The organism is Halorussus limi, from assembly GCF_023238205.1.
GTDB classification, from domain to species: domain Archaea; phylum Halobacteriota; class Halobacteria; order Halobacteriales; family Haladaptataceae; genus Halorussus; species Halorussus limi.
In genome coordinates this window covers 168,152-223,878 of the sequence record NZ_CP096659.1, presented here as the reverse complement: position 1 = coordinate 223,878, position 55,727 = coordinate 168,152, and the positions used below count along the sequence as shown (strand labels likewise).

58 protein-coding genes and 1 tRNA gene (2 of these 59 running past the window's edge) are annotated in these 55,727 nt (G+C 67.4%); 35 read left to right on the top strand and 24 right to left on the bottom strand.

What is annotated here, in order from left to right:
* Nucleotides 1-1,182, top strand: partial view of an AI-2E family transporter gene (locus M0R89_RS01120; RefSeq protein WP_248650730.1) — the 3' portion only. The gene continues 99 nt to the left of window position 1, outside the view; the window shows 1,182 of its 1,281 coding nt (coding positions 100-1,281); its start codon lies beyond the left edge, outside the window; its stop codon occupies nt 1,180-1,182.
* A gap of 130 nt (nt 1,183-1,312) precedes the next feature.
* Here M0R89_RS01120 and M0R89_RS01115 read toward each other — a convergent pair whose 3' ends face one another.
* Nucleotides 1,313-1,600: a PadR family transcriptional regulator gene (locus M0R89_RS01115; RefSeq protein ID WP_248650729.1), complete on the bottom strand. Its 288-nt coding sequence runs from the start codon at nt 1,598-1,600 to the stop codon at nt 1,313-1,315.
* Nucleotides 1,601-1,768: 168 nt separating this feature from the next.
* Here M0R89_RS01115 and M0R89_RS01110 point away from each other — a divergent pair, with 168 nt between their 5' ends.
* Nucleotides 1,769-2,059, top strand: a complete 291-nt coding sequence (locus M0R89_RS01110) for an amphi-Trp domain-containing protein (RefSeq protein WP_248650728.1) — start codon at nt 1,769-1,771, stop codon at nt 2,057-2,059.
* Nucleotides 2,060-2,417: 358 nt separating this feature from the next.
* On the opposite strand, the gene M0R89_RS01105 is transcribed toward M0R89_RS01110, so the two are convergent.
* The 4 genes from M0R89_RS01105 to M0R89_RS01090 form a co-directional block, all read right to left on the bottom strand.
* Complete coding sequence (locus M0R89_RS01105) at nt 2,418-2,564, bottom strand: DUF8555 family protein (protein ID WP_202932593.1); 147 nt, start codon at nt 2,562-2,564, stop codon at nt 2,418-2,420.
* A 114-nt stretch (nt 2,565-2,678) separates the two neighbouring features.
* Nucleotides 2,679-3,605, bottom strand: a complete 927-nt coding sequence (locus M0R89_RS01100) for a DUF1028 domain-containing protein (protein ID WP_248650727.1) — start codon at nt 3,603-3,605, stop codon at nt 2,679-2,681.
* Between the two features lie 46 nt (nt 3,606-3,651).
* Entirely contained in the window at nt 3,652-4,029 is a 378-nt protein-coding gene (locus M0R89_RS01095; RefSeq protein ID WP_368408894.1) for a DUF7528 family protein, read from the bottom strand.
* A gap of 199 nt (nt 4,030-4,228) precedes the next feature.
* Complete coding sequence (locus M0R89_RS01090; protein WP_248650725.1) at nt 4,229-4,480, bottom strand: hypothetical protein; 252 nt, start codon at nt 4,478-4,480, stop codon at nt 4,229-4,231.
* A gap of 196 nt (nt 4,481-4,676) precedes the next feature.
* Here M0R89_RS01090 and M0R89_RS01085 point away from each other — a divergent pair, with 196 nt between their 5' ends.
* The gene (locus tag M0R89_RS01085) at nt 4,677-5,450 is read left to right on the top strand and encodes a DUF7117 family protein (RefSeq protein ID WP_248650724.1); all 774 of its coding nucleotides are present in this window, start codon (nt 4,677-4,679) and stop codon (nt 5,448-5,450) included.
* Between the two features lie 20 nt (nt 5,451-5,470).
* On the opposite strand, the gene lipP1 is transcribed toward M0R89_RS01085, so the two are convergent.
* The 3 genes from lipP1 to glyA form a co-directional block, all read right to left on the bottom strand.
* Nucleotides 5,471-6,412: a LipP1 family hormone-sensitive lipase gene (gene lipP1, locus M0R89_RS01080; protein WP_248650723.1), complete on the bottom strand. Its 942-nt coding sequence runs from the start codon at nt 6,410-6,412 to the stop codon at nt 5,471-5,473.
* 134 nt (nt 6,413-6,546) lie between these two features.
* On the bottom strand, nt 6,547-7,440 hold the full coding sequence (locus tag M0R89_RS01075) for a bifunctional methylenetetrahydrofolate dehydrogenase/methenyltetrahydrofolate cyclohydrolase (RefSeq protein WP_248650722.1): 894 nt from the start codon (nt 7,438-7,440) through the stop codon (nt 6,547-6,549).
* A gap of 210 nt (nt 7,441-7,650) precedes the next feature.
* Nucleotides 7,651-8,898 (bottom strand): serine hydroxymethyltransferase, encoded by a 1,248-nt coding sequence (glyA, locus tag M0R89_RS01070; RefSeq protein ID WP_248650721.1) that lies wholly within the window; start codon nt 8,896-8,898, stop codon nt 7,651-7,653.
* Between the two features lie 103 nt (nt 8,899-9,001).
* Here glyA and M0R89_RS01065 point away from each other — a divergent pair, with 103 nt between their 5' ends.
* The 5 genes from M0R89_RS01065 (at nt 9,002) to M0R89_RS01045 (ending at nt 15,629) form a co-directional block, all read left to right on the top strand.
* Nucleotides 9,002-11,119, top strand: coding sequence for a hypothetical protein (locus M0R89_RS01065; protein WP_248650720.1), 2,118 nt, complete (start codon nt 9,002-9,004; stop codon nt 11,117-11,119).
* A gap of 445 nt (nt 11,120-11,564) precedes the next feature.
* On the top strand, nt 11,565-12,389 hold the full coding sequence (gene tbsP / locus M0R89_RS01060; RefSeq protein ID WP_248650719.1) for a transcriptional regulator TbsP: 825 nt from the start codon (nt 11,565-11,567) through the stop codon (nt 12,387-12,389).
* 81 nt (nt 12,390-12,470) lie between these two features.
* Entirely contained in the window at nt 12,471-14,279 is a 1,809-nt protein-coding gene (locus M0R89_RS01055; RefSeq protein ID WP_248650718.1) for a YcaO-like family protein, read from the top strand.
* Nucleotides 14,280-14,369: 90 nt separating this feature from the next.
* Nucleotides 14,370-15,314, top strand: coding sequence for a hypothetical protein (locus tag M0R89_RS01050; protein ID WP_248650717.1), 945 nt, complete (start codon nt 14,370-14,372; stop codon nt 15,312-15,314).
* A 141-nt stretch (nt 15,315-15,455) separates the two neighbouring features.
* Nucleotides 15,456-15,629 (top strand): zf-TFIIB domain-containing protein, encoded by a 174-nt coding sequence (locus tag M0R89_RS01045; RefSeq protein ID WP_248650716.1) that lies wholly within the window; start codon nt 15,456-15,458, stop codon nt 15,627-15,629.
* Between the two features lie 9 nt (nt 15,630-15,638).
* On the opposite strand, the gene M0R89_RS01040 is transcribed toward M0R89_RS01045, so the two are convergent.
* The 3 genes from M0R89_RS01040 to M0R89_RS01030 form a co-directional block, all read right to left on the bottom strand.
* Complete coding sequence (locus M0R89_RS01040) at nt 15,639-16,766, bottom strand: DUF63 family protein (RefSeq protein WP_248650715.1); 1,128 nt, start codon at nt 16,764-16,766, stop codon at nt 15,639-15,641.
* Between the two features lie 124 nt (nt 16,767-16,890).
* Entirely contained in the window at nt 16,891-17,355 is a 465-nt protein-coding gene (locus tag M0R89_RS01035) for an Lrp/AsnC family transcriptional regulator (RefSeq protein WP_248650714.1), read from the bottom strand.
* A gap of 93 nt (nt 17,356-17,448) precedes the next feature.
* A complete protein-coding gene (locus M0R89_RS01030; RefSeq protein WP_248650713.1) occupies nt 17,449-18,243 on the bottom strand; it encodes an inositol monophosphatase family protein in 795 nt (264 codons plus the stop codon).
* A gap of 269 nt (nt 18,244-18,512) precedes the next feature.
* Here M0R89_RS01030 and M0R89_RS01025 point away from each other — a divergent pair.
* Both M0R89_RS01025 and M0R89_RS01020 read left to right on the top strand, forming a co-directional pair.
* Nucleotides 18,513-18,597 (top strand) — tRNA-Leu (locus M0R89_RS01025).
* Between the two features lie 346 nt (nt 18,598-18,943).
* Entirely contained in the window at nt 18,944-19,198 is a 255-nt protein-coding gene (locus M0R89_RS01020) for a hypothetical protein (protein WP_248650712.1), read from the top strand.
* 51 nt (nt 19,199-19,249) lie between these two features.
* Here the strand turns inward: M0R89_RS01020 and M0R89_RS01015 are convergent, their stop codons facing one another.
* Nucleotides 19,250-20,029 (bottom strand): PHP domain-containing protein, encoded by a 780-nt coding sequence (locus M0R89_RS01015; RefSeq protein ID WP_248650711.1) that lies wholly within the window; start codon nt 20,027-20,029, stop codon nt 19,250-19,252.
* A gap of 78 nt (nt 20,030-20,107) precedes the next feature.
* Between M0R89_RS01015 and M0R89_RS01010 the strand changes: the two genes are divergently transcribed.
* The 3 genes from M0R89_RS01010 to M0R89_RS01000 all read left to right on the top strand — a co-directional run bounded on the left by M0R89_RS01010 (nt 20,108) and on the right by M0R89_RS01000 (nt 22,419).
* Nucleotides 20,108-20,593 (top strand): DUF309 domain-containing protein, encoded by a 486-nt coding sequence (locus M0R89_RS01010; RefSeq protein ID WP_248650710.1) that lies wholly within the window; start codon nt 20,108-20,110, stop codon nt 20,591-20,593.
* A gap of 169 nt (nt 20,594-20,762) precedes the next feature.
* Entirely contained in the window at nt 20,763-21,464 is a 702-nt protein-coding gene (locus tag M0R89_RS01005; RefSeq protein ID WP_248650709.1) for a DUF7344 domain-containing protein, read from the top strand.
* 157 nt (nt 21,465-21,621) lie between these two features.
* The gene (locus tag M0R89_RS01000) at nt 21,622-22,419 is read left to right on the top strand and encodes a M14 family metallopeptidase (RefSeq protein ID WP_248650708.1); all 798 of its coding nucleotides are present in this window, start codon (nt 21,622-21,624) and stop codon (nt 22,417-22,419) included.
* A 195-nt stretch (nt 22,420-22,614) separates the two neighbouring features.
* Here the strand turns inward: M0R89_RS01000 and psmA are convergent, their stop codons facing one another.
* Together psmA and M0R89_RS00990 are read right to left on the bottom strand one after the other, a co-directional pair.
* Entirely contained in the window at nt 22,615-23,376 is a 762-nt protein-coding gene (psmA, locus tag M0R89_RS00995; protein ID WP_248650707.1) for an archaeal proteasome endopeptidase complex subunit alpha, read from the bottom strand.
* 4 nt (nt 23,377-23,380) lie between these two features.
* Nucleotides 23,381-23,860 (bottom strand): Rpp14/Pop5 family protein, encoded by a 480-nt coding sequence (locus tag M0R89_RS00990; RefSeq protein WP_248650706.1) that lies wholly within the window; start codon nt 23,858-23,860, stop codon nt 23,381-23,383.
* A gap of 225 nt (nt 23,861-24,085) precedes the next feature.
* Between M0R89_RS00990 and M0R89_RS00985 the strand changes: the two genes are divergently transcribed.
* From M0R89_RS00985 to M0R89_RS00965, 5 genes are all read left to right on the top strand, one after another.
* Complete coding sequence (locus tag M0R89_RS00985) at nt 24,086-24,481, top strand: hypothetical protein (protein WP_248650705.1); 396 nt, start codon at nt 24,086-24,088, stop codon at nt 24,479-24,481.
* Between the two features lie 267 nt (nt 24,482-24,748).
* Entirely contained in the window at nt 24,749-25,921 is a 1,173-nt protein-coding gene (locus M0R89_RS00980) for a BMP family lipoprotein (RefSeq protein ID WP_368408848.1), read from the top strand.
* Nucleotides 25,922-25,969: 48 nt separating this feature from the next.
* Entirely contained in the window at nt 25,970-27,610 is a 1,641-nt protein-coding gene (locus M0R89_RS00975; RefSeq protein ID WP_248650703.1) for an ABC transporter ATP-binding protein, read from the top strand.
* Nucleotides 27,603-28,781, top strand: coding sequence for an ABC transporter permease (locus tag M0R89_RS00970; RefSeq protein WP_248650702.1), 1,179 nt, complete (start codon nt 27,603-27,605; stop codon nt 28,779-28,781). The genes M0R89_RS00975 and M0R89_RS00970 overlap by 8 nt, the downstream gene beginning before the upstream one ends.
* Nucleotides 28,778-29,833, top strand: coding sequence for an ABC transporter permease (locus M0R89_RS00965; protein WP_248650701.1), 1,056 nt, complete (start codon nt 28,778-28,780; stop codon nt 29,831-29,833). The genes M0R89_RS00970 and M0R89_RS00965 overlap by 4 nt, the downstream gene beginning before the upstream one ends.
* Nucleotides 29,834-29,980: 147 nt before the next feature.
* Here M0R89_RS00965 and M0R89_RS00960 read toward each other — a convergent pair whose 3' ends face one another.
* From M0R89_RS00960 to M0R89_RS00945, 4 genes are all read right to left on the bottom strand, one after another.
* Nucleotides 29,981-30,601: a class I SAM-dependent methyltransferase gene (locus M0R89_RS00960; protein ID WP_248650700.1), complete on the bottom strand. Its 621-nt coding sequence runs from the start codon at nt 30,599-30,601 to the stop codon at nt 29,981-29,983.
* Nucleotides 30,585-31,304, bottom strand: a complete 720-nt coding sequence (locus M0R89_RS00955; protein ID WP_248650699.1) for an RNase P subunit p30 family protein — start codon at nt 31,302-31,304, stop codon at nt 30,585-30,587. Before M0R89_RS00955 ends, M0R89_RS00960 begins: the two co-directional genes overlap by 17 nt.
* A gap of 227 nt (nt 31,305-31,531) precedes the next feature.
* Nucleotides 31,532-31,864, bottom strand: a complete 333-nt coding sequence (locus M0R89_RS00950) for a ribbon-helix-helix protein (protein ID WP_248650698.1) — start codon at nt 31,862-31,864, stop codon at nt 31,532-31,534.
* A 70-nt stretch (nt 31,865-31,934) separates the two neighbouring features.
* Entirely contained in the window at nt 31,935-32,177 is a 243-nt protein-coding gene (locus M0R89_RS00945) for a hypothetical protein (RefSeq protein ID WP_248650697.1), read from the bottom strand.
* A gap of 130 nt (nt 32,178-32,307) precedes the next feature.
* Here M0R89_RS00945 and M0R89_RS00940 point away from each other — a divergent pair, with 130 nt between their 5' ends.
* The 3 genes from M0R89_RS00940 to M0R89_RS00930 all read left to right on the top strand — a co-directional run bounded on the left by M0R89_RS00940 (nt 32,308) and on the right by M0R89_RS00930 (nt 35,081).
* Complete coding sequence (locus M0R89_RS00940) at nt 32,308-32,574, top strand: YgaP family membrane protein (RefSeq protein ID WP_248650696.1); 267 nt, start codon at nt 32,308-32,310, stop codon at nt 32,572-32,574.
* 56 nt (nt 32,575-32,630) lie between these two features.
* Nucleotides 32,631-33,563 carry an HhH-GPD family protein gene (locus M0R89_RS00935; protein WP_248650695.1) on the top strand — a complete coding sequence of 311 codons (933 nt, stop codon included), beginning with the start codon at nt 32,631-32,633 and terminating at the stop codon, nt 33,561-33,563.
* A 90-nt stretch (nt 33,564-33,653) separates the two neighbouring features.
* Nucleotides 33,654-35,081 carry a serpin family protein gene (locus M0R89_RS00930; protein WP_248650694.1) on the top strand — a complete coding sequence of 476 codons (1,428 nt, stop codon included), beginning with the start codon at nt 33,654-33,656 and terminating at the stop codon, nt 35,079-35,081.
* 153 nt (nt 35,082-35,234) lie between these two features.
* On the opposite strand, the gene gdhB is transcribed toward M0R89_RS00930, so the two are convergent.
* From gdhB to M0R89_RS00915, 3 genes are all read right to left on the bottom strand, one after another.
* Entirely contained in the window at nt 35,235-36,524 is a 1,290-nt protein-coding gene (gene gdhB, locus M0R89_RS00925) for a glutamate dehydrogenase GdhB (protein WP_248650693.1), read from the bottom strand.
* A gap of 7 nt (nt 36,525-36,531) precedes the next feature.
* The gene (locus M0R89_RS00920; protein ID WP_248650692.1) at nt 36,532-36,681 is read right to left on the bottom strand and encodes a rubrerythrin-like domain-containing protein; all 150 of its coding nucleotides are present in this window, start codon (nt 36,679-36,681) and stop codon (nt 36,532-36,534) included.
* A gap of 81 nt (nt 36,682-36,762) precedes the next feature.
* The gene (locus M0R89_RS00915; protein WP_248650691.1) at nt 36,763-39,705 is read right to left on the bottom strand and encodes a bacterio-opsin activator domain-containing protein; all 2,943 of its coding nucleotides are present in this window, start codon (nt 39,703-39,705) and stop codon (nt 36,763-36,765) included.
* A 95-nt stretch (nt 39,706-39,800) separates the two neighbouring features.
* On the opposite strand from M0R89_RS00915, the gene M0R89_RS00910 reads away from it, so the two are divergent.
* Nucleotides 39,801-40,385 carry an NADPH-dependent FMN reductase gene (locus M0R89_RS00910; protein WP_248650690.1) on the top strand — a complete coding sequence of 195 codons (585 nt, stop codon included), beginning with the start codon at nt 39,801-39,803 and terminating at the stop codon, nt 40,383-40,385.
* Nucleotides 40,386-40,450: 65 nt separating this feature from the next.
* Nucleotides 40,451-41,470, top strand: coding sequence for an NADP-dependent oxidoreductase (locus M0R89_RS00905; RefSeq protein WP_248650689.1), 1,020 nt, complete (start codon nt 40,451-40,453; stop codon nt 41,468-41,470).
* 90 nt (nt 41,471-41,560) lie between these two features.
* Here M0R89_RS00905 and M0R89_RS00900 read toward each other — a convergent pair whose 3' ends face one another.
* Nucleotides 41,561-42,295, bottom strand: coding sequence for a competence/damage-inducible protein A (locus M0R89_RS00900; RefSeq protein WP_248650688.1), 735 nt, complete (start codon nt 42,293-42,295; stop codon nt 41,561-41,563).
* 190 nt (nt 42,296-42,485) lie between these two features.
* Between M0R89_RS00900 and M0R89_RS23280 the strand changes: the two genes are divergently transcribed.
* The 6 genes from M0R89_RS23280 (at nt 42,486) to M0R89_RS00875 (ending at nt 46,937) form a co-directional block, all read left to right on the top strand.
* A complete protein-coding gene (locus M0R89_RS23280) occupies nt 42,486-42,611 on the top strand; it encodes a hypothetical protein (protein WP_256478446.1) in 126 nt (41 codons plus the stop codon).
* Between the two features lie 74 nt (nt 42,612-42,685).
* Nucleotides 42,686-43,270, top strand: a complete 585-nt coding sequence (locus M0R89_RS00895; RefSeq protein ID WP_248650687.1) for a thymidine kinase — start codon at nt 42,686-42,688, stop codon at nt 43,268-43,270.
* A gap of 10 nt (nt 43,271-43,280) precedes the next feature.
* Nucleotides 43,281-43,931, top strand: coding sequence for a YIP1 family protein (locus M0R89_RS00890; RefSeq protein WP_248650686.1), 651 nt, complete (start codon nt 43,281-43,283; stop codon nt 43,929-43,931).
* A gap of 137 nt (nt 43,932-44,068) precedes the next feature.
* On the top strand, nt 44,069-44,332 hold the full coding sequence (locus M0R89_RS00885) for a hypothetical protein (protein ID WP_248650685.1): 264 nt from the start codon (nt 44,069-44,071) through the stop codon (nt 44,330-44,332).
* A gap of 164 nt (nt 44,333-44,496) precedes the next feature.
* Complete coding sequence (locus tag M0R89_RS00880) at nt 44,497-44,736, top strand: hypothetical protein (RefSeq protein WP_248650684.1); 240 nt, start codon at nt 44,497-44,499, stop codon at nt 44,734-44,736.
* 68 nt (nt 44,737-44,804) lie between these two features.
* The gene (locus M0R89_RS00875) at nt 44,805-46,937 is read left to right on the top strand and encodes a DHH family phosphoesterase (protein ID WP_248650683.1); all 2,133 of its coding nucleotides are present in this window, start codon (nt 44,805-44,807) and stop codon (nt 46,935-46,937) included.
* Between the two features lie 36 nt (nt 46,938-46,973).
* Here M0R89_RS00875 and M0R89_RS23275 read toward each other — a convergent pair whose 3' ends face one another.
* Together M0R89_RS23275 and M0R89_RS00870 are read right to left on the bottom strand one after the other, a co-directional pair.
* Entirely contained in the window at nt 46,974-47,108 is a 135-nt protein-coding gene (locus M0R89_RS23275; RefSeq protein ID WP_256478445.1) for a hypothetical protein, read from the bottom strand.
* Nucleotides 47,108-48,430: an MFS transporter gene (locus M0R89_RS00870; protein WP_248650682.1), complete on the bottom strand. Its 1,323-nt coding sequence runs from the start codon at nt 48,428-48,430 to the stop codon at nt 47,108-47,110. Before M0R89_RS00870 ends, M0R89_RS23275 begins: the two co-directional genes overlap by 1 nt.
* Before the next feature lie 154 nt (nt 48,431-48,584).
* Here M0R89_RS00870 and M0R89_RS00865 point away from each other — a divergent pair, with 154 nt between their 5' ends.
* From M0R89_RS00865 to M0R89_RS00840, 6 genes are all read left to right on the top strand, one after another.
* Nucleotides 48,585-49,223 carry a phosphoesterase gene (locus tag M0R89_RS00865; protein ID WP_248650681.1) on the top strand — a complete coding sequence of 213 codons (639 nt, stop codon included), beginning with the start codon at nt 48,585-48,587 and terminating at the stop codon, nt 49,221-49,223.
* Nucleotides 49,224-49,330: 107 nt separating this feature from the next.
* Nucleotides 49,331-50,986, top strand: coding sequence for a tRNA uridine(34) 5-carboxymethylaminomethyl modification radical SAM/GNAT enzyme Elp3 (locus M0R89_RS00860; protein WP_248650680.1), 1,656 nt, complete (start codon nt 49,331-49,333; stop codon nt 50,984-50,986).
* Between the two features lie 90 nt (nt 50,987-51,076).
* Nucleotides 51,077-51,964 carry an MBL fold metallo-hydrolase gene (locus M0R89_RS00855; RefSeq protein WP_248650679.1) on the top strand — a complete coding sequence of 296 codons (888 nt, stop codon included), beginning with the start codon at nt 51,077-51,079 and terminating at the stop codon, nt 51,962-51,964.
* Between the two features lie 63 nt (nt 51,965-52,027).
* Nucleotides 52,028-54,136: a ribosome rescue protein RqcH gene (gene rqcH / locus M0R89_RS00850; RefSeq protein ID WP_248650678.1), complete on the top strand. Its 2,109-nt coding sequence runs from the start codon at nt 52,028-52,030 to the stop codon at nt 54,134-54,136.
* 118 nt (nt 54,137-54,254) lie between these two features.
* Nucleotides 54,255-55,010, top strand: coding sequence for a DUF4013 domain-containing protein (locus M0R89_RS00845; protein ID WP_248650677.1), 756 nt, complete (start codon nt 54,255-54,257; stop codon nt 55,008-55,010).
* A 75-nt stretch (nt 55,011-55,085) separates the two neighbouring features.
* Nucleotides 55,086-55,727, top strand: the 5' portion of a protein-coding gene (locus tag M0R89_RS00840; protein WP_248650676.1) for a DUF4013 domain-containing protein. Its footprint extends 48 nt past the window's final position; only the first 642 of its 690 coding nucleotides appear in the window; it begins with the start codon at nt 55,086-55,088; its stop codon lies beyond the right edge, outside the window.

The following is a 55,727-nucleotide window of genomic DNA, read 5'->3' as shown; positions in this document are numbered from 1 at the left end:
GGCACCTTCGTCTTCGGCATCTTCCTCTACTACGCGACCCGGCCGGTGTACAAGCGCCTCCGGCGGCGCATCCGTCCGGCGAGTCTGGCCGCCGCGACCGCGCTGTTCGCGCTGGCGCTCCCGGTGTTGCTCCTGATGGCCTACACCGCGGCCATCGGGCTACAGGAGTTCAACAACATCGCCAAGAAGACCGACATAGACGGGCTACAGGGGGCGATTCAGCCCTACATCGACGTTTCGACGCTGGCCCGGAGTCCCGAGGAGTTGCTGGCGAACCCCGACCCCGCGCTGATCGAGGAGATCGGCCGCTCGGCGCTGGGGTATCTCGGGTTCATCGGCAACGCGGTCCTCCACCTGTTCGTGATGATAGCAATCGCGTTCTACCTGCTCCGCGACGACCACCGACTCTCGCGGTTCTTCCGCCGACAGTTCGGCGACGAGGGCGGCGTCGCGGAGGCGTACGTTCGGGCGGTCGACCGGGACTTCAACAGCATCTTCTTCGGCAACATCCTGAACGCGCTGCTCACTGGGACCATCGGCGCGGCGTCGTACAACACGCTCAACATGTTCGCGCCGACCGAACTCGTCATCCCGTATCCGACGCTGTTGGGTCTGCTGACCGGCGCGGCCAGCCTCATCCCCATCGTCGGGATGAAACTGGTGTACTTCCCGGTTTCGGCGTATCTCGGCATCGAGACCGCGCTAGCCGACCCCGCGTTCCTCTGGTTCCCGGCGCTGTTCTTCGTCGTCTCGCTCGTCGTCGTGGACACGATTCCGGACCTTGTGTTGCGGCCCTACGTCTCGGGGCGGAACCTCCACGTCGGACTCGTCATGTTGGCGTACATCTTCGGCCCGCTCATGTTCGGGTGGTACGGTATCTTCCTCGGGCCGATGATTCTCGTGTTGGTCGTTCACTTCGTCCGCATCGTCCTGCCGGAATTGGTCGCGGGCGAACCGATTCGGCCGTGGGCGGTGGACCCCACGTACCTATTCGACCGCGAACCTTCCGCGGCGAACGCGGGCGAGACCTTCGGTTCCGGCGGTTCGTCCGCAGAGGTGGGGGAGACCGAGGCGGCCGACGCCGCCGATAGCGCGAGCGCCGACGGAACGAGCGCGAGCGACGAGACCGGAGCGGACGGGTCCGACGGCGTCGAGACGCCGCCGGGACGGACCGACCGCTGAAGTCCGGCGCGGCCGAGAACGGACCGCGCGAGCAGAGAGACAGAAGCGCGTCGAAGGAGTGACAAATGGCGGGGCTTACGGCGGTGCTGGCGGGCGGACCGACCGCGGCGTTCACGGCCTGCGAGCGGTGTCAGGCTTCGACGCTCAGTTCGATGTACTGGGACTCCCACTCGCGGCGGGCCTCGATTTCTCGGTCGCCTCGGCGGGTCAGCGTGTAGAAGTTGGTCCGTCGGTCGCGCTGGCCCTTCTCGACTAACCCCTTGTCCACGAGCGTATCGAGGTTCGGGTAGAGTCGGCCGTGGTGAATCTCCTTCTCGTAGTAGTTCTCCAGTTCGTCCTTGATAGCGAGTCCGTGCGGTTCGTCTAGCCCCGCGATGACGTACAGCAAGTCGCGCTGGAAACCTGTCAGGTCGTGCATGAGTAACGTACCAGCTAGGACGCCGACGAAAATGAAGATAACGGCCCTTCGTGGCCGACTCTCGGCGTGTAACCGTCCCGGTACGTCGGCGTCGGGCCCCGAGTCCGCGGAAATCGGACCGGTACGCTCGACAGCGAACTTATCCGCGCCGACCCCGTACGTGTCTCCATGCCAGAAGAAGTGCTGTTCAAAACCGAGCGACGCATGAGTCAGAGCGACGTGGCCGCCTACTTCCGGACCGTCGCCGAAAAATTGGAGTCGGGCGAGGACCTCACGCTGTCGGCGGGCGACCAGTCGGTGACGCTCTCGCCGCCCGCGCAACCGACCTTCGAGGTGAAAGCCGAACGCGAGACGCCCGGCGGCGGCGGGCCGGGCGAACTCAGCGTCGAGTTCGAACTGGAGTGGGACGAGGACGGCGGGTCGGAGAGCGGCGCGGACGACTCGTTCGAAATCGAGTAGGTCCCGACGCGCGACGCTCCTCGGCGATTCTGCGTGCGGGGAGCATCTCTCGAACGAGAGCGGCGCCTGTCGAGTATCGAATCACTGGAAATGGATACGGCCACTGCTCTCGAACTCGTAAACACTCGAAAGCGAATATGGAAAGGAAAGCGGAACACGCGGGGGTGAAAAAGCCCCGCGAACCGCTTGCCGCCCTGAATTGGTCCCCGCTGACGCTTCGGCCCTCCAAGCGAAGCGTCACCTGAACCAAAACGCCGTAACAACTTAAACCTAACGCCGCCGGAACGCTGTACCGGTACCCGGCTGAAACACCAGTTTCAGAACCGTGGAGGCGAAATTTTTAAATTTGTTAGACGGGCTAAATGTGTTCCTCCTCCAGAACCCACCCGAGCGCCCGCTTGTAGTACGTGAACATTTGTCTGACTCCCTCGTGGCGCATGTCCTCGTCTTCGAGGTGCTCCTTCAGGAACTCGTACTGCTCGCGGATTTCCTCCTCGTCTCTCATGTAGCGTGCGTTGGGTTTCGTGCGTAATGAGTTCGGCGGGAACGACGTTCGGGTTGTCCTGCGTTCGTAGACCGTGGAACGGCGTCGTCCGGAGAGTCCCCGACCGACGGGCGATTACTTCCGGTCCAAGCGCGACAGGCCGTGCCAGAGGGCGTCCACCATGCGGTCCTCGCCCGTTCCCTCGGCGTCGGCCCACCCGCGGGCGAGCGCGTCCTCGACGACCCCGAGGTCGTGGTTCTCGAAGTTGTTCATCCCGCGGAACGCTTCGAGGGCGTCTCGCTCGGTCTCGCCGAACGTCTCGGTCGGTTCGTCGTCGTAGAACCCGAGGTCCGCGAGCGTCGCGGTGACCGCGCTGGCGGTCTCGCCGGATAGCTTCCGCACGTCGTCGGGTTCCTCGCGTTCCAGCAGGGTCACGTCGTAGAGTTTGAACACGCGTTCGAGTTCGTCGATGGGTGCCTCGTGGTCGTCCACGCGTACGTCTATCCAGCGGTCGTTCTTGCCGTCGTAGCCGCCCTCGGGCTTGACGACGTAGAGCGCCGCGCTCTGTTCGCCGCGCTTGTCGCCGCCCGCCTCGTTACCCGCGTGGAGCGCGGCGACGAGTCGCTCCGGGAGGCCGCCCTCCGTGTCCCGATAGGCGTCCTCCATCGCGTCGAGGGTCGCCTCGTTCTCGAGGATGTTGCCCTGCACGGTGTAGTTCTCACCCTGCCGGTCGCCCGCGAACTCGAAGCACTCCTCGCCCGTGAACGCCGCGACGGAACCGTCCCGGCCGACGACGCCGACCTGTCGCTGGGCCGCCTCGGGGTCGTCGTCGGTCAGTTCCTCGACGACCTCCTCGGCCGACTTCCCCTCGCGCAGGAGGTCGAGACCGTCCGGGCCGTAGGCGACGTTGGCGAAGCTCTGGGTGGCGATGGCTCCGGCGTCGGCGCTGGCGAACGGGACCACGGAGCCGACGCTGACGAACTTCGACTGGACCGCCACGCCGACCGCTTCGGTCTCGGGGTCGCGCGCGACGATGGAGAACGTGGAAGGTCGCGGTTGCATGTCCGGGTCGAGGGCCGCCCGGCCGAAAAGCGTTCGCCCGGCGGTATCAGTGTCCGGTTTCACCCCCGGCGCTCGAACCGGCGTCGTCGTTCTTGCTCGCCGTGAGGGGCTGGCGCTTCGACAGTCCGCACTCGAACGCGGGATGCTCCGCGAAGTGGTGGACCAGCACGTGCCTGCGCCCGCCGGTCAGCCCCGACCGCTCGACGTCGGCGGCGGTGAACTCCGCGGGCAGGTCGTCGTAGAGTCGCCGGAGCGCGGCGAAACTCTCGAACACCTTGCGGTGGCCCGCCGACTCGGCCTGCCGTCGCTCCACGACGTAACTGCCGTCCTCGCGGTGGGTCCCGACCGTGCGTACGAACTCCCGGCGCTCGGTCAGCGCCTCGCCGAGCGCCGCGCGTAACTGGTCGGCCTCGGCTCTGCTCAGTTCGTGGGTCTCGCCCGCGACGGTTACGGCGACCGGAAGGCCGGAGTCAGAAGGGTGGTCACGTTCGGCGGCGAATTTCTCGACCAGCCGCCGACTGGCGACTTACTCTATCCTCGGGTGCCTCGGAGAGGCCGTGACTCGACATAGCATCAGTCCATAGCGGGAGCGACCGCTTAAAACTCAGGGTCGGACGACCGACTCACCGCTCGGCGGCGATGAGCGCGGCCACGACGACGTTGTACATGACCAGTCCCGCCAACACCGCCCCGAGCGAGAGACCGACGACCACCAGTCCGACCACGATTCCGTCGCCTGGTTCGCGCGCGACCACCACCGCCGTCGCGGACAGCGACAGGAGCAGGACGCTAAGGTGGACGCCGTACTCCCGCCAGAAGTCCTCCGAGACCGGGACTCGGAACTCGAGAGGTCGGGGTTGGTCGCCCGCTTCCATGGCTCGTCTGTCGCCCGTATATGGTATAAGTTTTGAGGTATTTCCGCGAACTCTCGACGTATCGACGCCGACACGCCCGGTATTCTCGAATACCGTCGAACGCGCCGGTTTAGGGTATCCCAACCGAGGGGGTGGACGCGACGGCGAGAGGTCCGAGAGCGACCGTATTTTGTGTCGCCGCGACCAAGTCGTTTGCATGAAAGTTCGCGGCCAGCGCGAGTGCAAGGACTGCGGCGCGCGGTGGTCCTACTACGAGACGGGGAGCGTCGAGTGCCCGGACTGCGGGAGTCTCCGGAGCGTCGGCGTCGACGAGGAGCGCAGTCTCCACACCGACACCCCGGTCGAGTTCGACCTGACCGAAGTCCGGGAGGACGTCGGCGTCCGGCCGCTCAGGGAAGTCGCCGACCGGGCGGGCGACCTCGCCGGCGAGTACGTCCGCAAGCGCGGGTTCGTCCGCGGCGGCGACCTCCGACCGCTGGACGACACCTACCTCGCCGCCCAAGAACTCCGCCACGCCGCCGACGTGGTGGGTCGCGGCCTCGACCTGAGCGACGACGAGGAGTGGTACTTCCTCGCGCTCCTCCGGGGCGCGGACGCCGACCCCGAGACCGACCCGGAGACCGACTCGCGACCCGCGCCCGACGAGGTGCCCGCGTCGATGCACCCCATTCGAGGGTTGGCCTACGCCGACGCGGTGGCGGAGTACCGGCGCGAGATGGCCGACTGGGCGGACGAGCGCGACTCGGACGAACGCGACTCGGAGGAGACGGAGGGAGACCGCGAGCAGGGCCGGGACGCGCTCGAAACCCTCGGCGATCACGTCAAGCGCGTGCAGGCACTGGAGGGCGACGTGGACGCCGACACCGCGGAACTGCTCGTGGCGGCGGCCCGCGACGTGAGTCGGTTCCTGCGCGAGAGCGACGACGACGCCCTCGCCAGCGCGCGCGACCGGTTCGGCCGACTGGCCTGAGCGCTCGCGCGACCGACTCGCTACTCGAACGACTCGCGCAGGTCCTCGCCGATGGCCTCGATGGCCTCGTGAGCGCGGTCGAGGTCCGCCGGGGCCTCGAGCATGTTCACGAAGCCGTGAATCATCCCCTCGTAGTTCCGGTGAGTCACGTCCACGCCCGCGTCTGCGAGCGCCTTGGCGTACGCCCGACCTTCGTCGCGCAGGGGGTCGAACCCCGCGGTGACGACCGTGGCCGGCGGGAGACCGGCGTGGTCGCACGCCTGTAGCGGGAAGGCGTAGGGGTTGCGCGCGTCGAGGTCGCTCTCGAAGAACTGGTCGCCGAACCACGCCATCTCCGACCGGGTGAGCAGGTAGCCCTCGTCGTTCTCCGCGACCGAGGGCCAGTCGTCGCGGGCGCTGGTCGCCGGGTATATCAGCACCTGCCGGTCGACGTCGGGACCGCCGCGGTCCCGGGCCACGAGCGCCGCGACGGCCGCGAGGTTGCCGCCCGCGCTGTCGCCGCCGACTGCGAGTCGGTCGGCGTCGACGCCGATTTCGTCGCCGTTCTCCGCGACCCACTCGACCGCGGCCACGGCGTCCTCGGTCGGCTCCGGGAAGGGGTGTTCAGGCGCGAGTCGGTAGTCCACCGAGACCACCGCGCAGTCCGCGGCGTTGGTCAGGTGGCGACAGACCGAGTCGTGACTGTCGACGCTCCCGACGACCCATCCGCCGCCGTGGAAGTAGACGAGAACCGGGTGCGGACCCTCGACGTCGGGGCGGTAAACCCGAATCGGCAGGTCGCCGCCGGGACCGGGTATCGTTCGGTCGGTCACGTCGCCGACTTCCTCGGACGACTCGCCCGCCCGGAGTTTCTCGAACATCGCCCGGGCCTCCTCGGGGTCGAGCGTCGAGAGGTCGGGCGCGCCCAACTGTTCGAGTCGGTCGAGTAGCGCCTGTACCTGCGGATGCGGTTCGGAAGCCATACGCTCCGCTTTCTCGCCGACCGGTAAAAATATGGGTCTAACCAACAAGCCACAAGGTTGGCATCGTTTCACAAAATACGAGACCGCGGTGAGGCGTTCGGCCGACCGAGCGGAGAGACGGTATCGGGGCGAACTCAGGGCAGGTCCACGGCCACGCCCTCCTGCCGTCCCGCGGCCTTGACCGCGTTGTAGAGCAGCATCGCCCGAGTCATCGGGCCGACGCCGCCGGGGACCGGCGTGATGGCGCTGGCCTTCTCCTTGGCGCTCTCGAAGTCCACGTCGCCGACGAGTTCGTAGCCCTTCTCGTTGTCGGCGTCCACGCGGTTGACCCCCACGTCGACGACCGTCGTCCCCTCCGAGAGCATCGACCCGTCGACGAGTTCGGGGACGCCGCAGGCCGCGACGACGACGTCCGCCTGCCGGGTCTTCGCGGCGAGGTCGTCGGTTCGAGAGTGACACACCGTCACGGTCGCGTTGCCGTCTCGGGCCTTCTGGACGAGCAGGTTGGCCAGCGGCTTGCCGACGATGTTCGACCGCCCGACGACGGTCACGTCCGCGCCCTCGGTCTCGACGCCCGCCGACTCCAGTAGTTTCTGGACGCCGTGAGGCGTGCAGGGCCGATATCGGGGGTGGCCCGCGACGAGTCGGCCGACGTTCTCGGGGTGAAAGCCGTCCACGTCCTTCTCGGGGTCGATAGCCCGGAGGACTCGCCGCTCGTCGACGTGGTCCGGGACTGGCATCTGGACGAGGATGCCGTGGACCTCGGGGTCGTCGTTGAGGTCCGCGACCGTTTCGAGCAGTTCCTCCTCGGGGGCCTCGGGGTCCAACTCGACGTGGATGCCCTCGATGCCGACCTCCTCGCAGTCGCGCTGTTTCATCGAGACGTAGGTCTCGCTCGCGGGGTCGTCGCTCATCAGTACGGTCGCGAGTCCGACTTCGACGCCCTCGTCGGCCAGCGTCTCGATGCCGTCTCGGAGGTCGGCGCGGATTCGCTCGGCGACGGCGTCGCCGTCGATTACCTCTGTCATTACCCGAAGGTGGAACGTCGAGCGCCTTCAACCCTCGGGTTCGTGCGTATTTTCTGTCCTCGACTGTCTATTTGATACACGTACTTGCATCAAACGCCGACCGACGGAGCCGTCCGCTGCGCTTCGATAGCGTAGTATTAACCGGATGCGTGATAAGAAAAGAGAGCATACCGGAGTTAATTCTCCGTTACCGCGAGGGCGAAGCTCGCCCTACTCGTACAGCGCGTTGGCGTCGCAGAGTTCCTGAACCTCCTCGGCGACTTCGGCCTTCACGTCCTCGTCGTCCACGTTGTTTACCACGCGTGCGATGAGGTCGCCGACGTACCGGCAGTCCTCCTCGTCGAATCCCCGCGTCGTCAGGGCGGGCGTCCCGGCCCGGATGCCCGACGTGACGAACGGCGAGCGGGTTTCGCCCGGCACCGTGTTGGCGTTCAGCACGATTCCGACGTCTTCGAGCGCCTCCTCGGCGTCTTTGCCGGTCACGTCCTCGTGGGACTCCCGGAGGTCGACCAGCACGAGGTGGGTGTCGGTGCCGCCCGAGACCAGTCCGAAGCCGTGGTCCTGCAGGCTCTCGCCGAGCGCCTTGGCGTTTTCGACGGTCTGGGACGCGTACTCCTCGAATTCCGGCTGAAGCGCCTCCTCGAAGCCGACCGCTTTGCCCGCGATGTTGTGCATCAGCGGCCCGCCCTGCATCCCCGGAATCACCGCGGAGTCCACGTCGTCGGCGTACTCCTCGTCGCAGAGGACCATCCCGCCTCGGCCCGCGCGGATGGTCTTGTGGGTCGACCCGGTCACGAAGTCGGCAACGCCGACCGGAGAGGGGTGTTCGCCCGCCGCGACCAGCCCCGTGATGTGAGCCATGTCCGCGAGGTGGTAGGCGTCCACCGCGTCGGCGGCCTCCTGAATCGTCTCCCACTCGACCTCTCGGGGGTAGGCCGAGTAACCCGAGACGACGATGTCGGGGTCGAACTCCTCTGCGTGGTCGCGCAGGGCCTCGTAGTCGAGGTAGCCGGTCTCGGGGTCCACTTCGTACTGTTCGACCTCGTACAGTTGCCCGGTGAAGTTGGCGTGGTGGCCGTGGCTGAGGTGGCCGCCGTGGGTCAGGTCGAGCGAGAGAATCTTGTCGCCGGGTTCGAGCATGGCGAAGTAGACCGCCATGTTCGCCTGCGTGCCCGAGTGGGGCTGGACGTTGACGTGTTCGGCACCCCACAGCTCCTTCGCGCGCTCGATGGCCAACTCCTCGACGGTGTCGACGTGTTCGCACCCGCCGTAGTACCGCGAACCGGGGTAGCCCTCGGCGTACTTGTTGGTGAAGACGCTCCCTTGGGCCTCCATCACGGCCTCGCTGACGTGATTCTCGCTGGCGATCATCTCCAAGGTGTCGCGCTGGCGCTCTACTTCGGCTTCCAGAGCGTCTGCTACCTCGCGGTCGACGTCGCGGACGCGGTCGTACTCCATACAAAAAATCGGTGCATCCCGGAGTATAAGCTTACCTTTCGCGGGGGCACTACCGGGCGACAAAAATATAAAGTCCCGGTGAGACACGTTGTACAACGCCGACATGATCGAGTGGGAGGAGACGAGTTCTGGGTTGCGGGTGTTCGACCGTACGAAGACGGAGGTGTGTATCGAGGCGAGAGACTGGGACACCGCGAGTGGAGGCTACGACGTGGACCGTCCCCTCGACGAGACGGTATCGGGGTACGTCTCGGAACTGAAACTCCCCGCGGCGCTCGTGAAGGTCGTCAGTCTCGACTCTGGCGGGGAATACAAGCACGGCGGCGACGCCGACCCCCTCGACCTCTCGCACGGCGAGTATCTGTTCAATATCAATCTCAACGTCAAGACCTACCTGCGCTTCTCGGGGGCCGCCACGGTGTCGAAGACCGACGACTACAACGAACTTCACGTCTCGTTCCCGGACCCGACGCTCGTCACCTTCGGCTTTCGGAGCCACCACGAGGAACCGGTCGACACGGTGACGGTGCCGCCGACGCCCGACGGCTTGGCGACCGCAGTCACGTACCTCTCGTCGTCGCACAAGGTCGCGGGGCCCGACCGGTCGTACCCGACGCTTCGGGGACATCCGCCCCGCGTCGAACTCGGCGGGGAGACCGAGATTCCGGACCCGGTTCGAGCGGAGCGATTCGACGCGGGCATCGAGTTTGCCGTCCCCGACGACTTCGAGTACGCCTTCGTCGCGGCCCCGCTCGCCTACTACCTACAGGCCGAGATGACCGTCGAGGACCGGCGCTCGCCCGTGCTTCGCGCACCCGAGGCCGACGTCGAGTACCGGTTCACCCCGCTTCCCGGCTTCCAGCACGAGGTTGCCGACCTGCTCCGGCGCGTGTTCTTCCTCGACTGCCTCGTCCGGAACGCAGGCGAGTACAGCTGGGACCTCGCGGAACTATCGCTACTGGACGCAGTGGAAATCGACGCCGAAGCGACCTACGAGTCCACTCCCGCCGAACAACTCGCGACGTACCTCGACGCACCCTACGAGCGCATCGACGACGAGTTGCCGGAGTGGCACCTCGCGATGCACGTCGAACCGCGCGCGGACAACGTCACGTCGCTTCCGTACCTTCTCAACAATCTCAGCCTCGTCTACCTCCCCGAATCGACTGACTTGGAGAAGGACGAACTGCTGAACAAGTCGATAGACGACTTCTATCGCGCGGGCGACCCGGACGCGCGACGCCCGGAGGCCACTACATCGAAGGCGGCCGCCGGCATGACCCGAAAAGGACCCGGCCCGGTCAAATCCGTCGACAGACGCGACCCGGTCCTCCACGAGGGGAGAGTCAACGGATGGCTCGCCGACGGCGTGCCCATCGACGTGTTCAAAGCCGTCCCCGAAGCCTACGAGAACCGATTCAAGTATCTGAACCGGGGCGACGACGACATCGATGTGACCGTCATTCTCAACGACGACGAGATGGCCGACGAACACGAGACGGTCGCCGAAATCTACGATGAACGCGCCGAGGAACTCCCCATCGACGTTACGGTCCACGAGTCCCTCTCGAAGGCCGAACTCGCCGACGTGTTCGAGTCGTCCCACGACTTCGTCCACTACATCGGCCACTGCGAGGAGGACGGTCTGCGGTGTCGAAACGGCAACCTCTCGGTGGCGACCATCGAGGAGAGCAACGTCCAGACGTTCTTCCTGAACGCCTGTGGTTCCTACTACGAGGGCAGGGACCTCGTGGAAAAAGGAAGCGTCGCGGGTGCGGTAACGTTCACGAAAGTCCTCAACAAGCAGGCCGCGAAGGTCGGCGTGGCGTTCTCGCGACTGTTGATGCACGGCTACGACATCGCACACGCAATTCAACTCGCCCGTCGGCGTATCATGATGGGCAAAGACTACGCTGTCGTCGGCGACGGAACGCACCAGCTTACACAGTGTGACAATCGATTTCCGATTATCGCCACGCTCGAAGAGTCGGGCGACCTCTACGAAGTGGAGTACACGGCCCTTTCGATACCGAACATCGGTAGTATCTACGAAGTGTACGTAAAAGGCGAAGAGCAACCACAGATTCAGGGCTCGAAGACAACCTTCACGCTGAATCAGGAAGAACTCCTCTCGTTTCTGAGACGCGCAAAGGCGCCGTTCGTGTACGACGGCGACCTAATTTGGTCGGAGGAGCTCTCCGACCGCATTCGAAGTTCTTAGGGGCCGGCCGACCCACCAGCCGAATCTTGAATGGTAATCAGGTAAGTACTCCCTGCCGCCATTGCGTACGCTGCGTCCATCGCTCGCGGATTCTCCATGATCCACTGTCGAATCTTACCTCGCATAGCTTGTTTCTTGTTAGAGTGGACCACTACTTTATTGTTTTGTATCTTTCATACGTGAGTAAACAGCGAATAACTCGCGAAACCCCTCGTTAAACCTAACGGCCGACGTTCCGAATCTGATACGGAGACCGAGAACCGCGTCTCAGTCTGTCGATTTCGGCCGAAGGTGTTATTTGGGCTGTACGAAGCCGTGGAACCCAAAACCGACCTGGGGATTCGTTTAGAATTGTCCGACTTGCCCTTATGTGTTCTCGGATAATCCGTGATTTCCCCCCGTTACTAACGTTAAAATTAAGTAGGGGTAAAACGTTTGTCGGTACATGGAGACCGAATCGAATTTACTGGACCAGGAAATAGCCGAAATCCTTCGGACGGTCATCGACGAAGCGCCCGAGACGATGCTCGTCGTCAACCCGTCGAAGGACGCCATCGAGGAACTGATCAACGTCGCCACCGAGTACGAGGGCGACCTGCCGGAACTGCGCATGCTCGCGCAGTCGGGCACGCTGAAAGACGTAATGGAGGACTTCATCGTCGCCAGTAACGCGGCGGACCTCATCGACGCGGGGTCGCTCTCGCTGCGCACCACCGACGAGGTTCCGAGCAACTCCCTGCTCGTCACCGACGAAGTCGTCATCGCGCTCGTGACCGCCGACGACCGCGTCGGTGGCCTCACCGCCGACGACGAGGAGTTCGTCGCGGAAGCCTACGACTCGTACTCCGAGCAGTTCGACTCGGCCGACGAGTTCTCGCTCCGCACGCCGCCGCTCTCGCGCGTCCGCGACACGCTCGGCGAGGAAATCAGCCCCGACGCGCAGAACGACTTCGACGAGGTACTGTCCTCGATGGAGACCGCGCGTGGTGACGGCGACGGACTCGACGAAGTCACCATCAGCCTGCTCGTCGCCGCGAAGAACGAGGCCCTGCTGTACGACATCAGCAAGTGGGGCGAGGACGTCGGCATCGCCAGCAAGGCGACGTTCTCCCGGACGAAGACGAAGCTCGAAGACATGGGTCTCATCGGCACCGAGAAGGTGCCCATCGACGTCGGCCGCCCGCGACTGCGCCTGAAGCTGGCCAACGACGAACTCCGCAACGCGGACACCGACCAGCTCGCCAGTGCGGCCCAGAGCCTCCTGAACTGACCCCGAACTCGTCACTTTCTCGCGCGGTAGCCCCCGAGCGATAGCACCGCGTTTTTCCGGTCTCCGTCCGTCGGTGTCGCCATGAACGGACCGACAGTCGGACTCGTCGGCGCGGGTCCGGCAATCGACGCCGTGAGGGCCGCGCTCGGCGATACGGGAGCCGAGACCGCCGAGTGTGACCCGGACCGAGTCGCAACTGTGGACTTCGCGGTGGTCGTCGGTTCCGCCGCCGACCACTCCGACGCACGGTTCGCCGAGGCGAACCGCGCGGCCCGCGAGGGAGGGACGCCGTGGCTCGCGGTCGAACTCGGCGGGGTCGGCGGTCACGCTCTCGGAATCGACGCCGCGGTCTCGGGGTACGCGCCGGGGACCGCGTGCTGGCACTGCCTCCGGACGCGCGTCGCCGCGAATCTGGACGACGAGCGCGAGGACTCTCCGGAGGCCGACCCCGACCCGGCGAGCGCGCGCTTCGCGGGCGCACTCGCCGGGCGCGAGGCCGCGACCCTCCTCTCGGGCGGCGAGTCGGCCGTCCTCGGCGGCGTCGCGGAGGTTCCGCACGGCGAGCGGAACTTGCTCCCGGTGCCGGGTTGCGAGGTCTGCGACGGCGAATCGGACGCCGGCCTCCGTCTCGCGTCGTCGCTCGACCGCGAGTACGCCGACACCGAGTTGGAGGACGCGCTCTCGCGGGCCGAGCGAGCGGTGGACGAGCGCGTCGGCGTCGTCTCGGCCATCGGCGAGGCCGAATCGTTCCCCGCGCCCTACTACCTCGCGGAACTCGCCGACACGACGGAGTTCAGCGACGCGCAGGCCGCCGAGCAGGCCGCCGGCGTCGCCGACGACTGGAACGCGGCGCTGATGAAGGCGCTCGGCGAGGCGCTCGAACGCTACGCCGCGGGCGTCTACCGGACCGAGGGGTTCGAGACGGCGCGCGCGGCCGACCTCGATTCGGCAGTGAGTCCCGCGGCGTTCGTCCGGCCCGAGGGGTGGACCGACGCGAATTCGGACGAGCGACTGGCGTGGGCGGAGGGCCGGAACCTCCACACCGGCGATTCGGCTCACCTGCCCGCGGAGTTCGTCCACTTCCCGCCGCCCGAGGTCCGCCACAAGCCCTCCATCACGACCGGTCTCGGTCTCGGCAACTCGACCGACGAGGCCCTGCTCGCGGGTCTCTACGAGGTCATCGAGCGCGACGCGACCATGCTCTCGTGGTACTCGACGTTCGAACCGCTCGAACTCGCCGTCGAGGACGAGCGGTTCGACGCGCTCGAAGCGCGGGCGCGCGCCGAGGACCTGTCGGTCACGCCCCTGCTGGTCACGCAGGACGTAGACGTGCCGGTGGTCGCCGTCGCCGTCCACCGCGAGGGCGAGTGGCCCCAGTTCGCGGTCGGGTCCGACGCCGACCTCGACCCGGCGGCCGCGGCCGCGTCGGCGCTCGGCGAGGCGCTCCAGAACTGGATGGAGCTGCGCTCGATGGGCAACGACGACGCCGCGGACGCCGACGACCAGAACTCGTCGAGCGGTGCGTCGTCGGCGTACGACGCCGACGGCGCCATCGGTCGGTACGCCGACTTCCCCGCCGCCGCCCGCGAGTTCGTCGCGACCGAGACCGCGATTCCCGCCGCGAGCGTCGGCCCGGCCGACCCGCCGGCGGGCGGGGCCGAACTCGACGCCGTCCTCGACCGCCTCGCCGACGCCGACCTGTCGGCCTACGCCGCGCGCCTGACGACGCGCGACGTCGAGCGACTGGGCTTCGAGGCGGTCCGGGTGCTCGTTCCCGCGGCCCAACCGCTGTTCACCGGCGAGTCGTTCTTCGGCGAACGCGCCCGCGAGGTCCCGGCTGAGTTGGGGTTCGAGTTTCGCCCCGACCGCGACCTGCATCCGTACCCCTGACCGCGTCTGGCGTCCCGCGCGGCGGTCCGGTGGCGGCAATCCGACCCGGAATCGCAACCCACTAGGCGGGTCGCCGGTCTACGGACGGGCGTGTACGCGCCGACTCGTCTCGCTGGCTACGCCGTACTGTTGCTCACACCTATCGCACTGCTCGCCGGCGCGCTCTTCACCGGCGGCGTCTCGCCCGCCGTCCTCGGTCTCGAAGGCGGAGTGGTCCTCGCGGGCGGCGTCGCGGCGGCGACCGAACGCGAACGCGCGCTCGAAGCGCCGGACGCCCGCGAACTCGAACGCGGGGACCTCCTCGACGCGCTCGCAGTCCTCGTCGCGGCGGTCGTTACCTACTGGCTGAGCGTCGGCGCGGGTCTGGGACCGGTCGTCGCCTCGGCGCTCGTCGGACTGGTCGCGGGCGTCGCCGCGCCGGAAGTCGGCGTCCCGGCCTACTGCGGGTCGTTCGTCGGCATGGCGTCGCCCGCGGTCTTCCCGTCGACGGGACACCTCGCAGTGGCCGGTCTCGTCTCGGGAGTCGCGTTCGTCGCCGCCGACGGCGCGTTCGACGGCTTCGGGGGTAAGTTGGGGACGCTCGCGCTGTTCGGTTGTGCCACGACCGCCGCGCTGACCGGCGCGGACTTCGCGGCCGGGAGCGCCTTCGCGTGGGCCGACGCGACCCTCTTCGTCCCGGTCGCGGTCGCTGCCGCCGTCGCGACGGTCGCCCTGAGCGTCCGCCTCGACCTCGGCGGAGTGGTCGGGTCGGCGCTCGTCGGTCTGGTCGCGGGTCTGGGCTTCTCCGCGATTCCGGTCGGTCCGGGCGAGACGCTGGCCGCGGTCGCGTTCTGCGCGTCGTTCGTCGGCATGACCTCGTCGGAGCGACTCGACGGCGAGGCGAGAGTCGCGCTCGCCGGCGCGGTGTGCGGTCTGGTCTTCGTCGCGGTCGCGGCCGCGTTCTCGGGAGCGGGCGGGAAGTTGGGGACCGTCGCGTTCGTCTCCTGCGTCACGACCGCCGGCGCGGAGAGACTTCTCGCTCAGATGCGGTCGTGATGAACGCCGACCCACCGACTCGCTGAGCGAGTTCGGATACCGGTCTGGGAGGGCGCACAAGCAAGGGTTTTATGTCTCGGTCCGTCGTTCGTGCTAAGGTATGACAGCATTTTCACCGACCGATTATTCGGGGGTGCAGGTATGACGTCGGAGTACGACCTCGACTGCGCCGTCTGTGGCACGTCGCTGACCCGGCGCGAGGTGGCGGGGGACGCGCTCGGGGTCGGCGCGTCGGAGTCGCTGGAGGTCGCGGAGTGTCCCGACTGCGGGGGTCGGTACTTCCCGGAGGAGACGTTAGAACGACTCGAAAACTGAACCTCGTTTTCAGATGCCGAACGTCGCCCGGAGCATGTCCCGCGTGCCGGGACCGAGTCCGACCGCGACGATGGCCACGAGCAGGAGGACGGCGTAGCGCGGACTCTCCTCGAAGATTGCCTCGTCGAACACCCAGACGACGAACACCGCGGCCACGATTTTCACCAGCAGGAAGGGCCACGCGGTGCCGACGAGGGCCACGACCGGTTCGGGGAACTGCTCGCCGACGCCGATGAGCGCGCGGTTCACGGGGTGTTTGGGAACGAGGTCGGCGGGCAGGCCGAGTTCGTTCGCCCAGTCGATGCCGACGACGTTCGCCACGCCGTCGACCGCGTGCGCCCAGATGACGACGAGACCCATCCGGCCCGTCCCCTCGTTGACCTCCGGCGCGTAGCGCTCCACGCCCGCCCACGTGAGCCACGTCACGAGCGTCGCGCCGACGAGGACGACGACCGAAATCTGGGGGAAGAAGTTCACGGTGTCGGTCGTGAACGCGAGGACGACCAGATAGCCCACCGCGACCACCAGCAGGGTCGTGCCGATGCCCGCGAGCGGGTAGTAGTAGCTGTCGGTCGTCTCGGAGTCGCTGAGCCAGACGCTCGCCAGCAGGGCCGCCAGCGTGATGGCGAACATCGTGAAGTAGATGACCGGGCTGATGATGAGGGTGTTCCACGGGAACGAGATGGCGGCCTCGGCGGCGTCGAGACCGTCGAAGGCGTCCTCGACGACCCGGAGCGCGCCGCCGAACAGCATGTAGGGGAACAGCGCGTAGAACATGCCGCGGTCCTGTCCGACCCCGAGACGCCGGAGTAGGAAGACGACGCCCAGTAGCATCAGCAGCATCGTGAGCGCGTAGCCGACCTCGGAGACCAGCGTGTAGCCGGGGTACGCGACCGGTTCCGCCGCGGCCGCACAGGCGCTTGCGTCGTAGAGGAAACTCACAGAACCGTCGGCGTAGGCCGCACACTGCGCGCTCTTGGCGTCGGCGACGACCGGCCCCCAGAAGTAGTGCCAGACGAATCCGTAGTAGACGCGCTCCGGGAAGAGGAGAACGCCGCCGACGAGCGCGGCCAACAGCGCGGCGACCGTCCCGCCCCAGAGGCGTTCCGAGTCCATGTCCTCGGTTACGGTGCTCATGTTTTCCAAGGCGCAAGCCGACGGTTTTACGGTTCCGGTCTCGGCCGTCGAGACGGAAGTCCCGTCCGGTGGGTCGGTCGTCGCGACGCTCGCTCCGTCGGGTCGCCGTCGCGCCGCGCGGTCCTCAGACCTCGCTACCGTCGATTGGTAACTCCTCGGTCTCGTAGGGAGTGTCGAGGATGACCATCGTCTGGGAGCGCGCGAAGCCGTCCATCTGGGCGATGTTCTCGAACATGAGTTCCCGGAGGCGGTCGGCGTCCTCGGCGTACACCCGCATCAGCACGTCCCACGAACCGGTCGTGAGGTGGACCTCCTGCACGCCGTCGATGTCTTCGAGGCGACCGAGGGTGTTCTGCTCTTGGCCCTGCTCGACCTGCAGACCGACGACCGCCGAGATGCCGTACTCGAGCGCCTTCGGGTTCACTTTCGCGTGGTAGCCCTCGATGACGCCGGCCTCCTCCATTCGGTTGACGCGGTCGTGGACGGTCGCGCTGGACATGTCGATGCGGCGCGCAATCTCGCTGAACGGGGTTCTCGCGTTCTCCTGTAACGCTTCCAAGATTTCGCGGTCGGTATCGTCGAGTTCCATGTCCTACACCAGATTCTTTCAGACTAAATATCCTTAGAATTCACTTCGCCGAAAACGGGGTAATTACGTTCTCAGATGAACGACACAATTCGCTCAGTCGACGTTTCGAAGGGCGGCGACCAGTTCGTCGTGGGCCTCGCCGTTCGAGGCGACGAGGCTCTCGGAGTCGTGTCGCCACGGGTCGCCGTGGCGGTCGGTGACGGTTCCGTCGGCCCGCCGGACCATGTGAACGCCGGCCACGGTGTCCCAGGGGTTCGGGTCCACGTTCGTCACCGCGCCCTCCAGCGAACCGGCCGCGACCATCCCGAGGGTCACCTGCGCCGACCCGAACCGCCGGATGTCGGCGAACCGTTCGACCAGTTCCCGGCAGACCGCGGCATACTCGTCGCGCCGGTCGAACCCCCACCAGATGGTCGGCGCGACCGCGAACGTCTCGGGGTCGGTCCGCTCGCTGACCGAGACGGGGTCGCCGTCGCGCCAGACGCCGTCGGGACCCGCGACGTACGTCTCGCCCAGCGCGGGGCAGTCGTTGACCGCCGCCACGGGTTCGCCGTCCCGGACCGCCGCAACGCTGGTCGTCCAGACCGGAATCGACCGGACGTAGTTGTTCGTGCCGTCGATGGGGTCGATGACCCACGCGTCGCCCTCGTCGGGCACCTCCTTGAGTTCGTCTTCCTCCTCGCCGACGATGGCGTCGTCGGGGTACTCCTCGCGGACGACCTCGATGATTCGGCGCTGAGTCCGGCGGTCGGCCTCGGTCACCACGTCGGTCTTGCCCGATTTGGTCTCCACCTCGATGTCCGCTCGAAAGCTCTCGGCGGCGACTTTGCTTCCGGCGCTCGCGGCGCGCTTCGCCACTGCGAGACGCTCGTCGGCGTCGTCGGTCATGTTTCCGTGGTCGGCCGTCCCGGGAAAAGCCCTGTCGGTTCACTGGCTCTGGGGATTCCGAGAGCAGATAGTCACGCGAGAAGACCGTCCACATCGGCGCAGGTCGGCGGGTGTCGCGAGCAACGCGAACGACTGTCCGCCACCTCTCGCGGTCGTCACGCGAACCGTCGCCCGACCCGAACCGTCCCGTCCGACACCGTAGGAGGTTTATATACCCGCCGTTTTAGAGAGAAACGCCAGGCGCGAACCCCGAAGACGAGCGACCGCGCGCGAGGGTAGCCAAGCCTGGCCAACGGCGGCGGACTCAAGATCCGCTCCCGTAGGGGTCCAAGGGTTCGAATCCCTTCCCTCGCACTCGCGGCGTGGCTACGCCACGTTCAAAAGTGCAGGAAGACCGCTTCGGAGCGTTCTTCCCTCGCAAAAACTGACGGCCCACGCGGGCCCTCGCACCACTTCTGACGGGACACCGATTCGGGAATGGATACGCTCTTACTATCGTCGCCGGTAGAACGTCCACTGTACTGATTTCGTTTTAGAAAGCCCCCGCGCTCGACGGCCGTCTGCTCCACGAAGCGGTTGCCGGTGGTTAGTGTCACGGTGCGCCCGCCACCGCTGGTGCTGTCGAGGAGTGCTCCGTGAGAGTGTCCAGTAGACCGACCCACGTCAAGAGCTAACTACGTGCGGACCGTGAACGAGGGCGATGCACTGGGAACGACGGCGGGACCTCGAAGGCGGCAAGGAACTCGGCATCTGGCTACTGGTCGACGACGACGGCAACGTCGAGCGCGAACTCTACGTCGAGAGCCACGAGTACCGCGGCGGGAACTTCGACGTGTACACGACCGGCGGCGACGACGAGTGGAACCACGAGGGGGAGTTCGACACCAGCGAAGCGGCCTTCGAGCGTGCGCTCGACGTTCTGGAAGCCAGTTCGAACTCGGTAGAAGACGAGTGACGGAGTTACCGAACCAACAGGTTTTCGAGCGACCGACGGCCGAGTCCGAGGTCAGTCGAACAACCGAATCGGTTCCGCCTCTCGCTCGGCGAAGTGCTCGTCCAACGCGCGCTTCCGCTGGTGAATCTCGTCGGGTTCGTGCGAGTCCGACCCGGCGACGAACTCGACGCCTCGTTCTCGGAGCGCCGCCCAGAACTCCGGTTCGGGGTGGAACTCGCCGTAGTCCCGGAGGGCGCGCCCGGCGTTGATTTCGGGGACCGTCCGCGAGCGACCGAGCGCGTCGGCGAGCATCTCGTGGTGGTCGGGGGTAGTGTAGCCGCGGAGTTCCGGCGTGCGCTCGGGCAGGTCGACGTGGGCCGCGATGGCGAACAGTTCCGACTCCACGAGGTCGGCGAGTCGCTCGTAGTAGTCGTCCACGAAGGCGCGGCGCTCGCGCTCCGACAGGTCGGCGAAGGGCGCGCTCCGCTGGACGTTGGTCCCCTCGACGCGGTGGACGCTCCCGATGGCGTAGTCGAAGTCCGCCTCGTCCAGAAACGCCGCGATTTCGGACTCGTCCTGCGGGTCGTAGTCGAGTTCGACCGCGTCGAAGACTCGGAGGTCGTACTGGTCGCGCAGCGACTCGATGGCCTCCCGGCGGAGCGGGTAGGTCCGGTCCAAGTTGATGCCGTACTCGCGCTTGCCGGTCCGGAGACTCTCGCGGTCGGAGACGTTACAGTGGTCGGCGAACCCGACCGCCCGGAGTCCCGCCTCCTCGGCGGCGGCGAGCATCCGGGGCATCTGGGTGCCGTCCGAGTAGTTCGAGTGGACGTGGTAGTCGTGGACGACGGACACGGTCGCAATTCGACCCGAATCGGCGTATCTGTTGTGGTCTCCGACGACGTTACACGGCTTCGGACCGACGTGGCTCACATGGACGAGCACACTCGCGACGCGTCAGTCGGGCCGCCCCGCGTGGGCAACCCCACCGGATGGCTCCCCGCGGAGGGTCGGTGGGAACACGACACGCTCCGGCGAGCGACGGTCCACGGCGTTCGACTGTTCAACGCCGCCGAGTTCCACGAATCCCACGACTGCTTCGAGGACGAGTGGTACAACTACGGGAGCGCCACGACCGAGAGCAAGTTCCTCCACGGGATGGTGCAGGTCGCGGCGGGCGCGTACAAGCACTTCGACTTCGAGGACGACGGCGGGATGCGGTCGCTGTTCGAGACGGCGCTCCAGTACCTCCACGGTGTCCCCCGCGACTACTACGGCGTGGACGTGCTGGACGTGCGCGAAACGATGACCCGGGCGCTCGACGACCCGACCGCCCTGGAGGGGTGGCAAATCGCGCTCGACGACTCGCTGCCGACCGCCGACGCCTCCGACTTCGCCTACGCCGAGTCGCTGGAGTGACGCCCGACAGACGGCCACGACCCGGCCGCCCTCTCCCGATTCCCGTAGTACAACTCGGAATTCCCACGTGTAATCAAGGAGAATCGACAACTTATATAGACGCCGCGTCGTTCGTTCAACCAGAGCGGACACTAACTGCTCGCACGACACCCCGGAAGGAGGTCACGACATGACAACCACCGACTCTCGCCGAGACACGGCGGACGCCCGACCGTACAGCCCCGAACGCGACGCTTCGCTCGACGCCACCTTCGACGCACTCGGGAACCGACACTGTCGGGTCCTGCTCCGGTATCTCGCCGACAGCGACGAGTCGCTCGTCGTGGACGACCTCGTAGACCTCCTCGCGAACGACGATACGGCGTCCGACGTCACGCCGACCGACGAGGACCGACTGCGCGCCCGACTCCACCACAACTACCTGCCGAAGTTGGACGACACGGACCTCGTGGAGTACGACGCCGACGGCGGACTCGTCACCTACTGCGACGACGGTCGGTTCGAGGCGGTGGCCGCGGCCGTCGATACGTTCGAGTCGGCCGACCGGCCCATTTCGATAGACACTCTGTTCGACCTGCTCGCGGACCGCCGCCGGCGCGAGGCGCTGGTGACGCTCCTGTCCCACGAGGACCTGTCACTGCCGGACCTCGCCGACGAGGTCGCGGTCGCCGAACGCGGCGAACCGCTCACGCGAATCGACGCCGACGAGGTGCTACAGGTCTACCTGTCGCTGTATCACACGCACGTCCCGAAACTCGCTCGCGACGGGTTAGTGGACTACGACCAAGAGGACGACTACGTCGCGCTGACCGACGCCGGTCACGCGCTCGAATCGACGATTCGGTCGCTGTGTGCTTCCGGTGACGGGTAACGTTTCGCCCCACCGAGCGACTGTCACTAGTGACTCTCCGGACACCGAGACGGGTTCGCTTCGATTGCTGTCGTTCGCGTATATTTCTGGCCGTTTCTCGACGCGCTCCGACTGAGAGTCGAAACGCTCAAGGCCACGCGTTGCCGCTTTTTTGCCGATGCGAATCGAGCAGTTGGGCGAGGGGACCCCCGAGATAGCCGTCGTCGCCGCGATTCACGGCGACGAACCCTGCGGCGTCCGGGCGATAGAGCGTCTCCTCGCAACGTCGCCGGCGGTCGAGCGTCCGGTCAAGTTCGTAATCGCGAACGAGGAGGCGCTGGACCGCGGAGTCAGGTACGTCGAAGAGGACTTGAATCGCGCGTTTCCCGGCGACCCCGACGCCGACACCCACGAGGGTCGACTCGCCGCCGCACTCGCCCAAGAGGTCCGCGACTGCACGACGCTCTCGCTCCACTCCACGCAGTCGTACGCCGAACCCTTCGCGCTGGTCGACACCGTCGACGCGGTCGCGCGCTCTATCTGTCCCTATCTGCCTGTCTCCGTGCTGGTCGAGACCGAGGTAGAGAGCGACGGTCGCCTCATCGAGTACCCCCACGTCCTCGAAGTCGAGTGCGGCCTGCAAGGCTCCGACGAGGCCGCAGACAACGCCGTGGACCTCGTCTACGGCTTCCTCGAAGCGACGGGCGCGCTCCCCGACGACGAACCGGTCGCGGGGTACGACCGCGGCGAGGTCGAGGTCTTCCGCCTCGGTCGCCCGGTACCGAAGGACGGCGGCGACCGCTTCGAGGTGTTCGCCGAGAACTTCGAGCGCGTGGCCGCCGGCGAGCGGTTCGCCGCGGTCGACGGTCGGGAACTGGTCGCCGACGAACCGTTTTACCCCGTCCTCATGTCGGCGTACGGCTACGAGAACGTCTTCGGCTACCGCGGTGAGCGCATCGGCGTCCTCGACGCCTGAGTTTCTCGCGGCGACTCTCGGAGTCTCTCGTGCAGTTTTCGACGAACTATCCTCGGCCGACCGGCGCGTTCTCCACTCGACTCGGTGTCCGTCCTCGTAACTCTCGGTGCTTCGACGAACTGCGCTCTACCGCCCGTAAAAATCCCGAAAACCGGCGTCTACCCAACTAGCGAAACCGCGGGAAAGAAGGGCCGTCTACTCCTCTTCCGGTTCGCTCTCGTCGCCGCCACCGAGCAGGCCGAGTTCGGAGAGATACTCCTCGGTCTCGTCGTTCGAGAGTTCGAGGAACTGCTCGGTCTCGGCGTCGACGGTCGCGATGCCGACGCCCTCGGGGCTGAGTTCGTCGTCGTTGACCGACCCGAGTGCGCGGAGCGCGAGTTCGATGCCGCCGTCGAGGTCCATCGCCTCGCTGTAGTTGTCTTCGAGGTACTCCTGAATTTCGCCGCGGTCCGCGCCGACGGCGAGGGCCTTCCACTCGTAGGGAGTGCCCGACGGGTCGGTCTCGTAGAGGCGCGGTTCCCCGTCCTCGATGCCGCCGATGATGAGCGCGACGCCGAACGGGCGCGCGCCGCCGACCTGCGTGTACTGCTGGATATGGTCGGTAACTTCCTTGGTCAGCGTCTCGACGCCGATTGGCTCGCCGTAGCGCAGGCGGTTGACCTGCGTCTGCTGGCGCGCGAAGTCGATTAGCTGGCGGGCGTCGGCGACGTGGCCCGCGGACGCGATGCCGATGTGGTCGTCGGCCTTGTGAATCTTCTCGACGCTGGTCCGCTCCATGAGTTCGGAGCGGATGCGCTTGTCCACCGCGAGTACGACGCCGCCTTCGGTGCGGATGCCGATACTCGCAGTGCCGCGTTTGACGGCCTCGCGGGCATATTCGACCTGGTAGAGCCGTCCGTCCGGGGAGAAGATGGTAATCCCACGGTCGTAGGCCTGCTGTTGGGCTTGTCCCTGCATAGTATCACTCGAAATCGAGTTCCGTCGCGCCCGCGAACGCGCCGTCGGTCCGCACGTCGAGGAGTCCGTCTCGCTCGACGGCCGACTGCTGGGCGTCCCCGAACACGACTTTTCTCTCGTCACGAATTTGGCCGTCTGCTCCTAAATACTTTTCTTCACAGGCACGGACCGTACCGCTTATACCGCTGACGCGTAGGCCTACGGGGTCGTTTCGAATTTCGTCCACGCAGGCGATAGCGGCCCGCGCCTCTTCGGCGTGGCCGTGGCGCGCCCGAACGATGGCTTCCCCGGAGCCCTCTCCGTATTCGAACTGGAGGACTTTCAGGTCGGCGTCGGCGCTCCCGGCGTCGCCCAGCAGGTTCTGGGCCGCGAACCAGACGCTCCGCTGGAAGTCCCGGCGGTCGAATTCGGCGTCGGGCCACGCTTCGAGTTCGACCGCGAGGTAGCGCCACCTCGGCCGGAGATGCTTCGGGAGGTGTTTCACGTTGCACCGATTTCGCCCGGAACCGGTTTGAAGGCAGTGATTCTCACGTGAGCGACTCCGTAGTCGAACGGGCGGGACGGAACACCGACCGCAATTCCTCAAGACTGCGCTCGCCGCGGAGCGGTACGACGCAACCATTTAGTTCCTACTTAAAGAAAAAGAAAATTTAATCTACTACTAGCCAGCAATTAATGTAAACATGTTTCCCTCCCAAGGTGAGCGTGCATGTCGCAGAAAGACAGCGACGTCAGTCGACGTACCGTCCTGAAGAAAGGCGCTGGCGCCGCGGCCGTCGCGGCCGGCGGTCTCGCGGCGACCAGCGGTTCCGCGTCCGCGGTGGACTACCGCTATCTCCGCGTTCAGGGCAAGGGTAGCTACCACATCCAGTTGTACGCGGACGACGTCGAAGTGACCGAGTACGGCGTCGAACTCCAACCTGTCAAGAGCTACGATACGACCGAGGGCACCCTCTGGGACCTCGAAGGCAAGGTCGACGGCGAGATTAACTCGACGCCCAACGACTACGCCCAGTTCAAGGTCTACGGCTTCGACGAGTTCGGTCCCCGAACGTGGGACGACGGCGTCGAGGTCTTCTACGCGGGCGACCAAGTGTCCGAGTAAGCATCGACTCCGCTGACCGACCGCCGCTTCGTTTTTTCCGACCCCGAGTCGCGAAGTCGCCCGACGTGACGGTTTCGGTCGTGCCGTCGACCAATCCGTCGGTTGATTCGGAATCCCCACGACGGCGTAGTGACTGTCTCAGGTCCGCGACGAGTCACGGTCAAACCGAGTGCCCTGAGCGCCCTGATACTTTATCACTCGCCGACGTGACTCAATTTTAAAAGGTAATTATTTACCCTCGTACAAGTTAACGTGTCTCGAAGAACCATGACGATGGGTGACACACACACGGGAGAGGACCGTACGTACAGACAGAAACTAACCGCGGGCGACGTGGACCGACGCGCCGTCCTCAGGTCGGGGGCCGCGCTCGTCGCCGGGACGGCGCTCGCCGGTTGTACCGGCGGACAAGAGGGCGGGACGACGACCGGAACGACGACCGACGGCGGGGGCGGAAGCGGTGAGCCGACGAACATCGCCATCATCTCTAGCCCCGCCGGATTCGGCGACGGCGCGTTCAACGACCTCGCCCTCCAAGGCCTCCAGAACGCCGCCGAGGAGTTCAACATCAACATCCAGCAGGTAGAGGAGACCGACCAGTCCCAGTACGGGACGGTCCAGTCGCGACTCGCCGAGAGCCAGAACCCCGACTACGACCTCATCGTGCTGGTCGGGTACAACCACACGCAGGCGCTCGAAACGAACGCCGCCCAGTACTCGGACCAGCGGTGGATGCTCATCAACGACTACGTGGACCAACCGAACGTCGCGGGCTACACGTGGGCCAACCACGAGATGTCGTTCCAAGCGGGCGTCCTGGCGGGCACGATGACGACCCGGAAACTCTCCCACGCGGGCAACTCGCTCACCCCGGACAACGCCACCGTCGGGTTCGTCGGCGGCGTCGACGGCGCACTCATCAACGCCTTCGAGCGCGCCTACAGGGCGGGGGCGAAGTGGGTCAACGACAGCGTGGACGTTCGCGTCGGCTACATCGGCAACTACACCGACACCCAGACCGCGAACAACATCGCCAGTTCGCAGTACGACGCGGGCGCCGACATCGTCTACCACGCCGCCGCGGCGGCCGGACAGGGCGTCTTTCAGGCCGCGAGCGACGCGAACCGGTTCGCCATCGGCGTGGACTCCGACCAGTCCAAGACGCTCCCGGACTATCAGGACGTCATCATGGGCTCGGCGGTCAAGTTCATCAACGAGGGGACGCGGGAAGTCGCCGCCGCCGTCGCACAGAACAACTGGAAGAGCGTCAACGGCCAGAACATCCTCGGACTCGAAGAGGACGCCGTCAAGGTGGTTCTCGGGCAAGCCGTCGGCCCGAAGCTCCCCGACGTCGTCAACCAGAACCTCTCGAAGTCCAAGCAAGCCATCGTGAACGGCGACGTGACGGTGCCGTGTACCGCCTCTGGCTGTCAGAACTGACTCGGCCACCTCGCCGTTATTTATGATACGGAAACACATACCATGACCATGAGCGACACGGAAGCGCCGGCCGTCCGACTCGACGGCATCACCAAGCGATTCGGCGACGTCACGGCCAACGACGCCGTCGATTTCTCGCTCGAAAAGGGGTCGGTCCACGCGCTCGTCGGCGAGAACGGGGCCGGCAAGACGACCCTGATGAGCGTCCTCTACGGTCTCTACGACCCCGACGCGGGCGACATCTTCGTGGACGGCGAGCGTCGGGAGTTCGACTCGCCCCGCGACGCCATCGACGCCGGAGTCGGGATGATTCACCAGCACTTTCAGCTTGTGGACACCATGACCGTCGTCCAGAACGTCGTCTTGGGCCACGAGCCGTCCGTGAACGGACTGGTGGACGAGTCGAGCGCCCGGTCGGACATCGAGGACATCTGTTCGACCTACGGGTTCGACGTGGACCGGTTTCTGGACACTCGGGTCGAGCAGTTGGGCGTCGGCGTCCAACAGCGCGTCGAAATCGTCAAGAGCCTCTATCGGGGTGCCGACGTGCTGGTCCTCGACGAACCGACCGCCGTCCTGACGCCTCAGGAGGTCGAGAGCCTGTTCGAGGTGATGGACGAACTCACCGACCGCGGCCGGTCGCTCATCTTCATCACTCACAAACTGGACGAGGCGCTCGAAGCGGCCGACGAAATCACCGTCCTGCGCGACGGGCGAGCGGTCGGCACCGTGGCCGCCGCCGAGACCTCCCGAGAGGAACTCGCCCGCATGATGGTCGGCCGGGACGTGCTGTTCGACTACCCCGAACGCGAGACCACGCCGGGCGACGTGACGCTCTCGGTCGATGGCCTGCGGGTCCGCGACGACCGCGACCTCGAACAGGTCGGCGGCGTGGACCTCGCCGTCCGCGAGGGCGAAATCCTCGGCGTCGCCGGCGTCGAGGGGAACGGGCAGGCCGAACTCGTGGAGGCGCTGACCGGCCTCCGGGAGGTGGACGCCGGAACCGTCACCTTCGAGGGCGAGGACATCACCGAGACGAGTCGCCGCCGGCGTATCGAGTCGGGCATCACCTACGTCCCCGAGGACCGTCAGGAGGAGGGACTGGTGCAGGACTACGACCTCGTCCGCAACGCCCTGCTGGGCAACCAGACCATCGAACCGTTCGTCGACGGCTGGTTCGTCGACTGGGGGACGGTCCGGGACCACGCCGAGGACATCGTCGCCGAGTACGACGTGCAACCGCCGAACGCCGACGCCGAGGCGGCGTCGCTGTCGGGCGGCAACCAGCAGAAGTTCGTGGTCGGCCGGGAACTCGAACACGAACCGAGTCTGCTGGTCGCCTCTCACCCCACCCGCGGGGTGGACATCGGGAGCATCGAGTTCATTCACGAGCGCCTGCTGGAGATGCGCGACGCGGGCACCGCGGTCCTGTTCGTCTCGTCGAAACTCGACGAGATTCGGAAGCTCTCGGACCGCGTCGCGGTCATGTACGAGGGCGAGTTCGTGGACGTGGTGGACCCCGACGACGTGGACGAGCAGGAACTCGGCCTGCTGATGGCCGGGCGCACCGTCGAGGCGAGCGGCGAGACAGTCGAGTCGGCCGCCGACCCCGCGACCGAGTCAGTAACGGAGTCGCCGACCGACGAGAGCGCCGGGTCTGCGACCGACGGGGTGTCGAACCGTGAGTAGCGACGCCCCCGGTGCCCGCGCGGCCCTCGACCGGGCGGCCGACCGGATGCTCCGCGCGACGGTGGTCGAGCGGTTCGCCATCGCGGTCGCCGCGACCCTGTTGGCGCTCCTGCTCGGGTCGGTCGTCGTGGCCGCGTCGGGGTACGACGCGGTCGAGTTCGTCTCGTCGCTGGTGTACGGCGCGTTCGGAACCACCTCGAACCTCGCGTTCACCCTGCGCCAGTCCACGATGCTCATCCTCGCGGGCGTGGCCGTCGCCGTCGCGTTCCGGGCGGGCGTGTTCAACATCGGCGTGCAGGGCCAGTTCGTCGTCGGCGGGTTCGCCACCGCCGTCACGGTGCTGTTCCTCGCGCCCCACCTCCCCGGCGGCGCGGTCGGTGGCGTCCTCCTGATGGGTCTGGGCACGCTCGCGGCGATTGCGGCCGGCGGCGCGTACGCGGCGCTCCCCGGTATGATGAAGGCCTACGCCGACGCCAACGAGGTCATCACGACCATCATGCTCAACTTCATCGCGTCGGGGGTCGTCTTCTTCGTGGTGGACCGCTACCTCCGGCCGGCGGGCGCGTCGGCGCCCAACACCGAGACGTTCCCCGAGTACGTCGCGCTCCCGTCGGTCGTCTTCGACAGCGCGTCGTTCTCGGTCGTCGGTCTCGGCGCGGCGCTGGCGACGGTCCTCGTCGTCTACGTCGTGATGGCCCGCACGAGGTTCGGCTACGACCTCGTGACCAGCGGCTATCAGGAACCCGCGGCGGCCTACTCGGGGGTGGACCCCGAGCGCAACGTCGTCGCCACGATGACCTTCTCCGGGATGGTGGCCGGACTGGCCGGTGCGGTGTTCACTATCATGATTCTGGGCTACTACAGCGACCCCTCGACGTTCCCGCGGTTCGGCTTCGACGCCATCGCGGTGAGTCTGCTCGCGGCCAACAACCCGCTCGGAGTCGTCCCCGCCGGCCTGCTGTTCGGCGGCCTCGACGCGGGCGGCCAGTACATCGGCTTCACGCTCGACGTGCCCCCGGAGTTGGTCGACGGCGTGGTCGGTCTCGTCGTGCTGTTCGTCGCGGTGCCGGAACTGTTCCGGATGGCCGCCCGGCGGACCGGTCTCGGGGGTCGAGGCTCGTCGGAGTCCCCAGTACGTCGGGCCGAGTCCGACGGAGGTGACGGCCGGTGAGCGTCGCCGACTACGCCGCGCGGAACCGACGCAGAATCGGCGGGACCGCGCTCGCACTCGTCCTGCTGGCGGTCCTCGCGGCGCTGTTCGACCTTCCGGTGGCCGACCTGCTGACGGTCGGGACCGCCGAGCGCGCGCTCCGGGCCGCGACGCCCATCGCGCTGGCGGCCATCGGCGGCCTCTACGCCGAGAAGAGCGGCGTCTTCAACATCGGGCTGGAAGGGTTCATGATATTCGGCGCGCTCTCGGCCGCCGGGGCGGCGTGGCTCTCGGCCGGGAGCGGGTCGGTCGGGCAACCCGACCTCTGGGTCGGCATCCTCGCCGCGGTCGGAGTCTGCACGCTGTTGACGTTGCTCTTCGCCGTGCTGACCATCCGGTACGAGGCCGACCAGATAGTCGCGGGACTCGCGGTGTGGTTCATCGGTCTCGGCTTCGGCCCGTTCACCGCCACCGTCCTTTGGGGCGGCGTCTCCAGTCCGTCGCTCCCGAACATCGACAACGTGACCGTGCCCCTGCTGGCGGAGGTGCCGGTCCTCGGCCGGTTGCTCTTCGACGCCTCGCCGCTGGTGCTGTTCACCGTCCTCGTCGCCGTCGCGGCGTGGGTCGTCCTCTACCGCACCCGTTACGGCTACTGGGTGCAGGCCGCGGGCGAGAACCCGGAGGCGCTCGACACCGCGGGCGTGGACGTGAACCGGGTGCGCTACGCCGCGGTCGTCTTCTCGGGCGCGATGGCGGGCCTCGGCGGCGCGGTCCTCTCCATCGGCATCGGGAGCGGGTTCACCGGGACGGGCGTGACGATGGTGGACGGTCGGGGCTGGATTGCCATCGTGGCGTACCTGTTCGGCAACTACAACCCGCTGGGCGCGTTCGGCGCGTCGCTGCTGTTCGGCGCGACCGACATGCTACAGGTCCAGTTCCAGACGGTCGGTATCTCGCTGCCGGGGAGTATCGTCGGCCTGTTCCCCTACGTCGCGGTGCTGGTCGTGCTGAATCTGGTCGGGTACACGCGCGTGCCGTCGGCCGTCGGGGAACCGTACGACACCGAGGAGTAGCGTCGCGGCCGAAATCTCGTTTCGGCCGACGAGGCGGTAGAGACTCCCGAAAGAGTCTTTTGGAAATAAGAACACACGTAAGAGAAAGATATATGTTTGTCAGCGGTGCCCGCCGGCACCTCCGAGTTCCGGAACTCCGACGGTCGATTACGCGTCCGTCGACTCCCCGCGTTCGGCCACCAGCACGCCCACTTGGTCGTGGACTCGCTCCACCGCGGTCAGCGCGAACCCGGCGTCGGTCAACGCGTCCGCGAGGTGTCCGACCGTCGACGGGTCGTCGACTTCGGGGCTGTAGAACGGTTCGTCGGGGTTCGGTTCGCCGAAGAACATCACGTCGCCGAGGACGAACTTCCGGGGACCCAACTCGGCGATGGCCTCGATGGCCTCGACCTTCTCCTCGTCGCTGAGGTGGTGCATGGCGAAGTTCGAGACGACGATGTCCGCTTCGTCCACGTTCGGGTCGCGGAAGCGGCCCTCGCCGAACTCCACGTTCTCGATGCCCTGCTCCTCCGCTTTCTCGCGGGCCCGCTCCATCATCCCCTCGCTGATGTCGCGGCCGACGACCCGCCCCGCGTCCTCGGCCAGCGCCAGCGCGATGGCCCCGGTTCCGGTGCCGAGGTCCGCCACGGTGTCGCTGTCGTCCGGGTTCGCGTGGTCTACGACCAGCGAGACGGCGGCGCGGTACTCCTCGGTGTCGTTCTGACTGTCGTCGTACTCGCCCGCTACCTCGTCGAAGCGCGAGGCGTGTTCCTCAAGCGTCTTCTTCATACCTGCCGCGTTTGACTCCCGGTGCAATGAACTCGTCGGACATGCGCTCGCGGTTTCGCTCGGCGAGCGCGGCCCACTCCGCCAACCCGGCCCGAATCTGGTCGCCCGAGAAGCCCACGGCCTCGCCCACCGCGGCCAACTCGCGGGGCGCGCGCATCTGGAGGTGACTGGTCGGGTTCGCGCTGACGACGTAGGGCGCGTCGTACTGCTCGACTATCTCGCGGAGTTTCCGGAGGTCCTGCAGGGCCTGCACGCGCGGCCCGCCGTCGTCGCGCAGGACCCGCGAGAGGTCGAACTCCACGCGGGTCCCGTGTTCGGCCGCGGCCTTCGCCAGCACGTGGTTGAAGTCGCCCCGACCGCGCATCGGGTGGGCCAACACGTCCACGCGGTCGGACTCGACCGCGAAGCGATTCAGCGCGTTCGTCCCGCCGTGGAGCGCCAGCACCGTACACTTCGGTCGGTAGTTACCGACGTGGCCCGCCGCAACGTCGGGGTTCTCGGCCCGAATCTCGATGGCGTCCACCGCGTCCACGCCGTACTCCTCGCGGATTCGCTCGGCGTCGGTCTCGTCCCAGTCGACGGTCGAGTCGCTGTGGTTGCGCACGACGACGCCGTCGAAGTCGTAGCGCGCGGCGGTGGCCGCGAAGCGCGCCGCGGTGCTGTCGCCGTCGGGGTGGGCGTGGACGCCCTCGTAATGTGGCATGAGTGGGACCGTCTCGTCGTGGGTCTACTTCCGGCGCGGTTTTGGGTCTGTCCCTTCGGGTTCGGGAGTCAGCTACCGGCGCGCCGTCGTTCCAGTTATCGGCGTGCCGTCGTTCGACGCCAGAGGTCGTCGAGAACTCTCACGGTTCGCAGGAGTCCGTGGACTGTCGGCACTCGCGAAACGGAGAAATCGCCGAGAGTCGCGGACCGAACGTCCTCGAAAGCGCCTCAGAACTGGTAACGTCGGTCGTCCTTCTGCTGTTGCTGGGGGAACGACTGGCCGCCGCCGGTCATCTCGTCGTAGGTCATCCCCGAGAGGTACTCGTCGTAGGTCACGTCGTAGCCGCTCCGGAGGTGGAAGTCCAGATTCCCGGTGTCCACCGTGCGCTGAAAGAGCATGTGGACCGCCCGGCGGACGAGTTCGTCGGTCTCGTCGGTGTCGAGCGCGGCGTTCAGCAGCGCCAGTTCGTTGCGGGTCTCGCCGTCGAGCGACACCGAGAGTTCCTCGCCGAGGTCCGCGTACTCGCCCTCCACGTCGTCCTGTAGGTCGTCGAGACTCATGCCCGGAGGATTGGCGGCGCGGCGGAAACGCCTTTCGACTGGTCGCGTCGCCGGGCGTCCTCACGCCGAGTCAGCGGAGGTCCGCGCCGCACTCCCGACACTGGCTCCTGTCGGCCCAGTTCCTCGCGGCGCACTCCGGACACTCGGCACCGCCGGACTCCGACTCGGGCGACAGCGAGAACGAGGCGAGCGCGCCGGCGACCAACAGCGCGCCGCCGACCGCGAACAGACCGGTGACTCCGTAGAGCGTCATCGCCAGACCGGCGAGGACGAGCGTGGCCCCGACCAGCGTCATCGAACGTGCGACCGTCACGTGTCGTCGGTGACGGCGTGGTCGCATAAATCGACCTCGCTTCGACCCGCACTCGGCCGATTCGCCCGACCGGTTCGACCGACACCCACCTTCAAGTGTCGCGGTGTCGTCCCGTGGTTCGGGGTCACACATGCAGAAGAACGTTGGAGGACTCGACGAGGGGATTCGAATCACGCTCGGACCGCTGCTGGTGGTGCTCTCGGTAGCGTCGCTTCAGGGGACCGCCCGACTTCGCCCGGCGGTGACCGCCGGCGCGTTCGCCGTCGGCGCGGTGCTGACCGTCACCGGCCTGACGCAGAAGTGTCCCGGAAACGAGGCGATGGGTCGGAACACGCACCGGCCGAGCGAGAAACTCGGCGAGGAGGCCCGAGAAGTCCGGGAGCGCGCGCTCCAGTAGCCCGGAGACGAACCGAACCGCCGTCCCTTTATCCGCGTCGTCCCTACCCCGCGCCAATGAGCGAATCGGACGACGCCGACTACTCGCTGCCCGACGACCTCCCGGCGGTCCGCGACGCCCTGATTTCGTGGTACGAGGACGACCACCGCGACTTCCCGTGGCGCGAGACCGACGACGCCTACGAGATTCTGGTCTCGGAGGTCATGAGCCAGCAGACCCAACTCGGCCGAGTCGTGACGGCGTGGGAGGCGTTCCTCGACGAGTGGCCCACTCCCGAGGCGCTCGCGGACGCCGACCGCGCCGACGTGGTGGGATTCTGGACCGACCACAGTCTCGGCTACAACAACCGGGCGAAGTACCTCCACGAGGCGGCAGAACAGGTCGTGACCGAGTACGACGGCGAGTTCCCCGAGTCGCCCGACGAACTCCAGAACCTGATGGGCGTGGGTCCCTACACCGCGAACGCCGTCGCCTCTTTCGCCTTCAACAACGGCGACGCCGTGGTGGACACCAACGTCAAGCGCGTCCTCCACCGGGCCTTCGACGTTCCGGACGACGACGCCCTATTCGAGGCGGCCGCGAGCGAGGCGATGCCCGAAGGCGAGTCCCGAGTCTGGAACAACGCCATCATGGAGTTGGGCGGGGTGGCCTGCGAGCAGACGCCGAAGTGCGATTCGGCGGGATGCCCGTGGCGCGAGTGGTGTCACGCCTACGAGACCGGCGACTTCACCGCGCCCGACGTGCCGACTCAGCCGAGTTTCGAGGGGAGTCGCAGGCAGTTCCGCGGCAAGGTCATCTCCGTCCTGAAGGAGTACGACGAACTCCCGCTGTCGAAACTCGGACCGCGCGTCAGGGTCGATTACGCGCCGGAGGGAGAGTACGGCCGGGCGTGGTTGGAGGGACTCCTGACCGACCTCTCGGACGACGGACTGGTGGAGACCGAGCGCGGCGACGCGAGCGACGAACTCGTCGCCCGCCTCCGCCGCTGAGTCCGATTCGGCTTCTCGTTTCGACCCGTAACTGAAACGCCCGCTTCACCCTACCGAAAGCGTTTATCCCGACCCGTGGAAGCCTCGCCCGTGACTCTCCGACGCCGCGAAACCCTCGCGCTGTCCGGTGCCCTCCTCGCGGGACTCGCGGGATGTACCGGAAGCGACGACCCGCAGACGAACCCGCCGACCAGCGACACCTCCGCGAGCGAATCGCCGACCGACGAGACGCCCGGAACGACCACCGAGAAATCGCCCGGGTTCGAGGACCTCGACGCGCCGCCGTTTCCCGAAATCGACCCGGTGACCGACCCCCAAATCTCCGAGGGCCTTCTCGCCGACCAGATTCGGGGGAACGTCGCGTTCGCGCTCGACCTACTGGCGGTCCTTCGCGACCAGCGCGACGACCCGAACCTCTTTCTCTCGCCCTACAGCGTCTCGGTCGCGCTGGCGATGACCTACGCCGGTGCCCGCGGCGAGACGGCCGCGGAGATGGCCGACGCGCTCCACTTCGTCCTCGACCGGGAGGACCTCCACCCCGCGTTCGCGTCGCTGGCGGCCGAGTTCGAGCGACGGAACGCCGAGGGAAAGGAGGCCAGCGGACGGGTGATGACCGAACGCGAAGCGGACGCGGGTCCGGCCTTCGAGTTCACCGCGGCGAACGCGGTGTGGGGGCAGGACGGGTTCCCGTTCCGCGAGGCGTTCCTCGACCTGCTCGACGCCTACTACGGCGCGGGCCTGCAACTCGCGGACTTCCGGGGGTCGCCCGAGGAGGCCCGAAAGCGAATCAACGCGTGGGTCGCCGACCACACCGAGGACCGCATCGACGACCTGATTCCGCGGGGGTCCATCGACTCGACGACCCGCCTCGTGCTGACCAACGCCGTCTACTTCTCGGCGCGGTGGAAGATTCCGTTCTCCGAGGACGAGACCGAGGACCGACCGTTCGCGTCGCTCGGCGGTTCGACCGCGCGGGTGCCGACGATGCACAAGTCGATAGAGACCCAGTACGCCGAAATCGACGGCCACCAGCTGGTCGAACTTCCCTACGCCAACGGCGAGACGAGCATGGTCGTCGTCCTCCCCGCCGAGGGCGAGTTCGAGGCGTTCGAGCAGTCGCTGACTGTGGACCGACTCGCCACCATGCTGGACCGGACGACCGACGCGCTGGTGGACCTCGCGCTCCCGAAGTTCGAGGTCGAATCGTCGTTCGGTCTCGTGGAGGCGATGCAGTCGCTCGGCGTGACGCAGGCGTTCACGCCGTCCGCGGACCTGAGCGGCATGAGCGAGGCGGCGGGCGACGACCTGTTCGTCGGCGATATCGTCCACCAGAGCTTCGTGTCGGTCGACGAGCGCGGCACCGAGGCGGCGGCCGCGACGGCCGCGATAATCGCGGAGGACGCCCCGGCCAAGCAGGTCGAGATGCGGGTGAACCGGCCGTTCCTGTTCTACATCCGCGACCGCCCGACAGAGACGCCGCTGTTCGTCGGGCGCGTGACCGCCCTCTCCGGCGAGTGACGACCGCAAAAGATGACCGACCGCACCGCCCGCCCCTGACCCGGCGCATCGGCGTTCGTCCGAGCAAGCAAATCCCTAATTCCCTCTCGAAGCGAACCCGATGCGCCCGCCGTCTCCGGAATTCGCTTCGTCAGCGTCGTCCGACCGCGCGTCCTACGGCCAGAGGCCTCTGCTGGATTTCGCCTCGCCGACGCGTTCGAGTGCGACGACGTAGGCGGCGTCGCGCCAACTCAGGTCGCGGGCCTCGACTTCGGCCCGCACGTCGTCCCACGCCGAGAGCATGTGGGATTCGAGTTCGTCGTTGACGCGTTCGAGCGACCACTGGCGGCGGTTGATGTCCTGCAACCACTCGAAGTACGAGACGGTGACACCGCCCGCGTTCGCGAGGATGTCCGGAATCACGGGGACGCCGCGCTCTTCGAGGACCTTGTCGCCGGCCGACGTAGTCGGCCCGTTCGCGCCCTCGACCACGATGTCGGCCTGCACGTCGTCGGCGTTGTCCGCGGTGACGACGTTGCCGACGGCGGCCGGAATCACCACGTCCACGTCGAGTTCGAGTACCTCCTCGTTCGTGAGCGTGTTCGGCGCGTCGTACTGCATCACGGCCTCGGGTTGCTCCTCGTGGGAGGGCACCGCGTGGGTGTCGAGGCCCGTCGTGTCGTAGGCCGCGCCGTTCACGTCGCTGACGGCGACGACGTTCGCGCCCCAGTCGTCGAGCAGGCGGGCGGCGTTCGCGCCCACGCTCCCGAACCCTTGGACCGCCACGGTGGCCTCGTCCACGGTCTTGTCGTAGTACCGGAGCGCCTCGCGGGCGATGATTGCGACCGACCGGCCGGGCGCTTCCTCGCGGCCCTCGCTCCCGCCGATGACGGGCGGTTTGCCGGTGACGACGCCGGGCGTCGTCTCGCCCTCCTGCATCGAATAGGCGTCCATGAACCACGCCATCGTCTGGGCGTCGGTGCCCATGTCGGGCGCGGGGATGTCCCGCTTGGGCCCGATGGTGTCCCGAATCTCCTCGGCGAACCGCCGGGTGAGTCGCTCCTTCTCGCGGGTGCTGAGGTCCTTCGGGTTCACCACGACGCCGCCCTTCCCGCCGCCGAACGGCAGGTCCATCACCGCGCACTTCCACGTCATCCACATCGACAACCCGACGCACTCCTCGGCCGTCACGTCGGGGTGGAAGCGCAGGCCGCCTTTGTACGGGCCGCGCACGTCGTCGTGCTGGGCGCGGTAGCCCGTGAACACCTCGACGCTCCCGTCGTCGCGCTTCAACGGAACGCCGACTTCGACCACCCGCGTCGGGTGCTTGAGGCGTTCGATGACGCCTTCGTCCACGTCCACGTGCGTGGCCGCCGCCGAGAGCTGTCGCAGGGCGGTTTCGAGCGCCGATTCGGTCTCCGAGTACTCCTCCGCGTCGGGGTCGTCGAGCGTATTCGTTCCCATGGATGAGCTATTCGCAGGGCATTCCCCGGTTTCGCATCGAACTTCCGCAGTTCTCGCAACCGCCGGGGTAACTGGCCGCGCTCACTACCTCGCCGCAGTTCAGACACTCGTACTCGTACTCCTCGTCCGCGTCGTACTCCGGGTCTCGGGTTTTCATTCGGTAATTTTTGCTTAAGCCCTACCACCTCATGGCCGGATTGGTTGAATAGTAACCCGTACCGCTCGCCACCCCCGTTTACTATTCAACCTCGGTCGGTCGCGGCCGGTTCTCGAACAGCGACGCGAACAGTTTCCGCTGGATTCGCCGGACGTGGTCGTAGAACGCGGTGTGGGAGATGTCGAGCATCTCGGCCACGTCTCGGCCGGTCACGTCCCGCTTGGCGTCGAAGAACCCCGCGTGGTAGGCCATCTGGGCGACCTCCAGTTGTCGCTCGGTGAGGTCGTCGCGGAGTTGCCCGGTCCGGCCCCGCGTGTCCAGCGCCCGCGTCCGCTCTCGCTGTGCGACCGGTTCGGCCGCGTCGTAGGTGTTCGAGACCACCTCGTCTATCGACCGCGTCGTGACCGAGTCGGGCACGTCCACGGTCAGCGAGAGGCCCTTCGGCGTCGCCCGGAAGCGGCGGAGGACCGCTCCGTGGTCGGCGAGGACCGAGGTCACGAAGTCCTCGCGCAGTCGGAGTCCCACGAGGCCGCCCTCGTCGGTCTCCCGAATCGACTCCGCGTCCGCGACGCCGACCGACTCGTCGGCCGCCGCGACCACCCGGTCGAGGGGCGCGCCTTCGACGGTGGCGAACACGAGCGTCGTCTGGTCGTCGCCGACCACGTCGCCCTCCACCTCCAGCGACGCGCCGGTCTCGTCGGCGAGTCGGGAGAGGACCGCGCTCGCGTCGGTGACGCGGTACTCGAGTTCGACCACCGTGTCGCTCCGGAGCGCCTCCTTGCGCTGGACCGCGTTGATGGCCGACGCCACGGTGTCGCCGAGTTCCCGGAGGACCGACCGGACCATCTCGTCGAAAGCGTCGGGGTGGTCGGCGTAGACCGTCAGGGCCCCGAACAGCACGTCGTCGTACGCGAGCGGAATCGACAGCACCGACTGGAAGTCCCGGGACACCGCCTCCTTGCCCCACTGTCCCGCCCGGAGGTGTTCGGCGACGTTCGAGACGAGCGTCGCCTCCCGGCTCTCGGCGGTCCGGACGCTCGGTTCGACGGCCTCCGGGTCGCCGTCGAACTCGAAGGGCACGCCGTCGAGATACCCGCGGTCGTCCCCGGCCCACGCTCGCGGCCGGAGCGTCCGGTTCAGCGCGGTGGTCTCGCCTATCCACGCGAACGCGAACCGGTCGTCGGCGGTCAGTCGCTCGCAGACGGCCGCCTCTATCTTCTCGCGGGACTCCGCGCCGACGAGCGCTTGGTCTATCTCGCGGATGAACTCGTTGACCCGGTTCAGTTGCGAGAGTCGCTCGTTCTGTCGCTGGAGCGCCCGGTCGCGCTCCCGGAGTTCGCTCTCGCGCTCGACCCGGTCGAACGCCGCTTCGGTCGTCGCGGCCAGCAGCTCCGCGACCTCCTCGGCCACCTCGTCGAAGGTCTCCTCGGCGGCGGCCGCCACGAACACCCCGTGGTCGCCCAGCGGGACGGCGACGTAGTCGCCGAGCGTCGAGAAGGGCGACTGCGGGGCGCGGTCGGCCCGGCCTCCGAGGTCGCAGGTCCGGGTCTCGTCCTCCACGAAGGCCCGGGTGACGGGGTTCTCGCGGTCGAGGCGGAAGTCCGGGAGCGCCCCGACCAGTTCGGAGAACTCGTCGGAGACCGCCGTCGGGTAGAGGACGTTCTCCCCCCGGTCGAACCGGTAGAGCGCCGCGGCGGCCGACGGGAGAATCGAGGCCGCGTCCGACACCACGCGGTCGGCTATCTCGGGTTTCGTCTCGGCGTAGAGAAGACCCCGACTGGTCCGGTGGAGTTGCGTGAGCGCCCGCTCGCGCTGCTTTCGCTTCGTGATGTCCCGGCAACTGTAGAGAGTCGTCCCGCCCTGAATCGAGACCTGCCGGACGTTGACCAGCAGGGTGTGTTCCCGGCCGTCCTTGTCGGTCGCGGTGCATTCGATGTTGGTGAGAACGCCCTCGGCGTCGAGTCGCTCGGGGTCGAAGAGGTCCTCGCCGAGGAGCGCGTCGATGGTCCCGAGGTCGTGAATCTCCTCGGCGCTGTGGCCGAAGATGAAGTGGACGTTCGGACAGACGTAGGTGAACTCGCCGTCGTCGTCGGTGACGAGGACGGTGTCGGTCATGTTGTTCAGCGTGACCCGGTGGAGTTCCTCGGACTCGCGGAGTTCCTCCTCCAGTCGGACGCGCTCGGCGACTTCGTGGCCCGTCACGACGAGGCGGTCCGCTTCGATGTCGTTCCCCTCGGACCGGTCCGTTTCGCCGTCGGCCACACCGGGGCGGTCGCCCCCGTCGACACTGAAACGACCGTCTCCGCCGTCCGTGACGGGCCGGACCGTGAACTCGAACCGGGCCGCGCCGTCGCCCGGCAGTCCGGCCTCGAAGTCGGCGTACTCGCCCCGGCGAGCGCGGTGAATCGCCCGCTGGAGGTCTCGGGACGAGTCGTCCGTCCACGGAAGCCCCCAGAACCGCTTGCCGACGACGGCGCTCTCGTCGCGTCCCAGCGCGTCGAGCGCGCCCCGGTTCACCCGGACGACGGTCCCGTCGGCGTCGAGGACCGCGCTGAACTGGTCCGGCGTGGCGAAGAACGACTCGAACTGGTCGGCGCGCTCGCTCCGTCGGCGCTCCTCGTCGCACCGCTCGACCGCTTTCCGGCACCGACGCCGGAGCGTCGCCTCGTCGGCGTCCGCCGGGAGGTAATCGGTGACGCCCGCCGCGATAGCGTCGCTGGCGAGCGATTCGCTCCCGTCGGCCGGTGCCAGCACGAAGGGAACGGCGACGCCGTGCGACCGGAGGGCCGCGAAAAGGTCGAGACCGGCCGCCGCGTCGAGTCGCCCGGCACCCACGACGCAGTCGACTCGAACGCGTCGGTCGGTCGCCGCCGAAACGCCCTGCTCGACGGTCGAGACGGTTCGGGCGGAAAACGCGTCGTCGTCGGCGAACGTCGAGCGCAGTCGCTCGCTCCACCGGTCCGGTCCCGCGAGGAGGACGGATATCGGGTCGGCAGACGGTCGCGATGACCCAGTCGTGTCCATTGGCGCGGTCGTAGTGTTCCTATCGACAAGAGTGTTCGCCGTCTCGGGCGCGCCAGCCACCCACATATTTGGCGCTCGCCTCCGAGGACGTTGGTATGCCAGAGACGCCGCACGTCGTCGCCATCTGCGGAAGCCTGCGCGACGAGAGCGTCACTCGAACCGCGCTGGAGACCGCCCTCGACGCCGCCGAGGCCGAGGGCGGCGAGGCCGAACTGCTCGACCTGCGCGAGTACGACCTGCCCGCGTACGACCCGGACACCGACGACGAGGCGGAGGACGCGGCCCTGATGACTCGGAAGGTACGGGAGGCCGACGCCGTTCTGCTCGGAACGCCGATGTACCACGGGTCGTACTCGTCGGTGCTGAAGACCGCCATCGACTACTGCGGGTTCGACGAGTTCGAACACAAGACGGTCGGCCTGCTCGCGGTGTCGGGCGGGAGTTTCCCAATCACGGCGCTCGAACATCTCCGGTCGGTCTGTCGCGCCCTCGACGCGTGGGTCCTGCCCCATCAGGCCGCGGTGCCTCGCTCGCACTCCGCGGTTCGGGACGGGACGTTCACCGACGAGGACGTGGCCGAACGCGTCCGGGAACTCGGCCGAGAGGTCGTCCACTACGCCAACATCGAACCGAGTCCGCCGACGATGGAGAGCGAGGAAAACGTCGGGGCGGTGGAGTAGCGTTTAAACCGACCACCTCTGCCCCTTCCGCAGGTCCCTTCCGGGTAGCGGCCGTTCGTCCGAGCATGGCGGACACCAACCGGAAGTACCTACTGGCGAAGCGCCCCGACGGAACGCCCGACGAAGACACGTTCGAGTTGGTCGAGGAGGACGTGCCGGAACCGGGACCGGGCGAGGTGCTGGTTCGGACGCTCTACCTCTCGGTCGACCCCTACATGCGCGGCCGGATGGACGCCGGGGAGTCGTACGCCGACCCGTGGGAGGTCGGGGACCCGCTACGGGCCGGCGTCGTCGGCGAAGTCGTCGAGTCCAACGGCAGTCGATTCGAGGCGGGCGACGTGGTGACGGGCAACCTCCACTGGGCCGACTACGCGACGGCGCGGGGGAGCGAACTGCAGGAGGTGAACCCCGACCTCGGTCCGATTTCGACGGCGCTCGGCGTCCTCGGAATGCCGGGCCGCACCGCCTACTTCGGCACTCGCGAGGTCGCCGAACCGAAGGCGGGCGACACGTTCGTCGTGACGGGCGCGGCGGGCGCGGTCGGTTCCGTCGCGGGCCAGATAGCCAAGCGCTCGGGCGCTCGCGTCGTCGGCTTCGCGGGGTCCGACGAGAAGGTCGCGTTCCTGGAAGACGACCTCGGCTTCGACGCCGGTATCAACTACAAGGAGACCGACGACTACCGCGCGGCGCTCGACGAGGCGGCCCCGGACGGCGTCGACAGCTACTTCGACAACGTCGGCGGCCCGATAACCGACGCCGTCTTCTCGAAACTCAACGTGGACGCCCGCGTCGCGGTCTGCGGCCAGATTTCGCTGTACAACGCCGAGGAGATGCCGACGGGACCGCGAAAGCTCGGCAAACTCATCGAGACGCGAGCGCGAGTCGAAGGGTTCCTCGTCGGGGACTTCGCGCCGCGGTTCGAGGAGGCGACTCGACGACTCGGCGAGTGGGTCGCCGAGGGCGAGATACAGTACCGCGAGACCGTGACGGACGGGTTGGAGAGCGCGCCCGACGCCTTCCTCGGACTGTTCGAGGGCGAGAACATCGGTAAACAGCTCGTGAAGGTCGGGGAGCGCGAGGCGTAGTTTCCTCCGCGGCGATTCGGTTCGTCCCTCCGCGGCGATTCGGTTCGTCCCTCCGCGGCGATTCGGTTCGTCCCTCCGCGGCGATTCGGTTTATTTCTCCGCGACGACCTCGACTCGCTCGCGCAGCCACGCGGCGGCCGAATCGACCGTCTCGGCGTCCGAGCCGGTCACTTTCAGTCGGTTTCGCTCGTCCGTGGCGGGGTAGCTCCCGACCGTCACGTCGAACCGGTCGCGCACGCCGGCCACCGCGTCCAGAAGCGACGCCTCGGGTTGGGGCGTGTAGAGCGTGGTCGAGACGGCGTCGCCCCCGAACTCCCCGGCGACCTGCTCGAACAGCGCCCGCATCTCCGCGGGGACGCCCGGAAACGCGTAGACGTTGTCGAGGACGCACCCCGGACAGAGCCCCTCCGGATTTATCAGCGCGCGGCTTCCCTCCGGGAGCGACGCCCACGCGTCCACGTCGAGTTCCAAGTCGTGGGCTTCGACCTCCTCGGGGTTGGCGTCGCGGTACGCCGCCACGGACGCTATCACGTCCTCGCGGACCGCCTCCTCGACGACGAGGTCCCGGTCGAACGCGTCGGCGATGGCGTCGGCGGTCACGTCGTCGTGCGTGCCGCCGAGGCCGCCCGTCACGACCACCGCGTCGAAGGCGTCGGCCCACTCGCGGACGGTGTCGGCGACCAGTTCGCGGTCGTCGGGCACCGTGAGGATGCGCGCGACCGTCGCGCCGGAGTCGGTGAGTCTGCTCGCGAGCCACGTCGCGTTCGTGTTCTCGGTGTCGCCAGCGAGTACCTCGTCGCCGACGGTGAGAATGGCGACTTCCATCGACCGAAGCCACGCCGGCCTCGGACAAAAGGTGCGCGGTCGGGGAACGGGATGCAGTCGGATGCAGTCGAACCCTCGCTGACGCCGAGAACGACGACACCGCCCAACGCTAGCGTCGCGCCGGTAGCGAAAGTGACAGTAAACGATATTTTGGTCCGGCGCGTAACTGTCCGGTGAGAAGGTGGTACCCATGCCGGTAGTTCCCCACTACCCGTCCGACGAACCCGAGTACGACCGAGAGGCACCGGACTTCGGCGAGATAGTGGACGAGATTCTGGAGCGCGACGACCCGTCGCCGAAACCGTCGGCGGCGTGACTCGTCGTTCCCGCTCGCGCGTCGCCGACCCGAATCGGCAACCCTTTTGACCCTCCTCCGAGCGCAGAACGGACATGCACAAAATCACGAACAGCGGGTGGGTCGAAGTCGTCACCGGGTGCATGTTCTCCGGGAAGACCGAGGAACTGCTCCGTCGGCTTCGCCGGGCCGAAATCGCGGGCCAAGAGGTCGCGGCGTTCAAGCCGTCGCTCGACGACCGGTACGGCGAGGGGACCGTCGGGTCGCACAACGGTCGCCAGTGGGACGCGACCGTGGTCGACCCCGACGACGGCGTCTGGGACATCCCCGAGGAACTGAACGGCGAGGAGGTCGTCGCCATCGACGAGGCCAACTTCTTCTCGGCGGAACTGGTCGAGGTCTGCGAGTTCCTCGCCGACGACGACCGGCGAGTCGTCGTCTCGGGCACCGACCAGACCTTCCGGGGCGAACCCTTCGAGCCCCTGCCGCGCCTCGTCGCGCTTGCGGAGTACGTGGACAAGTATCAGGCCATCTGCGCCCAGTGCGGCGAACCCGCGACCCGGAACCAGCGACTCGTCGACGGCGAACCCGCCCACGCCGAGGACCCGACCATCGTGGTCGGCGCCGACGAGTCGTACGAAGCCCGATGTCGGAACTGTCATACCCTCCGAGGCGACTAGTTCGACCGTAATGACCCAGTGGGTCGAGAATCCGACGGGCGGGCGGGACCGCGGCCCCGCGGCGCTGGCCCGGGCGTGGCTGGAAGTCGTCACCAATCCCCGCAGGTTCTTCGAGCACGGCGTCGCGCCGGGCGACCAAGCGCCGGGACTCGTCTTCGCCATGACGGTCGTGGTGATAGAGGAGGCCACCCGGTTCGCGCTCGTCCCCGGCGCGGCGCCCTCGCTCGGCGGCCGCCCCGCGCTCGCGGCGGTGTTCGGGTTGGCGCTCGCGGCGCTGTTCGTCACGCCCGCGGTCCTCCACCTGACCGGCGCGCTCCAGACCGTCCTGCTGATGCCGGTCGTGCCCGACCGCGCGGGGACCAGCGAGACCGTGCAGGTAATCGCCTACGCCACCGCGCCGTGCGTCTTCGCCGGGATTCCCTCGCCGACGCTCCGGGTCGCCTGCGCCGCCTACGGCGCGGTGCTGTTCGTCGTGGGTCTCCGGACGGTCCACGACACCTCGACGCTCCGGGCCGCCGTCGCCGGCGCGATTCCCGCCGCGCTGGTCTTCGGCTACGGCTTCCGGGGGTCCGCGGCGCTGGCGGAGTTGGTCGTCTGGAACGCGAACGAGGTCTGTTTCCGGGTCGCGGAACTCGGCGCCAAGGTCTGCGTGACGGTCTGAGAGTGAGTCTCTCGGCTTTTCTCTCTCCTTCTCGGCCCGCCGCGGAGACACCCGTTCTTCGCTGAAACTCCGTTTCGGAGTTGTTCTCCGAGACCGATTCTTCCACCTATAAGACCACGCCCGTCGAACGGTGGCCCGTGCTCAATCTCATCCTCGACGACTTCATGGTCGAACTGAAGGACGGAGCCATCAAGAACGTCGGTCCCTCGAACAAGTCCGGCACCGCGAAACTGTTCGATGTAGCGTCGGCCGAGGCCCGCGAGTTCGGCGACAGGCGGGTGAAACTCGTCTGCGAGGACGACGAGGGCAACGAGGTGCAGGTGGCGCTGTTCCCCGAGCAGGTCCGCGAAATCGCCGACGACATCGAGGCGCTCGAAGACGACAGTCCGGTCTTCGAGTAGGGCGGTCGGTTCCGCGTCGGTCGGTTCAAGGTAGTCAGTTCCGAGGCGGTCAGTCCCGAGTCGGTCGATTCCGCGTCGGTCGATTTCGAGGCGTTCCACACCGGGGAAGAAGTTCAAAATCTGCGGTCAAGTTTAAAGTCCTTCGGCGTTGGGGTTCTACTGGAATGGGATACGACGAGGCCGACGATTCTCACGACCACGAGGACCCGCAGAAGGGCGACCACTACCAGCACCGCGACGGGACCGACGAAATCGTCTTCGCCGTCGAGGAGGGCCACGTCCTTGCGATTCGGGAGTATCGGCGCGTCGAGAACTTCGCGCAGGCGGTCGCCGACGCCGAGTACGTGGGCACCCACGAGGGGGTCGCCGACCTGCCGGGCGCGGACGCTTTCGAAGAGGAGTAATTTGTCCGGATTCGCCGGGCCAGTTTCGACAACAGTTTTAGGCCGGGGCTATATTTCTCGCGTATAAGATGGGTTCCTGTATCATCTGCGGGACTCCTGCCGACGGCGCTATCTGCGATAGCCACGAGCAGGACGTCCTCTTCGAATTCGCTGGCGACAACCCGAATCAGTTGACGCCCGGACGGTACTACAGCGGAACTGTCGACGGCTTCGCCGAGTTCGGCGTCTTCGTCAACGTCGGTGACCGAGTGACTGGTCTCCTCCACAAGAGCGAACTCGACCAGCGACTCGACTCGCTGGACTGGGACGAGGGCCAGACCGTCTTCGTCGAAGTCACCGGCGTCCGAGACAACGGCAACGTGGACCTCGGCTGGTCGATTCGCCAGTCCGAGCGCGAGTTCCGGGGCAAGCTAATCGACGACCCCGAACGGGGAGCTATCCTCCCCGAGGACGCCGACGACCGCGACGAGAGCGGCGACCAGCAGGCGACGACCGACGGCGCCGGCACGGTCGACCCCGCCGAGCGAGACGCCGACGAGTCCGACGGCGGAGACGACTCCGCGTCCGCGACCGAATCCGAGTCCGCCGCCGACGACGCTGCCGAGTCTGACGACGCCGCCGAGACCGACGCCGCCACCGCTGACGACTCCGAGGACGCCGACGCGGCGGAGACGGAACCGGAGCGCGCTCGCGTCACAATCGACAGTCTGAGCGACCGCGTGAACGAGGAAGTCCGCATCGAGGGCGAAATCGTCGGCGCGCGCCAGACCAGCGGCCCGACCGTCTTCGAGGTCCGCGACGAGACCGCGACGGTCGACTGCGCCGCGTTCGTGGAGGCGGGCGTCCGCGCCTACCCCGAGGCCGAGACGGGCGACCTCGTCCGACTCGACGGCGTGGTCGAACTCCGGAACAACGAACTGCAGGTCGAGACCGACGAACTGGAGAAGTTGGAGGGCGACGACCGCAAGGCCGTCGAGACCCGACTCGAAGCCGCGCTGACGAGCGAGGCCCGACCCGACGACGTGGACCTGCTGGCCGACCACGAACCGGTCGCCGCAGTCCACGGTCGCATCCGCGACGCCGCCGAGGAGATTCGGCGCGCGGTCATGGAGTCCCGGCCGGTCATCGTCCGGCACAACGCCACCGCCGACGGCTACGTCGCTGGCGCGGCCATCGAGCGCGCCGTCCTCCCGCTGGTGCGCGACGAACACGCCAAGAGCGACGCCGAGTACCACTTCTTCGACCGGCGACCGCTCGAAGACGGCGACTACGACATGGCCGACGCGACCAAGGACGTGACGAACATGCTGGAGAACCGCGAGCGCCACGACGAGAAGCTCCCGCTGTTCGTCCTCGTCGCCGCGGGTAGCACCGACGAGTCGCGCGACGGTCTCGAACTGCTCGACATCTACGACGCGCCGCGGGTCACCGTGGACGCGGGCTACCCCGACGAGGGCGTGGCCGACCTCGCCGACGTGGCGGTCAACCCGAACCTCGAAGGCAACGACGCCGGCGACCTGACGGTCGGCGTCCTCGGCGCGAACGTCGCGGCCCACGTCAACGCCGACGTGCGCGACGACGTGGCCCACCTCCCGGCGGTCAGTTACTGGGCCGACACGCCCGAGGACTACACCGACCTCGCCGCCGACGCGGGCTACGACGCCGACCACACCACGGCGCTCCGCGAGGCCGTCGCGCTCGAAGCGTTCTACCAGTCCTACGAGGACAAGCGCGAACTCATCACCGACCTCCTCTTCGAACACGAGAAGCGCGACCTCGCCGAACACGTCGGCGAGCAGTTCCGCGAGAAACTAGAGACGGAACTCGACACCGTGGAACCGAACCTCTCGGTCCGGGGCGCGAACGGCGTCTCGTTCACGGTGCTGGACACCGAGGCGTTCACCCACCGCTTCGACTTCCCGCCGACCGGCGTCCTGCTGGACGAGATTCACCGCCGGGAACTCGGCGCCGCCGGCGCGCCCGGCGACGAACACGTCACGCTCGGCGTGGACGAGGACGAGATTCACGTCCGGAGCGACGGCCGGGTCAACGCCCGCGACGTCGCCGAGGCCGCCGCCGAGGAGGCCTCGGAGGCCGGCATCTCGGCGAAAGGCACCCGCGACGGAGCCATCGAGTTCCTCGCTGGCGAGCGCGACGCCGCGCTCGACGCCGTGGTCGAGGCCATCAGCCAACGACTCTAACGGTCCGACGACCGAGCGGACACCTATTTCTGCGGACTACGTCGCGCCGAGCAGCACGGCCGTCCAGAAGAGGACGAAGAGGACGCCGAACAGGAGCCAGAACGCCTTCCAGACGAGGTGCATCCCGTCGAACGCGCCGGCGTCGGGCTTCGTGACGTGGTCGTTGCTCACTAGTCGGCGTTCGCGTCGGAGCGGGAAATACTTTCTCGGGCGTCCGAGAACGGCCGTCCTCGGAGCGCCAGCAGTCCGCCGCCGACCAGCAGGACCGCGCCGAGCGCCGCCAGCATCGTCGGGAGCGCGGCGACGGCGAGCGCGCCCGCCGCGAGTTTGAGGGGCGCGACCGCGACCGACCGGAGCATCGAGATGGTGCTGAGGACCGACGCCCGACCGAGCGAGCCGATTTCGTCGTTGATGCGTCCGTCGGCGAGCGGCCGCGACGTGGCCGCCAGCGCGCGCAGGAGGAAGAAGAGCGGGAGCGCGAGCCACGGTTCGACGAGCACCGCGACGAGGCCGCCCGCGGCGAGAACGGGCACCACTCGGAACCACGTCGAGACCCCGACGACCGACTCGACGCGGCCGGTCTGACTCGCGGCCACCGCCGAGACGAGCGTCAGTCCCGCGTAGACGCTCCCGAGTCGCGCGGGGTCGACGGAAAGCACCTCGACGCTGACGGGTTGGACGAACAGGAGCGCCGCGGAGACGACCCCGAGGAACAGCGCGGTGTAGGCCACGAACGACCGGAGACCGGGCCGCGCGAGCGCGGTCCGCGTGACCGCCACCGCCGTCGCGACGGTGAGGTGGTCCGGGTCGCGGCCTTCGCTCTCGGGCATTTCTGTGTTTCCTTCGGACATATTTTCGTTTTCTTCAGAATTCTCTACGTTGTCCCGCCTGCGCTCGGAGGGCATCGCGGCGACCAGCAGGCCGACGCCCGCGACCAGCGCAACGGCGTCGAGCACCCACGGCAGGAGGTGGCTGACGGCGTAGGCCCGACTCCCGACGAGGGCGGCGCCCGCCTGCCCCGCGAGGCCGAGCGCCCGGGCCCGACCCGAGACTCGCGCGAACTCGGCCTCGGCGGACTCGTCGGCCAGCGCCTCGTAGAGCCACGCGTCCGACGCGCCCGACGAGAACGTCGCGCCGACCGCCCGGACGACCACCGCCGCGAGGAACGCCGGAAACGAGTGGGCGAGCGCGTACCCGACCGCGCCGAGCGCACCCAGCGCGTTGGCGACAGCGAGTCCGTTTCGCCTGCCGATGCGGTCGGCGAGATAGCCCGTCGGGAACTCGAAACCGAGGACCGCGACGGTGTAGGTCGCTTCGAGCAGGCCGAACGCCGCCAGCGAGAGTCCCCGCGACTGGTAGAAGACGACGTAGATGGGCACCGTGAACGCCAGCGACCGCGAGAGGACGTAGCAGTAGAAGACCCCGACCGGGCGCGACGGGAGGCGTCGCTCGGCGGCGCGTCGGAGTCGTCGGCCGTCGGGACTGCTCGGCATGTGGTGTGACAATTGTCACACAGGGATTTGAGAGTTGTTCGAGACGTGATACCATCACATCCGAGGCGCGACCCACCGACCGACGCTCGCGGCCGTCCGTACTTTCGTCCCGTCGCCACTGCGGTTTTCCCGCGCGACGGCGTAGGTTCGCGGCATGAGCGCGCTGGATACGGCGATGAGACTCTACCCGTACGTCTTCCACCCGGGCGTGATGGTCGGCGCGGGGGCGCTCGTCCTGATTTACGGCGAGTGGGCGCGGCGGGACGCCGACCGTTCGGCGCTCGTCCGCCGCCTCGCGGCGTTCCTCGGCGCGGGCGTCCTCTCGCTCGCTCCGACGCTGGCGTACGTCCTCGTCACGGGTCAGAGCCTCTATCGGGTGACGAAGGGCAACGCTTGGGAGGTGGACGCGCTGGTCGCGGGCGGTATCTTCGTCACGGCGGGTGTGACGTGGTCGCTCTGGCACCGCTACGACTGGGGGTCGCTGGTGCCGGGGTACGCGGAGGCGCTCGTGGTCGCGACGATTCCCTACGCCGCGCTCTCGCCGTTCTGGAACTTCTCGGGGCACGTCACGATGGCGCTGGTGCCGACGCTCTACCTGACGCTCGTGGACCGGAGGTTCTGGCCGACGCTGGCGATTCCGGTCGTGATGGTGCCGAATCGAGTGTATCTGAACGCTCACGGCTGGGCGCAGTCGGTCGGCGCGTTTCTGGTCGTCGCCGCGCTGGTCGTCGGGGTGTTCTGGCACCAGACCGGCGGGAAGTTGCGCGCAGAACCGGACTCGACCGCTTCGTGACCGTCTCGCAAACCACCGGGAGACGACGCGACGCGATGTGGTACTCCTCGTCAGCGCGTAGTCGTAGACGACACTCTTATCCGGGCGAACCGACCAATTAGCACCTAATGAGTACCGAGACGCCGGACGCCACCGAGACCGAGGCGTTCGAGCGAGTCTGCGAGGAACTCGTCGAGCGCATCCTCGACGGCGACGTCGAGCGCGACGAGTTGGAGAGCGAGAAGCTGTCGGTCTGCTCGGAGTACTCCTCCCCGAAGGTGCCGAAGAACTCCGAACTGTTCGACTACGCGCCCGAGGAGCGCCGCGAGGACCTACGGGAGGTCCTCCAGCGCAAGCCGGTTCGGACCGCCTCGGGCGTCTCGCCGGTCGCCATCATGACCAGTCCCCACCAGTGCCCGCACGGCAAGTGCCTCTACTGTCCCGGCGGACCGGGGTCGGAGTTCTCGTCGTCCCAGAGCTACACCGGCCACGAACCCGCCGCCGCCCGCGGCGTCCAGAACGACTACGACCCCTACGGGCAGGTGACGCTCCGCCTCGAACAGATGCGCGAAATCGGCCACCCCGTGGACAAGGTCGAACTCATCCTGATGGGCGGGACGATGACCGCTCGCTCCCACGACTATCAGGAGTGGTTCGTCAAGCGCGCGCTGGAGGCGATGAACGACTACGACACCTCCAAGGAGCCGGAACCCGCCGAGGGAGTCAGCTTCGCCGAGGATCCCGAGGAGGTCGATTTCCGCTACCTCGAAGACGTCATCGCCGAGAACGAACGGAACGACGTGCGCGCCATCGGCATCACCTTCGAGACCAAGCCCGACTGGTGCGACCCCGAGCAGATAGACCGCATGCTCGACTTGGGCGGCACGAAGGTCGAGGTCGGCGTCCAGACCACCTACGAGCGCATCAACCGCGAGATGCACAGGGGCCACGGCGTGCAGGCGTCCATCGACGCCAACCGGCGCCTCCGGGACTCGGCGTTCAAGGTCGGCTTCCACATGATGCCCGGCCAGCCCGGAATGTCCAAGGAGATGTGTCTGGAGGACTTCCGCAGACTCTTCGAAGACGAGAAGTGGAAGCCCGACTACCTGAAAATCTACCCGACGCTCGTGGTCCGGGGCACCGCGACCTACGACTGGTGGCACCGTGACGAGTACGAACCGCTCCAGAACGAGGAGGCCGCCGAGTTGGTCGCCGAAATCAAGTCGATGATTCCGAAGTACACCCGCCTCCAGCGGGTCCAACGGGACATCCCCGCGGACTTCATCGACGCCGGCGTCTGGAAGTCGAACCTCCGGCAACTCGCCCGCCAGAAGATGGAGGACCACGGCTGGACCTGCGACTGCATCCGGTGTCGCGAGGTCGGAATGAACGACGAGGACCCCGAGAACGTCGAACTCGACGTGATGACTTACGAGGCCGCCGGGGGAACCGAACACTTCATCAGCTACGAGGACCCCGACAAGGACCTCCTGATAGGGTTCTGCCGCCTGCGCGAACCCGGAAACCCGGTCCGGCGCGAACTCCAGAACGCCGCGCTGGTCCGGGAACTCCACGTCTACGGCCCGATGGTCGAAGTCGGCGACCAGAGCCACGACTGGCAGCACAAGGGCTACGGCAAGAAACTCCTGCGGAAGGCCGAGCAAATCGCTGGCGACGCGGGCTACGACAAGGTCAGCGTCATCTCGGGCATCGGCGCCCGGGAGTACTACCGCGAGAAGTTGGGCTACCATCAGGACGGCCCGTACGTGAGCAAGCGACTCTGACTCGCCGCACGGATTCAGTTCCCGACCCGGAGCCGCCGGTCGCTCGCGGCCTGCCGGTGATTTCTTTGCCGACCGCGGAGTATCGCCGCCGTGAACCTCACCCTCTTGGGTTCGGGCGGCGACTCCCAGACCCCGATGCCGACCTGCGACTGTCGCGTCTGCGCCCCCGCCCGCGAGGAGGGCCGACCCCACGCTAGACTCGGCAACTCGACGTACGTCCACGAGGCCGCCGCCGTCGTGGACGCGCCCGAGTCCATCTGGGCCATGCTGAACCGCGAGGACGTGCGCGACGTGGAGTACATCTTCCTCTCGCACCACCACATGGACCACGTCGGGGGACTGCGGGTCGTGCAGGCCATCGGTCGCCCGCAGTACCCCCTCGAAAACTGGGACAACGAGGACCCCGCCACCGTGGTGATGAGCGAGACCACCTACGACCGCATGGCCGAGTCGCTGGACATCGAGGCCCAGTACGACGACCGGGGGTACGCCGAGTTCGAGTTCCTCGCCGACGGCGAGACGATGTCGCTCGGCGACGGCGTCGAGGTGACGGGCGTCGGCGCACCGCTCGACCCCGACGGTCCCGAGGACGCCGCGATGGGGTACCTGTTCCGGGACGACGGCGACCCCGGTGAGTCGGCGTCGAGCGCGCTCGTGTTCCCCGACGAGACGACGTTCCTCGACCTCGACAAGGTGCCCGACGACCTCGACTGCTGGGTCAAGGAGTGTGGCTACTTCCGGGAGACGGGCGACGGCGAACCCATCATGACCGACGAACTCTGGACCGAGGAGACCGACCACCAGACCACCTTCGACCAGACGCTCGAACAGGTCCGGACCGTCGAACCCGACCGGACCGTCCTGACCGAAATCGAGGAGATATACCGGCGGCGGCCCGACGAGTACGCCGAACTGGCCGACGAGTACGCCGACCTCGGCGTCGAGTTCGGTCACGACGGGATGGAACTGGAGGTCTGACCGTCGGCGTCCGGGTCGCCGGGTAGCGATACGCCTTTCCGCGCCGACAGAAAACGAGTACGCATGGACCAGAAGCGGGAACTGTCGAGTATCGACCTCGCGGCCGTCGTGGCCGAACTCGGTAGCTACGAGGGCGCGAAACTCGACAAGGCCTATCTCTACGGCGACGACCTCCTGCGACTCAAGATGCGGGACTTCGACCGCGGTCGGGTCGAACTCATCGTGGAAGTCGGCGAGTCGAAGCGCGCACACGTCTCGGCGCCCGAGAACGTCCCCGACGCGCCGGGGCGACCGCCGAACTTCGCCATGATGCTCCGGAACCGACTGTCGGGCGCGGACTTCGCGGGCGTCGAGCAGTACGGCTTCGACCGCATCCTCCAGTTCCACTTCGAGCGCGGCGACGAGAACACCACCATCGTCGCGGAACTGTTCGGGCAGGGGAACCTCGCGGTGCTGGACGAGAACAACGAAGTCGTCGATTCGCTCGACACGGTCCGTCTCAAGTCCCGGACCGTCGCGCCGGGAAGCCAGTACGAGTTCCCCGACGAGCGGATCAACCCGCTCGAAGTCGACTACGAGACGCTCGTCGCCCACATGGAGGAATCGGACACCGACCTCGTGCGCACGCTCGCGACCCAACTCAACTTCGGCGGCCTCTACGCCGAGGAGGTCTGTACGCGCGCCGGCGTCGAGAAGGGCAAGGACATCGCGGACGCCGACGAGGACGACTACGAGGCCATCTTCGACGCCATCGAGCGCCTCGCCGAACCGGTCCGGTCCGGGCAGTTCGACCCCCGCGTCTACCGCGAGGACGACGTGCTGGTGGACGTGACGCCGATGCCCCTCGAAGAGTACGACGACCTCGAAAGCGAGGCGTTCGACACGTTCAACGACGCGGTCGACCACTACTTCGCCAACCTCGTGCCGGAGGGCCAGACCGAGAGCGAGGCGGCCGCGAGCGACCAGCGCCCCGACTTCGAGGCCGAAATCGAGAAGCAAAAGCGAATCATCGAACAGCAGGAGCAGGCCATCGAGGGATTCGAGCAGGAGGCCGAGGCCGAACGCGAGAAGGCCGAGCGACTCTACGGTCACTACGGTCTCGCCGACGACATCCTCACCACGGTCCGAAACGCGCTGGACGAGGGCACCTCGTGGGAGGAAATCGAGGCCCGGTTCGAGGAGGGCGCCGAGCAGGGCATCGAGGCCGCCGAGGCCGTGCGGGGCGTCGACCCCGAGAACGGCATGGTCACGGTCGAACTCGACGGCGTAGACGTGCCCCTCGACGCCTCGATGGGCGTCGAGAAGAACGCCGACCGCCTCTACACCGAGGCCAAGCGCATCGAGGAGAAGAAGGAGGGCGCGCAGGCCGCCATCGAGGACACCCGCGAGGACTTGGAGGAAGTCAGACAGCGAAAGGAGGAGTGGGAGGCCGACACAGGTGACGACGCCGAGGACGACGGCGACGACGAGTCGGAGGACGTGGACTGGCTCTCGGAACCCTCGATTCCGATTCGCAAACAGGAGCAGTGGTACGAGCGATTCCGGTGGTTCCGGACCAGCGACGGCTTCCTCGTCATCGGGGGCCGCAACGCCGACCAGAACGAGGAACTCGTACAGAAGTATCTGGAGGGCAACGACCTGTTCTTCCACGCGCAGGCCCACGGCGGACCGGTCACGGTCCTCAAGACTTCGGACCCGAGCGAACCCTCCCGCGACGTGGACGTGCCCGAGCAGAGTAAGCGCGAGGCCGCCCAGTTCGCGGTGTCGTACTCCTCGGTCTGGAAGGACAGTCGGTTCGCGGGCGACGCCTACGTGGTGACCCCTGACCAGGTGAGCAAGACGCCGGAGAGCGGCGAGTACTTGGAGAAGGGCGGGTTCGCCATCCGCGGCGACCGCGAGTACTTCCGGGACGTGGCGGTCGGCGTCGCGGTCGGGATTTCGTGCGAACCGCACACCCGCGTCCTCGGCGGCCCGCCCGAGGCGGTCGTTCCGCAGGTCGAGACCCACGTCGAGGTCGAACCCGGCCGCTACGCCCAGAACGACATCGCCAAGCGCATCTACCGAGCGTTCCGCGAGCGGTTCGCCGACACCTCGTTCGTCCGGAAGGTGGCGAGCCCCGACCTGATTCAGGAGTTCCTTCCGCCCGGCGGGAGTCGGATGAAAGACGAGTAGCGGGCAGACCGTCGGATTCTCGCGTTACTGTGGGCCACGCAACGGTTAAGCTGTTAGCGAACCTACCTACTGTAAGCAAGCCGCGTTCTCGTCCGAAGCGCCTGCCTCAGTGATTCCCATGTTCGAAACTGCACTCAGATACCTCACCGAAAGCGACGACGGCACCGAGACGATACTGGTCGGCGGGCTACTCACCCTGTTCTCGTGGCTCCTGATTCCGGCGGTGTTCGTCGCGGGCTACCTCCAGCGCGTCCTCACCCGGACGAACGCCGGGGAGTCCGCGCCGTCGTTCGACGACTGGGGCGACCTGTTCGCGGCGGGCCTGAAGGCTATCGCAGTCACGCTGGCGTACTTCGCGCTCCCGTTCGTCCTGCTGACCGCGGTGGCGGCGAGTCTGTTCGTCTTCTCCGTCGAGACGACCGTCGTCGAGTCCCCGTCCGTCGCCGACCCCGCGACGGTCGCCGAACCCGTCACGAACGTCGGCCCCGACCTCCTCAGCGTTGTCATCGTCTTCGGCGGTCTCGCGCTCGCCGGAATCACGGCGCTCGCGGCGTGGTACGTCCTTCCCGCCGCGCTCGCTCGACTCGCGGTCGAGGACCGCCTCGGCGCGGCGTTCGAGTTCCGGACGCTCTGGCGCGTCGTCACGACGAACTCGTACGCGACCGGGTGGCTGGTCGCGCTGGTCGTCCTCGTGGTCGGAGGAGCGTTGGTCGGGGGTCTCGCCTCGATACCGCTGGTCGGGTGGGTGCTGGCCCCGTTCGCGGGCTTCTACCTGAACGTCGTCGCGTTCGCGTTGTACGGACAGGGGTACCGCGAGGCGACTCCGAACGACCGCCGGGAGACCGTCGGCGGGAACGAACAGGCCACCGCCTGAGTCCCGTCCTCCCTTTCTTCTTCGCTCTCGCGTCCGAGTAGCCAGACCTAACTTCTCGCGTTCGAATCTCCGGGCATGCTCAGCGAGGCGCTCACCTATCCGGTCCGCGGCGAGGGCCGCGAGGAGACCCTGCTCGTCGGCGCGATTCTGGCCGTCGCGGTCGGACTGCTCGCGCGACTCGGCGTGCTGGCGTTCCTCGCGCTCGTCCCGGCCGTCATGCTGGCCGGGTACGCCCAGTCGGTCCTCCGGGCGACCGTCGAGTCGCCCGGCGGCACCGCCGCGGCCGAGGACGCGCCGCCCGCGTTCCGGACCGTTCGGGCGCTGGCGGCCGACGGTCTCCGGGCGCTCGCCGTCGCGGGGGGCTACCTCGTCGTCCCCGCGGCCGCGCTCCTACTCACGGTCGGCGGGGCGAGCGCGGGCGGGCGACCCGACTCGCTCGGAATCACCGTGTTCGTCTTCGGCGCGGGCACGGTCGTCCTCTTCGTCTCGCTCGGGTTCGCCTACCTCCTGCCCGCGGCGCTGGCCGGAGTCGCCCGCACCGGCGACCTCGGCGCGGCGCTCGACCGGGGTCGCCTGCTCGGGAGCGCTCGGAGCGGCGGCTACTTCCTCGGATGGGTCGCAGCGGTCGTCACGGGTGCCATCTTCGTCGTCACCCTCGGGTCGCTGGCGGCGCTCGGGCGACCGGGCGAGGTGGCGGCGCTCGCCGGCGGCTTCTAC

Coding starts and splice junctions, on each gene's coding strand:
- M0R89_RS01115 (WP_248650729.1), bottom strand. CDS start 1,600: ATGCACGACCTGACAGGTTTCCAGCGCGACTTGCTGTACGTCATCGCG.
- M0R89_RS01110 (WP_248650728.1), top strand. CDS start 1,769: ATGCCAGAAGAAGTGCTGTTCAAAACCGAGCGACGCATGAGTCAGAGC.
- M0R89_RS01105 (WP_202932593.1), bottom strand. CDS start 2,564: ATGAGAGACGAGGAGGAAATCCGCGAGCAGTACGAGTTCCTGAAGGAG.
- M0R89_RS01100 (WP_248650727.1), bottom strand. CDS start 3,605: ATGCAACCGCGACCTTCCACGTTCTCCATCGTCGCGCGCGACCCCGAG.
- M0R89_RS01090 (WP_248650725.1), bottom strand. CDS start 4,480: ATGGAAGCGGGCGACCAACCCCGACCTCTCGAGTTCCGAGTCCCGGTC.
- M0R89_RS01085 (WP_248650724.1), top strand. CDS start 4,677: ATGAAAGTTCGCGGCCAGCGCGAGTGCAAGGACTGCGGCGCGCGGTGG.
- lipP1 (WP_248650723.1), bottom strand. CDS start 6,412: ATGGCTTCCGAACCGCATCCGCAGGTACAGGCGCTACTCGACCGACTC.
- M0R89_RS01075 (WP_248650722.1), bottom strand. CDS start 7,440: ATGACAGAGGTAATCGACGGCGACGCCGTCGCCGAGCGAATCCGCGCC.
- glyA (WP_248650721.1), bottom strand. CDS start 8,898: ATGGAGTACGACCGCGTCCGCGACGTCGACCGCGAGGTAGCAGACGCT.
- M0R89_RS01065 (WP_248650720.1), top strand. CDS start 9,002: ATGATCGAGTGGGAGGAGACGAGTTCTGGGTTGCGGGTGTTCGACCGT.
- tbsP (WP_248650719.1), top strand. CDS start 11,565: ATGGAGACCGAATCGAATTTACTGGACCAGGAAATAGCCGAAATCCTT.
- M0R89_RS01055 (WP_248650718.1), top strand. CDS start 12,471: ATGAACGGACCGACAGTCGGACTCGTCGGCGCGGGTCCGGCAATCGAC.
- M0R89_RS01045 (WP_248650716.1), top strand. CDS start 15,456: ATGACGTCGGAGTACGACCTCGACTGCGCCGTCTGTGGCACGTCGCTG.
- M0R89_RS01040 (WP_248650715.1), bottom strand. CDS start 16,766: ATGAGCACCGTAACCGAGGACATGGACTCGGAACGCCTCTGGGGCGGG.
- M0R89_RS01035 (WP_248650714.1), bottom strand. CDS start 17,355: ATGGAACTCGACGATACCGACCGCGAAATCTTGGAAGCGTTACAGGAG.
- M0R89_RS01030 (WP_248650713.1), bottom strand. CDS start 18,243: ATGACCGACGACGCCGACGAGCGTCTCGCAGTGGCGAAGCGCGCCGCG.
- M0R89_RS01020 (WP_248650712.1), top strand. CDS start 18,944: ATGCACTGGGAACGACGGCGGGACCTCGAAGGCGGCAAGGAACTCGGC.
- M0R89_RS01010 (WP_248650710.1), top strand. CDS start 20,108: ATGGACGAGCACACTCGCGACGCGTCAGTCGGGCCGCCCCGCGTGGGC.
- M0R89_RS01005 (WP_248650709.1), top strand. CDS start 20,763: ATGACAACCACCGACTCTCGCCGAGACACGGCGGACGCCCGACCGTAC.
- M0R89_RS01000 (WP_248650708.1), top strand. CDS start 21,622: ATGCGAATCGAGCAGTTGGGCGAGGGGACCCCCGAGATAGCCGTCGTC.
- psmA (WP_248650707.1), bottom strand. CDS start 23,376: ATGCAGGGACAAGCCCAACAGCAGGCCTACGACCGTGGGATTACCATC.
- M0R89_RS00985 (WP_248650705.1), top strand. CDS start 24,086: ATGTCGCAGAAAGACAGCGACGTCAGTCGACGTACCGTCCTGAAGAAA.
- M0R89_RS00980 (WP_368408848.1), top strand. CDS start 24,749: ATGACGATGGGTGACACACACACGGGAGAGGACCGTACGTACAGACAG.
- M0R89_RS00975 (WP_248650703.1), top strand. CDS start 25,970: ATGAGCGACACGGAAGCGCCGGCCGTCCGACTCGACGGCATCACCAAG.
- M0R89_RS00960 (WP_248650700.1), bottom strand. CDS start 30,601: ATGAAGAAGACGCTTGAGGAACACGCCTCGCGCTTCGACGAGGTAGCG.
- M0R89_RS00955 (WP_248650699.1), bottom strand. CDS start 31,304: ATGCCACATTACGAGGGCGTCCACGCCCACCCCGACGGCGACAGCACC.
- M0R89_RS00950 (WP_248650698.1), bottom strand. CDS start 31,864: ATGAGTCTCGACGACCTACAGGACGACGTGGAGGGCGAGTACGCGGAC.
- M0R89_RS00940 (WP_248650696.1), top strand. CDS start 32,308: ATGCAGAAGAACGTTGGAGGACTCGACGAGGGGATTCGAATCACGCTC.
- M0R89_RS00935 (WP_248650695.1), top strand. CDS start 32,631: ATGAGCGAATCGGACGACGCCGACTACTCGCTGCCCGACGACCTCCCG.
- gdhB (WP_248650693.1), bottom strand. CDS start 36,524: ATGGGAACGAATACGCTCGACGACCCCGACGCGGAGGAGTACTCGGAG.
- M0R89_RS00920 (WP_248650692.1), bottom strand. CDS start 36,681: ATGAAAACCCGAGACCCGGAGTACGACGCGGACGAGGAGTACGAGTAC.
- M0R89_RS00915 (WP_248650691.1), bottom strand. CDS start 39,705: ATGGACACGACTGGGTCATCGCGACCGTCTGCCGACCCGATATCCGTC.
- M0R89_RS00910 (WP_248650690.1), top strand. CDS start 39,801: ATGCCAGAGACGCCGCACGTCGTCGCCATCTGCGGAAGCCTGCGCGAC.
- M0R89_RS00905 (WP_248650689.1), top strand. CDS start 40,451: ATGGCGGACACCAACCGGAAGTACCTACTGGCGAAGCGCCCCGACGGA.
- M0R89_RS00900 (WP_248650688.1), bottom strand. CDS start 42,295: ATGGAAGTCGCCATTCTCACCGTCGGCGACGAGGTACTCGCTGGCGAC.
- M0R89_RS23280 (WP_256478446.1), top strand. CDS start 42,486: ATGCCGGTAGTTCCCCACTACCCGTCCGACGAACCCGAGTACGACCGA.
- M0R89_RS00895 (WP_248650687.1), top strand. CDS start 42,686: ATGCACAAAATCACGAACAGCGGGTGGGTCGAAGTCGTCACCGGGTGC.
- M0R89_RS00890 (WP_248650686.1), top strand. CDS start 43,281: ATGACCCAGTGGGTCGAGAATCCGACGGGCGGGCGGGACCGCGGCCCC.
- M0R89_RS00880 (WP_248650684.1), top strand. CDS start 44,497: ATGGGATACGACGAGGCCGACGATTCTCACGACCACGAGGACCCGCAG.
- M0R89_RS00875 (WP_248650683.1), top strand. CDS start 44,805: ATGGGTTCCTGTATCATCTGCGGGACTCCTGCCGACGGCGCTATCTGC.
- M0R89_RS00870 (WP_248650682.1), bottom strand. CDS start 48,430: ATGCCGAGCAGTCCCGACGGCCGACGACTCCGACGCGCCGCCGAGCGA.
- M0R89_RS00865 (WP_248650681.1), top strand. CDS start 48,585: ATGAGCGCGCTGGATACGGCGATGAGACTCTACCCGTACGTCTTCCAC.
- M0R89_RS00860 (WP_248650680.1), top strand. CDS start 49,331: ATGAGTACCGAGACGCCGGACGCCACCGAGACCGAGGCGTTCGAGCGA.
- rqcH (WP_248650678.1), top strand. CDS start 52,028: ATGGACCAGAAGCGGGAACTGTCGAGTATCGACCTCGCGGCCGTCGTG.
- M0R89_RS00845 (WP_248650677.1), top strand. CDS start 54,255: ATGTTCGAAACTGCACTCAGATACCTCACCGAAAGCGACGACGGCACC.